Raw genomic sequence first — 46,680 nt, forward strand, 5'->3', positions numbered from 1 at the left:
CCGTACGGCCTCGGCCGCCGCCCGGTCGGCGCGGCCGGCGGCGTGGTGGACGAGCACCCAGGCCAGCCGGGACAGCGCCGCCGCCGCGGTCGCCCACATGGCCTCCCTGACCAGCGACTCGCCGCCGGCCAGGGCGACGATCAGCGCCGCCCCGCCTCCGGCGGCCACCGCCGCCGCACCGCCGGCGGCGGGCGTGGTGTGCCACTGCCAGGTGACGCAGGCGAAGGTCACCAGCAGCCGCAGCCAGCCGGTGTTGGTGTCCTCGATGGCGCCGGTCCACGGCACGCTCGAATACAGGCCCAGCAGGACGAGCACGTCGAGGGCGACCGGCCAGGACCCCCGCCCGGCGCGCAGCCACCACGAGAAGCCGCACGTCCAGGCCGCCGCGACGGCGACCACGGCGGCGGTGGCGGCGAGCTGTTCGCCCTGGGCGCGGAACAGGGCGATCCCGCAGATCGGCGCCAGCGTGGCCAGGCGCACCGCGGCCGCGTAGCGGCGGCCGAAGCGCACCAGCAGCAGCGCCGCCTCCCCAGCCACCCGTCACCCTCTCCGCCGGCACCCGCGCGATCTCCGTGACGAAGCCTAACGAGGAAGAGCTCTCATGTTCGCGCTATCGCCAAGCTGCCTGCCCGCCTCCGGGTTGCGCGGTTGACTCGTGCGACCGCCCGTGCCTGGAGCGCGGCGGTCGCCTGCGCGGGCGAGCCCCCCGGCCCCGCCCGCGCGCTCGTGGGTCGTCAGGCGACGACGAGGGACTCGGCGGTGAACTCCCGCCCGGCGACGATCTCGGAGACGAAGCCGTCGGGCCCGACGGGACGGTCGCCGATCAGCGTGACCCGGTGCAGGGTCCGCTGGACGTCGAGGTGGTCGAGGTCCGACGGGGCGAGGTGGGCCGTGGCCCGGTTGTCCCAGAACGCCAGGCTGCCCGGCTGCCAGCGCCAGCGGACGGTGTACTCGGGACGGGTGATCTGCTCGTAGAGCAGGTCCAGGACCCGCCTGCTCTCCGGCTCGGACAGGCCGACGATGTGGTCGGTGAAGCCCGGGTTGACGAACAGCGCCCGCTCCCCGGTCTCGGGATGCACCCTGACCACGGGATGCACCGAGACCAGCAGGTTGTCGTTGATCCGCTTGGTGAGCCGGCCGTCCTCCTCGTCCGGCCGGTATCCGGCCAGGAAGCGGTGCTCGGCGCGCAGCCCGTCGACGAACGCCCGCAGCGGCGCGGACAGCCCCTCGTAGGCGGCCACCAGGTTGGTCCAGGTGGTGTCGCCGCCGAACTCCGGCACGGTCTCGGCCCGCAGGATCGAGGCGGCGGGCGGGTTGACCGCGGCGGTGACGTCGGTGTGCCAGCCGGAGGCGTAGGAGTAGCGCTTCTTGCGGTACAGCTCGCGGTAGCCGGGGCCGTAGCGCTCCTCGTAGCGGCGCGGGTCGATGGTGAGGATCTGCGGGAACCGCTCGGGCGGGGCGTCCTCGTGCGGGTGGGCGTGGGTGAGGTCGCCGAACTGGCGGGCGAAGGCGATCTGCCCGGCGTGATCGAGGGTCTGGCCACGGAAGAAGAGCACCTTGTGGGCGAGCAGGGCCTGGCGGATCTCCTGGACGGTGGTGGGGTCCAGCGGGTGGGCGAGGTCGAGGCCGACGATCTCGGCGCCGATGTGCCCGGCCACGCGTTTGACGGTCAGGATGCTGGTCATGGCCTGATCGTGCGCCATATTTCCTACAAAAGCAATAGGCAATTAGGGGAATTCGGGTGGCGGATCTTCCGGCATCCCGGCGGCGAGCCGCTGTTCGCGCGGCGGGCGGGGCGGGCCTGGTGTGGCGCAATCCTTCCGTTATCCCTATTTACCTACCTGCTTGCTAGGTTATAGCCCAGGCCGAACGGGAGGTGTGGAGATGGGACAGGTCGCGCGACGCCGGGCGGACCGGGCCAGACAGGTCGCCGACCTGCTGAGGCGCCAGATCGTGCACGGAGGCTTCCCCCAGGTCAGGCTGCCGCCCGAGGCCGCGCTGGCCCGGGAGTTCGGCGCCTCGCGCAACACCGTGCGCGACGCCCTGCGCCTGCTGCGCGAGGAAGGGCTGGTCGAGCGCTGCCCCGGCGTCGGCACCACGATCGCCGGCGAGAAGTACCCGCACGGCCTGCACCGGCTGCTCGGCCTCGCCGAGACGCTGGACGAGCACGGCCGGGTGACCAACCAGGTCAGGACCATGACGCTGATCGAGCCGCCGCCCGCCGTGCGCGCCCGGCTCGGCCTGCCCCCGGGCGAGCCCGTCGTCTACCTCGAACGGCTGCGCAGCCTCAACGGCCTGCCGCTCTCGCTCGACCTGACCTACCTCGTCCGCGACGCCGGCGAGCCGCTGTTCGACGCCAACCTGACCAACAACGACATCTTCGTGCTGCTGGAGCGGATCACCGGCAGCCCGCTCGGCACCGCCGAGCTCACGCTGGAGGCGGTCAACGCCGACCCGCACACCGCGGCCGTGCTCGCCGTCCCGCGCGGAGCCGCGCTGCTCATGGTCGAGCGGCTCACCCACCTGGCCGACGGCAGGCCCGTCGACCTGGAGTTCATCCGTTTCCGCGGCGACCGGCTGACCATGCGCGGGCAGCTCGACCGCGCCACCCAGGAGGAGGGGCGATGGCCCTGATCGACCAGCGGGTCGAGGTGCCCGTGACCATCGACGAGGCGCTGTGCGTCGAGGGCTGCACGCTGTGCGTCGAGGCGTGCCCGCTCGACTCCCTCGCGATCAGCGACGAGACCGGCAAGGCGTACATGTACGTCGACGAGTGCTGGTACTGCGGCCCGTGCGCCGCCCGGTGCCCGGTCGACGCGGTCACCATCAACATCCCCTACCTGCTGCGATGAGGACGACGATGACGCGCGTGCTTCTGGCGGCCCTCGTCCTGCTCGCCGCCGCCGGCTGCTCGGTCACCGGCGGCGGCGCCGACAGGACGACGGTCGTCGTCGGCTACCAGTCCAAGACCATCAACACCGTCACCGCGGGCACCCTGCTGCGCTCGCTCGGCTACCTGGAGAAGCGGCTCGGCGACCGGTACGCCGTCGAGTGGCAGGACCACGACACCGGCGCCCCGATCACCGCCAAGATGGTCGCCGGGAAGATCGACATCGGCTCGATGGGCGACTACCCCCTGCTCATCAACGCCTCCCGCACCCAGGGCGTCCCCGAGGCGCGCACCGAGCTGATCTCCACCACCGGCTACAACCTGCGCGGCGGCCTCAACATGGTCGTCGTGCCGCCCGGCTCCCCGGCGACGACCCTGGCCGACCTGCGCGGGGCCAAGGTGTCGGCCAGCGTCGGCTCCGCCGGGCACGGCACGCTGGTGCAGGCCCTGGAGAAGGCGGGCGTCTCCGGGGTCGAGGTGGTCAACCACCAGCCCGCCGTCGGCGCCTCGCAACTGGAGGCGGGCGGCGTCCAGGCGTACGCCCAGTTCGTCGCCTGGCCGGGGCTGGTGGTCTTCCAGGGCAAGGGCCGCCTCATCTACGACGGCTCCGCGCTGGACGTGCCGACCTTCCACGGCGTGGTGGTGCGGCAGGCGTACGCGAAGGAGCACCCGGAGGTGGTGGACGCCTTCCTCAAGGCGCAGCTGGACGCCACCCGCTACCTGCACGAGCACCCGCTGGAGGCGGCCGAGACCGTCGCGCGGATCACCGGCCTGCCGCCCGAGGTCGTCTACCTCTACAACGGCCCCGGCGGCATCTCCACCTTCGACGTCACGCTCAAGCCGCAGCTCAAGGCCGCCCACGAGCACGACGTGCCGTTCCTCAAGCGCATCGGCGACGACTTCGCCGGCGTGGACGTCGCCGCCTTCGTCAACGACTCCTACCTGCGCAAGGCGTACGGGCCGGACTACGACCGGGACGTGGCCGCCACCGCGAACCCGGCCGCGATCACCGGGACGGACCCGGTGTGCGGCGGCCCGGTCACCGACCCGGCGACGGCCTCGGAGCTGTGGCTCGACGGCGCCGCCACGACGCGGCCCGCCGCCACGCCCGCCTGCCTGCTGCGCCAGATCGCCGCCGCCCGGGCCGCCGGGACGGCTGTGCGCGCCGCGTACGTGCCCGACACCGTCACCGGCACCCGCTGGTTCGCCGGCCACGCCGTGTGGCTGCGCGCGGGCGCGGACTTCCTGCCCTTCACCACCGCCGAGGGCGCCGCCGCCTACCGCGCGGCGCACCCGGACGCCGAGCCGATCACGTACGAGGACGCGGTGAAGGCGGCAGGGAAGGCGGCGGGCAAGACGGCGGGCAAGACGGCGGGCAAGGCGGGTGACACGTGACCGGCTGGGCCGTCAGAGCGGCCTCCGTGCTGGCGGCGGCCGGGCTGTGGCAGGCGCTCACCGCCGCCGACGCCCGGCTGTGGCTCAGGTTCGACCGGCTGCCCACGCTCGACGAGATCGCGGGGGAGGCCGCCCGGCAGCTCGTCACCCCGGTGTTCGCGCTCGACCTGCTGCAGAGCCTGATCCGCATCCTCACCGGGTTCGGGCTGGCCACGGTTGCGGGCGTGGCCGCGGGCATCGCGCTCGGCAGGTCGCCGCGGACCCGGGACGTGCTGCTGCCGCTGCTGGAGGCGGTCCGGCCGATCCCGGCGATCGCGCTGGTCCCGGTGGCGATCCTGCTGTTCCCCACCGACGAGCAGGGCATCGTGTTCATCACGTTCGTCGCCGCGTTCTTCCCGATCCTGGTCAGCACCCGGCACGCCGTCCGGGCGCTGCCCACCCTGTGGGAGGACGCCGTCAGGACGCTCGGCGGGCGCCGCCTCCACGTGCTGCGGCACGTTGTGCTGCCCGGCATCCTGCCCGGCGTGTCCGGCGGGCTGTCGGTCGGGATGGGCGTGTCGTGGATCTGCGTGATCTCGGCCGAGATGATCTCGGGGGAGTTCGGCGTCGGCTACCGCACCTGGCAGGCGTACACGCTGGTGGACTACCCGGCGGTGATCGTCGGGATGCTCACCATCGGCCTGCTCGGCTGGCTCACCTCGGCCGCCGTGGAGCTGGCCGGGCGGCGGGTCACCCGCTGGCTGCCCCGGGCCGCGCGGGACGGTGTGTCATGACCGCGGTGCTGCCCGCCGTCGGGGCCGCGCCCGCCGGGATCGGGTTCACGCTGGAGGGGCTGGCGCTCGGCTACGGCCACGACCCGGTCGTGCGCGGCGTCGACCTGGACATCGAGCCGGGCGAGGTGCTGGTCGTCGTGGGCGCGTCCGGCTCCGGCAAGTCCACGCTGCTGCGCGCCCTGGCCGGGCTGCTCCCGCCCGCCGCCGGGACGGTCCGCGCCGGCGGCGCCGAGATCACCGGCACCTCGGCCGAACGGGCCATGGTCTTCCAGGACGACGGGCTGCTGCCCTGGCGCAGCGTGCTGCGCAACGTCGAGCTGCCGCTGCGCATCCGCAAGGTCGGCAGGCGGGAGCGGACCGCGGCGGCGCTGGAGTGGATCGACCGGGTGGGGCTGGCAGGGGCCGAGGGCAAGCTGCCGCGCGAGCTGTCCGGCGGCATGCGGCAGCGCGTGCAGCTCGCCCGCGCGCTCGTGGCCGCGCCCCGCGCGGTGCTGATGGACGAGCCGTTCGGCGCGCTCGACGCCCAGACCCGCGCCCAGATGCAACGCCTGCTGCTCGACGTGCTGGCCGGCACCCGCGCAACCGTCGTCTTCGTCACCCACGACGTGGACGAGGCGCTGCTGCTGGCCGACCGGATCGTGGTGCTCGGCGGACCCGGGAACGGGCACGGCATTCGCGCGTCCTTCGCCGTACGCGGCGCCGGCCGGGACGCCGGGCTGCGCGACAGGATTCTGAAGGAGCTGTAGATGGAGATTCCCTCGATCGACGACCGCCTGCACCTGGAGTGCGAGGTGCTCGTCGTCGGCGGCGGCACCGCGGGCACGATGGCCGCGATCACCGCGGCGGAGCGGGGCGCCCGCGTCCTGCTGCTGGAGAAGGCGCACGTCCGTCACAGCGGCGCGCTCGCCATGGGCATGGACGGGGTGAACAACGCCGTCATCCCCGGCAAGGCCACCCCCGAGGACTACGTAGCCGAGATCACCCGGGCCAACGACGGGATCGTCAACCAGCGGACGATCCACCAGACCGCCACCCGGGGCCACGACATGGTCCGCCGCCTGGAGCGCTACGGCGTCAAGTTCGAGAAGGACGAGTACGGCGAGTACGCGGTGCGCCGCGTCCACCGCTCCGGCAGCTACGTGCTGCCCATGCCCGAGGGCAAGGACGTCAAGAAGGTCCTCTACCGGGTGCTGCGCCGCCGCGACATCCGCGAGAAGGTGCGCATCGAGAACCGGGTCATGCCCGTACGGGTGCTCACCTCCGGCGGCCGGGCCGTCGGCGTGGCCGGGTTCGACACCCGGTCCGGGCGGTTCGTCACGGTGAGCGCGGGCGCGGTCATCCTGGCGACCGGCGCCTGCGGCAGGCTCGGCCTGCCCGCCAGCGGCTACCTGTACGGCACGTACGAGAACCCCGCCAACGCCGGCGACGGCCACGCCATGGCCTACCACGCGGGGGCCGAGCTCAGCGGCATCGAGTGCTTCCAGATCAACCCGCTGATCAAGGACTACAACGGCCCGGCCTGCGCCTACGTGGCCAACCCGTTCGGCGGCTACCAGGTCAACAACCGGGGGGAGCGCTTCGTCGACTCCGACTACTGGTCGGGCCAGATGATGGCCGAGGTGGCCGCCGAGATCGCCTCCGCGCGGGGGCCGATCTACCTCAAGCTCACGCACCTGCCGGAGGAGTCCATCGGGGCGCTGGAGAACATCCTGCACACCACCGAACGGCCCACGCGCGGCACCTTCCACGCCGGGCGCGGCCACGACTACCGCACCCACGACGTGGAGATGCACATCTCGGAGATCGGCCTGTGCGGCGGCCACTCGGCCTCCGGGGTGTGGGTGGACGAGCACGGCGCGACGACCGTGCCCGGCCTGTACGCGGCCGGGGACCTGGCCTGCGTGCCGCACAACTACATGATCGGCGCGTTCGTCTTCGGCGACCTGGCCGGCGCGCACGCCGCCGCCCGGGTCGCCGGGTCCGGCGGGTCGCCTGAAACGCTGCCCGCCGATCAGGTCGCCGCCGCCCACGAGCTGGTCTACCGCCCGCTGCGCCACCCGGACGGGCCGCCGCAGCAGCAGGTCGAGTACAAGCTGCGCCGGTTCGTCAACGACTACGTGACGCCGCCCAAGACCGCCGCCAAGCTGGACCTCGCGCTGGAGTCGTTCGAGCGCATGCGCGAGGAGGTCGCCGCGATGGGCGCGCGCACCCCGCACGAGCTCATGCGCTGCGTGGAGGTCGACTTCATCCGCGACTGCGCCGAGATGGCCGCCCGCGCCTCGCTGACCCGCACCGAGAGCCGCTGGGGCCTCTACCACGAGCGGGCCGACCTGCCCGCCCGCGACGACGCGACCTGGCTGTTCCACCTCAACCTGCGCAAGCGCGACGACGGCGCGATGGAGTTCGTCAAACGCCCGGTCGAGCCCTACCTGGTGCCCGTGCCCGAGTACGCGCCCGTGGCCGCCGAACCGGTCGTGCTCGGCGCGCACACCGCCACCCCCGTACGGCGCGCCGCCGCCGCGCCCACCGGCCGGGCCGCCGTCGGCCGCTCGCCGCGCATCCTGGAGCTGCACCGGCTGGCCGAGGAGCAGCCCACCGCCGACCGGCTCGGCCCGTACCTGTCGGACCCCGACCCCAAGGTCAGGCGGGCCGCCGTCGCCACGCTCACCGAGGTCGTCCCCGAGGGCACCGGCGCCGCGCTGGCCGCCGCGCTCGGCGACGCCCACGGCACCGTGCGGCGCGCCGCCGCCACCGCGCTCAAGGAGCTCGTCGAGGTGCTGCCCGCCACGCCCGAGCTGGGCGCCGCCCTGGCCGGGCAGCTCGGCGGGGCCGACGCGGTGGTGCGGGCGTGCGCGCTCGACGTGCTGCGGGCCCTGCGCCTGGCCGGGGCCGAGACCTTCGCCGCGGGGCTCGCCGACCCCGACCGCCGGGTGCGCGTCGAGGCGATCCGCGGGCTGGTCTCGCTCGACGAGGCCGACCGCGTCGCCGGGGCCGCCGCCGACCCGTCGCGCGAGGTGCGCGTGTGGGTGGCCAAGGGGCTGGGGCTCATCGGCCAGCCGTCCGCCGCGCTCGGGGCCCTCTCCGTGCTCGCCGCCGACGCCGACCCGCTCGTACGCGCCGCCGCGCTGGAGGCGTCGGGGGCGACCGGCGCCCCGCTCACCGCCGAGGCGGCGCGGGCGCTCCGCGACCCCGCCTGGGAGGTGCGGGCCGGCGCGGCCCGCTGCCTGGCCGCCGCCGAGGCGGAGACCGCCTGCGGGCCGCTCGCCGGGGCGCTGTCGGACGCCAACCTGGACGTTCGCAAGGCGGCCGTGCTCGCGCTGTCGCGCTGGGCGGGCAGGCCCGAGGTGGCCGAGGCGTTGCGCGCCGCCCTGTCCGACCCGGACGCCGACGTCCGCGCCCACGCCCGCGCGGCCCTGTCCGGCCTGGATGCCGACGCCCGCGCCGCTCTCCCCTGAGCCGGCCCGTACGCCACCGACGACCACGAGCCCCAGGAGACCCCGGGGCCGGACAGGAAGCCCCGAGGGGTTGCGGAAGGGAACGACTATGCGTGGAGCAGGGAACGTCCAAGGGAGGGTCAGGGTCCGTGAAGCGCAGTGCGTCGTCGCCTAGTGTCGCGCCCATGTCGATCGATGAGAACGCCTTCTTGCCCGACCCGGACCGCTCCGTGGTGGCGGTCGCGCCGCCGTCACCCGGTGAGGGGCACTGGGCGGGCGCGCCGAGCGCCGTCGCGGCGGACGGGCTGATCTACCTCGCCTACCGGCTGCGCCGCCCGGTCGGGCAGGGGCGCGGGTACGCGGTGGTGGTCGCCCGTTCGGCGGACGGCGAGCGGTTCGAGACGCTGACGACGGTCACGCGCGAGCAGATGGACGCCGAATCGCTGGAGCGGCCCGCGCTGGTGCGCCTGCCGGACGGGCGCTGGCGGCTCTACCTGAGCTGCGCCACCGAGGGCACCAAGCACTGGCGGGTGGAGGTGCTGGAGGCCGCGGACCCGGCCGGGTTCGACCCGCGCTCGCGCGTCACCGTCCTGCCCGGCGACCCGAAGACCGGGGTGAAGGACACGGTCGTCGTCCAGCGGGACGGCGTCTGGCACCTGTGGGCCTCCTGCCATCCGCTGGCCGATCCCGACGAGGCCGACCAGATGGTCACCGACTACGCCACCAGCGCCGACGGCCTGGAGTGGACGTGGCACGGCACGGCGCTCAGCGGCAGGCCGGGCCTGTGGGACGCGCGCGGGGTGCGGGTGAGCGCGGTGAGGTTCGCCGGAGACCGGGTGCTGGCCTTCTACGACGGCCGGGCGGACGCCGCGGAGAACTACGAGGAGCGCACCGGCGTCGCCGTCGGCGCGGGCCCGGCCGAGCTGACGCCGGTGGGCGGGGCGCCCGCGGCCGCCTCCCCGCACGGCGGAGGCGGCCTGCGCTACCTGGACATCGTCGACCTGCCCGGCGGCGGCGTACGGCTGTACTACGAGTTCACCCGCGCGGACGGCGCGCACGAGCTGCGCACCGAACTGCGCTGACCGGGCGGCGCGGCGTCAGCTCCGGCGGCCGTTGCGCGCCTGCCGCTGGCCGGGCGGCCGGACGCCGACGAGGCCGCCGGAGCGCGGCCGGTGCCGGAGCCAGTCGCCGTAGTCGTCGCCGGTGAGCTCCTGGAGCAGCCGGATGTCGTCGGCGAAGCAGGGGATGAGCCGCTGCCGCTGCTCCCACTCCAGCGGGCGGCGGGCCTGGCCGCGCCGCTGGAGCAGGCCCGGGGGTGGGCGGTCACGTTCTGCCGGGGCACCTCGGTGAGCAGGCCGGTGCGGACGCAGAGGAAGGCGCAGACCTGGTCCAGGGTGGTGGCGGGCCGGTCGACGACGTCGCGGTAGCGGAAGATCAGCACCTGCTCGCGGGGGAACAGGCTGAACAGGTGGGCGAGCTGCTCGCCGTAACGGCCCAGGCCGGTGTAGTGCCAGAAGTGCCCCCAGCCGTCGGCGATCCGCTTGGGCTCGGCCTCGCAGGCGCGCACCAGGTCGCCGATGGGCTCCAGCCCGGCCGACCACAGGTGTGTCCAGTTGGAGTGCGCCCGTTCGACCGGGTCCCGTAACGTCAGGATGATCTTGACCTCAGGGATCAGGGCGTGGATGCGCCGCTGGGCGGCCGTGTCGTACAGGTAGAAGGGGGTGGACTCGCCGGTGAGCGCGCCCGGGGGAGCGTCGGTGAACAGCGCCTCGTAGTCCGTGCGGCGCCAGACGTGCTCACGGTAGGTGTCGGCGTCGCCCGGGCCGCCCGTGTGCGGGGGCGGGCCGTCGGTGAGGAAGAACTTCGGCTCCTTGACCCGGGACAGGAACAGGTCCGGGTGCCGCCGCAGCGCGGTGTGCAGGGCGGTGGTCCCCGCCTTGGGCACGCCGGCGATCAGGAAATCAGGCAGAGGCACGATCTTTCCCTTCACGAAGGAATAGATGCCTGATTTTCCTACCAATAGTGTGGGTTATTCAAGAGGGGCGGCCGTGCGTCCCGGCTGACGCCGAAAGTTCGGGTCAGCAGCAGCGGCTCTCCGGCGCCGCCTCGCGCAGGTCCGATCGCCGCCGCTCGTACTCGCGCCGCGACATCGGCGTCCCGCCGTGGGCCGCGTGCGCGTCCGCGTACCGCTCGTAGGCCGCCGTCCCCGTCAGCTCGCGCACGTACCAGCGCAGGAAGCGCAGCGCCTTCACGACGACCGCGAGCCCGGGGTGGCGAACAGCCCCGACGGCGCGACGAGGGCCGACTCCACGTACGGGGCCTCCTTGAGCGGCAGCGGCTCGCGGGAGCGGAGCGCGCGCACGCACACCACGGCCGCGTCGGCGATGACGACCAGCACGAGCACGGCGAACAGCGCCGCCAGGACGCCGTCCACGGTGGAGTTGGTGACGACGGTCCGCATCTGGTCGAGGCTCCGCGCCGGGGCCAGCACCCGGCCCGCCGCCAGCGCCTCGGCGTACAGCTCGCGCTGCGCGAAGAAGCCGATCTTCGGGTCGGCGTCGAACACCTTCTGCCAGCTCGCGGTGAGCGTGACCGCGACGTCCCAGGCCAGCGGCAGGCCGGTCACCCACGCCCAGCGGAGCTTGCCCGACTTGATCAGCAGCGTCGTCGCCAGCGTCAGCGCCACCGCCGCCAGGAGCTGGTTGGCGATGCCGAACAGCGGGAAGAGCTGGTTGATCCCGCCGAGCGGGTCGTTGACCCCCGCCCACAGGAAGTAGCCCCACGCCAGCACCACCACGGCGCTGGTCGCCCACAGGCCCGGCTTCCAGCTCACCCGCCCGATCGGCTTCCACACGTTGCCCAGCGTGTCCTGGAGCATGAACCGCCCGACCCTGGTCCCCGCGTCGACCGTCGTGAGGATGAACAGCGCCTCGAACATGATCGCGAAGTGGTACCAGAACGCCTTGAACGCCGCGCCGCCGAACACCGCCGCCATGATCTCGGAGATGCCGACGGCCAGCGTGGGCGCCCCGCCGGTCCGCGCGATGATCGTGCTCTCCTCCACGGCCGCCGCCGCTGCCGTCAGGTCCTCGGGCGAGATCGTGAACCCGAGCCGCGCCACAGCCGCCGACGCGCTCTCGGCGGTGGACCCGAGCAGCCCCGCCGGGGCGTTCATCGCGTAGTAGAGTCCCGGCTCCAGCACGCTGGCCGCGATCAACGCCATGATCGCGACGAACGACTCGGTGAGCATCCCGCCGTAGCCGATCAGCCGGATCTGCGACTCCTTCTGGATCATCTTCGGCGTGGTGCCCGACGAGATGAGCGCGTGGAAGCCCGACAGCGCCCCGCAGGCGATCGTGATGAACACGAACGGGAACAGCGCCCCGGCGAACACCGGCCCGTCCCCGGTCAGCGCGAACTCGGTCACCGCCTCGTTGCGCAGCACCGGGGCCGCGACCACCACGCCCACCGCCAGCAGCCCGATCGTGCCGACCTTCATGAACGTCGACAGGTAGTCGCGCGGCGCCAGCAGCATCCACACCGGCAGCACCGAGGCGAAGAACCCGTACACGACCAGGCAGACGACCAGCGTCTGCGGGCTGAGCGTGAACACCCCGGCCAGCGCGGAGTCCTGCACCCAGCTACCGCCCACGATGGCCAGCAGCAGCAGCGCCACCCCGATGACCGACGTCTCGACCACCCGGCCGGGCCGCAGGACCCGCAGGTAGAAGCCCATGAACAGGGCGATGGGGATGGTCATCGCGATGGAGAAGGCGCCCCACGGCGAGGCGGCCAGCGCGTTGACGACGACCAGCGCCAGCACCGCCAGCAGGATGATCATGATGGCGAAGACCGCGACGAGCGCCGCCGCCCCGCCGATCGGCCCGATCTCCTCGCGCACCATCTGGCCCAGGCTCTTGCCGTCGCGCCGCAGCGAGAAGAACAGCACCACCATGTCCTGGACGGCCCCGGCCAGGATCACCCCCACGATGATCCAGATGGTGCCGGGCAGGTAGCCCATCTGCGCCGCCAGCACCGGCCCCACCAGCGGCCCCGCCCCGGCGATGGCCGCGAAGTGGTGGCCGAACAGCACCCGCCGGTCCGTCGGCTGGAAGTCCACGCCGTTGTCGAGCCGCTCCGCCGGCGTGGCCCTGCGGTCGTCGACGCCGAGCACCGTACGGGCGATGAACCGGGCGTAGAACCGGTACGCGATCGCGTACGAGCCGAGCGCGGCGGCGACCATCCAGACCGCCGACACGCTCTCGCCCCGCGACAGCGCCAGGACGCCCCAGGCGACCGCTCCGGCGATCGCGACCGCCGTCCAGACGACGATCGATCTGACCCTCGACATACGTGATCCTTTCTGACTGCGGGCGGGGGAGCGGCGCTCCTGTCGCAACCTAGAGACAACTGCGCAGCGTAGTCAGCCGATCACCGAATCCGGTCTTCACGCGTCGCGCTCACCCGGCCGTAAAGCGGTGGACAGTCCGGACGCCGCCGGGTCAGGGTGGGGAGCATGCGACAGGAGGAGATCTGGGACGCCGAGACCGCGCGCCGCTACGACACGCCGGGCGCCGGCATGTTCGCGCCCGAGGTGCTCAAGCCCGCGGTCGACCGGCTCGCCGCGCTCGCGGGCGGCGGGCGGGCGCTGGAGTTCGCCATCGGCACCGGCCGGGTCGCGGTGCCGCTGGCCGAGCGGGGGGTGCCCGTCACCGGCATCGAGCTGTCCCAGCCGATGATCGACCAGTTGCGCACCAAGGCGGGCGAGGCGGCGATCCCGGTGGTCGCCGGCGACATGGCGAGCGCGGTCGCCCCGGGCGCGTACTCGCTCGTCTACCTCGTCTACAACACGATCGGCAACCTGCTCACCCAGGCCGAGCAGGTCGCCTGCTTCCGCAACGCGGCCCGGCACCTGTCGCCCGGCGGCCGGTTCGTGATCGAGCTCTGGGTGCCCGAGCTGCGCAGGCTCCCGCCGGGCCAGCAGGCGATGGTCTACCACAGCGAGCCCGGCTACATCGGGCTCGACACCTACGACGTGGTGCGGCAGCTCGTCGTGTCGCACCACTTCACGTTCGGCGACGGGCGGCAGGCGGAGCTGTTCCGCACCCCGCAGCGTTACGTGTGGCCGGCCGAGCTCGACCTGATGGCGCAGCTCGCCGGGTTCGAGCTGGAGTCGCGGCACGCCGACTGGAGCGGGGCGGAGTTCACCGCCGACTCGCGCTCGCACGTGTCGGTCTACCGGCTCCCGCCCGCCTGAGCCGCCTGAGCCGTCTGAGCCGCCCGTCGCGCGTCGGCCACGAGCGCGACGGCGAGGCCGGTGACGGCCAGGGCGAGCGCGGGCACGACGGCCAGCCGGGGCGCGGCCACCAGCAGCGGCGTGGCCTCGCTCACCATGCCGCCCCAGTCGGTGTCGGGCGGCGGCAGCCCGGCCCCCAGGAAGCTCAGCGACGTGACCGCGACCAGCGCCCTGGCGAAGTCGGCCGTGGCGACGGTCAGCAGCGGACCGGCCAGCTCCGGCCCGATCGTGCGCCGCAGCAGGTAGAGGCGTGACGCGCCGATGGCCCGCACCGCCAGCACGTGATCGGAGGCGGCCGCCTGCCGGGTCGCGGTGCGGGCGACGAGCCCGCAGCTCACCCAGCCGAGCGGCACCAGCGCGGCCAGCACCGTGCCGTACCCGGGCCGCAGCACGCCCGCCAGCGCGAGCGCCAGCGTGAGCCCCGGCAGGGCGAGCGCCACGGTGGCGGCGAAGCCCAGCAGCCGGTCCGCCACCCCGCCGGCCAGCCCGGCGGCGGCGCCCGTCACCGCGCCGAGCGCCGTCGTGGCCGCCGTCACCGCCAGCGCCACCAGCAGCGACGTACGGCCCGCGGCCGCCGTCCTGGTGAGCAGGTCGCGGCCGAGCTGGTCGGTGCCCAGCCAGTGCCCGCCACCGGGCGGCAGCATGGCCCGCCCCAGGTCGGGCGCGTGCGGATCGTGTCCCGTCACCAGCGGCGTGACCAGGCAGAACAGCACGACCGCCGCGAGCAGCGCCTGCCTGGCGCGTCCCCTCATCGCCGCCGCACCCTCGGGTCACAGGCCGCCAGGCACAGCTCCACGCACGCCAGCAGCAGCACGATCGCGGCCCCGGTGACGAGCACGTACGCCTGCACCACCGGCACGTCGCGCTGCCGGATCGCCGTCACCGCGAGCTGCCCCAGGCCCGGCCAGGCGAACAGCGTCTCCACCACCACCGCCCCGGCCAGCAACTCGGCGAGCACAACGCCGGCGGCGGTGACGGCGTTCGGCGCGGCCACCCGTACGGCGTGCACCAGGACCGTCCGCCGCGCGCGCAGGCCCTTCGCGGCGGCCAGCCGGACGAACGGCTGCCGCAGCGCGTCGGCGAGGTCGGCGCGCAGCAGCCGCAGCAGCGTCGCCGCGCCCGCCAGCCCGAGCGTGAGCGCGGGCAGCACCACCGCGCCCGGCCCGGTGTCGCCGCCCGTGGGCAGCGCGCGCAGGCCGACCGCGACGACGCTGATCAGCAGGATGCCGACGATGTACGGCGGCACGCCCGTGAGCGCCGCCGTCACCAGAGCGATCGCCCGGCTGAGCGGCGCGCGCGGCCGCAGGGCGAGGCGGACCGAGGCGAGCACCGCGAGCCCCACCGCGACCAGGGCCGACGCCCCGGCCAGCCGCAGCGTCGCCGGGACCCGCGAGAACACCTCGGCGGCCACCGGGGACCGGTCGGCGTAGGACCGGCCGAGGTCGCCGCCCGCCACCCCGCCCAGCCAGCGCAGGTAGCGGGTGAACAGCGGCTGGTCGAGGCCGAGCTCGGCCCGCAGCGCCGCCACGCCGGCCGCCGTCGGCTGCACGCCGCCGCGCCGCAGGATCTCCTCCGCCGGGTCGCCCGGCGCCAGCGACGTCAGCAGGAACACCAGCACCGACACCGCCAGCAGCGCGAGCAGCAGCTCCGCGCCGCGCCGCAGGACGACGGCCGTCACCGTCGCGGGACGAGCGCGCCCAGGTCCACCACGTACGCCACGCTCTGCCGCACGCCGCCGACCCGGCTCGTCGTGACGATCGCGTTGTCCTGGTAGGCCAGCGGGATCATCGGCCGGTCGGCCGCGAGCATCCGCTGGACGCGGTGGTACAGCTCGCGCCGGCCGCCCGGATCGGTCTCGACGGCGGCCTCGTCGACCAGGTCGTCGAAGGCGGCGCTGCGGTAGCCGAGCCGCCGCTCGGTGTTCCACGCCGCGTCGGAGCGCAGGAACCGCCGGAACAGGTAGTCGGGGTCGCCGTTCGGCACGCTGTACGCGCTCAGGAAGACGTCGTAGTCGCCGGCCTCCATCACGGCCTTGGTGGCCTCGGCCACCGTCACCCGGGCGGGCAGCCCCGCCTGCTCCAGCGCGGCCCGCAGCACCTCGGCGATGCCCGTATAGGGGAACTGCCCGGTCTCGGCGGACGAGACGAGGATCGACACCGGCTCGGCCGGCGCTCCGGCGGCGGCGACCAGCTCGCGGGCCCGTCCCGGGTCGTGCGGAGCGCCGGAGCCCGGGGCGGCGAGGTCGCCGAAGACCGGCGACAGGAACGCCCCGCCCGCCGTCGCCGTGCCCCCGAGCAGCGTGCGCGCGACGGCCCGCCGGTCGATCGCCAGCTCGGCCGCCTCCCGTAACCGGGCGTCGGCGAACGGGCCACGCGAGGCGTTGAACGTCAGGTAATGAGTCAGCACCGACGGGCTGCGCACCACCCGGAAGCCGGGATCGGCGGCCACCGCGCCCACCTGCCCCGGCAGCAGCGCGCCCTTGTCGATCAGCCCGTCGATCTCGCCCGCCCGCAGCGCCGCCACGCGCGCGTTCGCGTCGGGGATCACCCGGACCACGATCCGGTCGTAGGCGGGCGCGCCGCCGTGGTGGTGCGGGTTGGCGGCCAGCACCGCCCGCTGCCCCTTCACCCACTCCACGAGCCTGTACGGGCCGGTCCCGACCGGCTGGCCGGTGAAGTCGCCCGAGGCGGCGAACGCCTTCGGCGACTGCACCATGCTGAAGAACCCGGCGATCCTGGCCGGCAGGTCGGCCACCGGTTCGGCCAGCTCGAACGTCACCCTGCCCGCCTCGGCCCGCACGTCGCGGAGCTTGCCGTAGGCCGCCTCCATCCCGGCGTCGAGGCTGAAGAACGCCGACTGGCGGGGCGCGATCCGCAGGAACCGGCGGACGTTGGCGACCACGGCCTCGGCCGTCAGCGGCGACCCGTCGCTGAACCGCACCCCGTCGCGCAGCGTGAACGTCCAGCGCCGCCCCCGCTCGGCCCGCTCCCACGAGACGGCCAGCGCCGGGACCGGCCGCAGCCGGTCGTCCACCGTCACCAGCGGCTCCCACACGCCCAGCGTCTGGTGCGTGTAGTACGGGTCCTGTGGCCCGGCGACGAGGTCGCGCGGGGCCGCCAGCGTGAGCTGCCCGGCGCCTGCCTGCTCCGGCGCGCCGCAGCCCGCCAGGACCGCGCCCAGCAACGCCAGCAGCAGGATCGTGGCTCGTCCTCGCACCCTGATCTCCCGTCCGCGTCCCGGCCGGTCGGCATGCCCGGCACGCAAACGATAACCGTATTCAGTCGGTTTGAGGAGATCTCCGGAGCCATCGCCGCGGCACGAACAGCACGAGCAGCGCCGCCACCACGTGCACGGTGATGAACACGTACACCTCGGTCCTGGTCGCCGGGTGGCCGAGGCGCACGGTGATGTGGTCGGCCCACGCCCACACCTCGGGGATCGTCTCCAGGCTGCGGTTCATCAGGACCGCCACCAGGTCCTCCAGCCCCGACACGTGCAGGATCGACATCGCCAGGCCGGTCCGCAGCACGCCCTCCCGCGACCCGCCGCCCAGCCGGTAGGCCAGCAGCAGCGCCACGATGAGGAACGGCACGAACACCACGACGTGCAGATAGAGCTCCTCGAAGGTGGTCAGGCCCTCCTCGATGTCCATGGCCGCGATGAACGTCCCGGGCACGAAGTAGAGCAGGAAGCCCAGGAACAGCGCGGGCAGGACGACCAGGTGCAGCCGCAGCCTGCGCGCGGTCTCCACGTCCAGCCACGCGATGGCCACGATCGCGGCCAGTTGCGGGGTGAGCTTGACGAGGAAGCCCCACAGCGTGGTGATGTCCTGCTCGTACGGCAGGACGAAGCGGACCAGCCCGGCCAGTGCGACGGCCACGAGGCCGGCGACGAGCGTCACCAGGTTGGCCCTGATCATGGTGATCACGGGGTCACTCCAAGGGTCGGGGTGCCGTGGCCGGGGCAGCGGCCGAGCGCGGCGGCCCCTTCCGGGACCACGTCGACCAGCGTCGGCCTGCGCCTGAGCAGCGCGGTGACCGCGGGCGAGCCGGCCGCGGGCCGGGCGTGGAAGCGCCGCCACAGCAGGTGGATCTCGCCGCACGCGGCGCGCGCGGCGTAGTAGCCGAGGTGCGGGTCGTGGATCAGGTCACCGGCGCCCGCCAGGCCGGTCCGCTCCAGCACGCGCGTCTCGACCCCGGCCAACGCGGGCAGGAACTCCGCCACGGCCTCCCGCTCGCCGACCACGACCGCCCGCCCGGCCGTCTCGGCCAGGCGCAGGGCGGGCTCGTTCAGCTCGCGCCGCCGCCGCTCGTGCACGACGTCGGCGTCCGGATGGAGCAGCACGCCGTAGCGCCGGCCCGGGCCGAGCGCGCGGCGGTCGAGCACGGCCCGGCGCACCTCCAGCACCGGCGCCCGGCCGCCCGCGCCCGCCACGGCCAGCGCGGCCCGCAGGTCACCGGCCGGGCCGATCCACGGGCTCGCCTCCGCGCCCGGATCGTAGGGCCGGGCGAACGGGCACAGGCGGTGGAGCTGACCGGCCAGCTCGGCGCTCGGGGTGGGCACCGGCTCACCGAGCGCCCGCCCGGCCCGTACCCACTGGTCCCGGTAGAAGGGGACGCGGGCGAACGCGGCGCGCACCGCGCGCCGGTAGGCCCGCTCCCACCTCACCGGGGAGAACCGGACCGCCGGGACTCCCGCCGCCGTGACCTCAACGGACATCGACGGTGATCAGCGCGTCGAGGTCGGGCGGCTCGTGGTCGACGACGTAGCCGAGCTTGGCGCGGCACTCGGTGTACGGCGCCACTGGGTCTCCCGGCCTGGCCACCACGACGACCTCGGCGCTGCCGGGCAGCGACTCCAGGCCCCGGATGGCGACCAGGGTGCCGGCCACGGGCGCGCGCAGCACCCGTACCGAGGCCGGCCCGCACCGGGCCGGCGTCAGGTCGGGACGCTCGCCGATCGCCATGCGGACGGTCGCCTCGACGGTGTCCACGCCGTGCATCAGCCCGAGCGCCTCGCCCAGCCCGTTGCCGCCGATCCGCGCGCCCATCTCGATCAGCCGGACCTCGCCGCCGTCGGCGAACAGGTCGGCGTTGAGCGGGCCGTCGGTGTAGCCGATCTCCGCGCAGAGGAGTTCGAGCTGCCGGGCGACCTCCTTGTCGAGGGCTCCGGGGGGCAGCATGTCGTGGCCGACGGCGACCACCCCGGGCGGCTCGGTGACGCGCCTGCTCAGGCCGAGCAGGGCGATCCTGCCGTCCTGCAGCATGGCCTCCGCGCAGAGGTCCTGCCCGGTCAGCAGCTCCTCGATGACGAACCGGCCGCTGGGGGAGACGGCCGCCGCGTGCTCGATCGCCGGGCCCAGCTCGGCCTGCTCGCGGCAGACGGTGATGCCGCGCGAGCTGCCGGAGTCGACGGGCTTGACGATGACCGGCAGCGGCGGCCGGTCCTGCGGCCGGTCGGCGTAACGCGGTCCGGGCAGGCCGATCCGCTCGCACACCCGGCGGAAGTAGATCTTGTCCGTGGAGGCGCGCAGCGTCTCCTCCGGCACCCCGCAGGGCAGGCCGAGCAGGCCGGCCAGCTCGACCAGCGACGGAAGGTTGATGTCGCTGCCCGGAGCCAGGATGCCGGCCAGGTCGGCCCGGCCCCGCAACGCGGCCGCGACGGCGGCCACGTCACGGGTGCTGACGTGCAGGAACTCGTCGGCCTCCACGGCCCCCGGCGCGTCGGCCCGCATGTCGACGCAGATCGTCGCCAGGCCGAGCCGCCGGGCGGCGCGGAAGGCGCTGACCGTGCCGTCCGAGCCGCCGAGGACCACCAGGTGTCTCATGAAGGGCTGTTCCAGTGGGTGCCGCGGTTCTCGATGAACCAGTCGACGGTCTTGGCCATGCCCTCCGACAGCGACACGAGGGTGGCGGGGTCGATGCCGACCGCGCGCAGCGTCTCCGGGTCGGCGGTGACAGCGGTGTCCGGGGTCTCGCCCGGACGCATCGGCAGGTCGACGATCGGGACGCGGTCGTGCCCGCGCTCCACGCACAGGTCGATGATCAGCTCGGCGATCGTGCGGATGCTCGCGGACTCGACGGGGCCGACCTCGACGACGTGGTCCAGGGTGTTGCCCGCGGCGGCGGCCTCGAGCGCCGACACCAGGCCGCGGGCGACGTCGCCGACCCAGACCATGTCGGAGATCTGCGTGCCGCCGCCGTAGAGCTCGACCGGCATGCCGGACAGCGCGCGGCAGATCACCGCCGGGGTGATCTTGCGTACCTTGCCGGGAGCGAAGGGCGGGGCGGCCATCTGGCGGGGGCCGTAGGCGTTGACGACGCGGACCTGGTTGACGCGGGTGCCGCGGTGCGCGTTGAACATGCGCACGAAACGCTCGACGGCGGTCTTGGAGATGGAGTAGCTGTTGTCCATCCAGTGGTTGCCGACGCAGATGTAGACGCCGGGCAGGTCGTACTGGGTGACGGCCTCGAGGAAGTTCAGGCCGCCGGAGAGGTTGGTCTCGGCCGCGGGGCGCGGGTTGTCGATGGTCTCCTGAGTGCCGAGGACGGCGGCGAGGTGGATGATCGCGTCGGTGTGCGCGGCCAGCTCGACCATCGCCGTGGCATCCCTGATGTCGCCGAGCATGAACTCGAAGCTTCCGGCGCCGCGATCGCGGTGGTCGAAGACGACGGGGGTGTGACCGCGGGTGGCTAACTCCTCACAGACGTAGCGGCCGATGAAGCCGTTACCTCCGGTGACGCCAACTTTCATGCTGTTTCCCCTGGTGAAACGCCGTGCACTGGTGATGCTCGGGCAGCAGATTCACGCACCAGGTGTTGATGCGCGTCCATGATCAAAGCAGACATATACTGCGATTCTTAACAGGCCATAAGTCTGATGCAGAGTTGTTATGCCTAATCCGAATAGGGCACATCGTGAAGTTCAGCTTCTTACAGCCAGGGCGAGACCCCGAGCCCGACGGCTGGGAAGACTTCCGCCGCGGCCACGACCTGACGGCCATCTGGTCCTATGACGTGATCCGCGCCTCCTTCGAGCGATCGTGGGCCCGGCCCCTCCTGTGCGTCGTCCACGAGTCGGGGCGCATCGTCGGCGCGGTGGGCGCGATCCGGTTCGGACGCGGGCCGCTCGTGCTCGACGTGCGCCTGCCCGCCCACTCCAACGGCCCCACCTGGTGCCTGCCCGGCGGCGCCGAAGGGCGCGAGCTCATCAGGGGCTTCGAGCGGGCCGCCGCCGCCGAGTTCGGCTGGCGGCTGGCCGGGGTCGTCTACCGGATGGTCACCGAAGCCGCGCTGCCGCTCGTCGCCAGGGCCGGCGCCCTGGTCCGCCAGTCCCCGGGCACCACACAGCTTCCCGTACGCTGGCCCGCCCGCGACGGGTGGATCGCCACGCTCAGCCGCAACCGCCGCTCCACGCTGCGCCGCCAGATCAGGCGGATCGAGGAGGACGGCACGCTGACCGTCGTGGAGGGCAACGGCCGCACCGACCTCGACCCCGCCGAGCTGGCCCGGCTGCACGAGCGCCACGCCGCCCGGCTGACCGCGCCCACGACGCCGCGGGGCTGGGTGGCCGCCGCGCTCGACCGCCGCCTGCCGCTGACCGCCGCCTACTTCGCCGAGCTGATCCGGCGCGACGACGTCCGGACCGTCTCCTACCACGAGGGCGACCGGCTCCTGGCCTTCGCCGTCGTCTACGACCATCCCACCACGCCCATGTACGGGCCCTGGGCGGCCCTGCCCGCCGAGGAGGGCGGCCGGAAAGACCTGTACTTCGACAGCTACGTCCGGATCATCGCCCACGCGACCGCCGGCCGCGCCGAACGGCTGTTCGCCGGCCGCGGGTTCGTCGACGTGAAGCGCTCGCTCGGCTTCGACTACCTGCCCATGCGGCTGGTGGCCGTCCCCCGGTGGGCGATCGGATGAGGGTCGAGCTGCTGGACCCGCGCCACGACCCCGAGCCCGGCGACTGGGAGGAGTTACGCCAGGCCGCCGGCCAGCGGGTGACCTGGCGGTACGACCTGCTGCGCGCCTACGCCTGGAGCGCCCAGGCGCCCCTCGCGCTGGCGGTGGCGCGTCGCGACGGCCGGGCAGTGGGAGCGGTGGCGGCCTCACTGCGGTCACCCCGGCTGCGGCGCGGCGCCTACGCCGACCGGCACGGACCCGCCGGCGTCGTGGACGTGCACGCGCCCGCCAACCGGTCGCAGAAAGGCTGGTGGTGGCGCGGCGACCCCGACCCCGACCTCCTGCCCGCCTGCACGCGCGCGCTGCGCCGCCACCTCGGCCCCGGCTGGCGGGGCACCGTCTGGCGCGAGGTGTCGGACGGCGAGGCCGCCCGGCTGCCCGGCCGGCTCAGGCTCCGCCTGCCGACCGCGCCGCTGGCCACGCTCGCCCTGCCCTGGCCCGACCTGGACCAGTGGTACGCCGTGCTCGACCCGCGCCGCCGCGACTCCCTGCGCAGGCGCGCCCGGACCATCGCCGCCGAACTGTCGGTTCGCGTCGGCCCGGCCGGCGAGCTGGTCAGCGCCGACGAGGCGGCCCGGATGCGCGCCGAGAACGACCTCAAGCACCGCAGCCGGCTCACCCCCGCCCCGCCGCTCCCGCTGCCCTACCTGGAGGCGCTGATCGGCAGCGGCGAATGCGTCGCGCTGACGTACCGGCGGCGCGGGAGGCTGCTCGGCCTGTCGCTCATCCTCGACCACGCCGCCTGGCCCATCTGCCTGAGCTGGGGCGCCGTCCCCGTCGAGCAGGGCGGGCGCAAGCACCTGTACTTCGACGGCTACGTCCGCATGATCGAGTGGGCCATCGGCGCGGGCAGGCGCGGCCTGGTGCTCGGCAAGGGGCAGGCCGAGGTCAAGAGCGACCTGGGCGCCGAACTGGTGACCTCCTCGGCGCTGGCGGTGCCGTGGTGAAGGGAGCCGCCGTGAGGTGCGTCCAGTGCGGGGACCCGCATCCCGTGCCGCTGCCGGGCCGCCTGCCGAACCGGCGGCGGCACGCCTGCCGCGCCTGCGGGGCCGTCTTCCGCGCGGCCCCGGTGGTGCTCCGTTCCGTGGCCGGCGACCCGCTGGAACCGTACCTGCCCGCCCGGATGATCCGCTGGCTGCGTGAGCGCGGCGACGACGGCCCGCCCGACCGGGCCGCGATGAACCGCTGGTACCAGGAGTTCGACGCGTTCGTGGCCAAGGCCAGGACCGACGACGCCGCCGCGGCGCTCCTGGCCGAGGTCAGCGAGATCCCGCTCGCCGACCTGCCCGCCAAGCCGCCCGCCTTCTCCCAGGTGTGCGCCGCCCTGCACGCCACCTGCTACGACCTGCCGCTCGCCGAGGCCCGCCTGGCGCCGGGCGACCCCTGGGCCGCCGAACGGCTCGCCCACGTGCGCGCCTGGTTCGCCGGGCCCGGCCGCCCGGCCACCTGGCCGGCGGCGCCACCGGCGGAGCCGCCGGACCCCGAGCTCGTCGCCGGCCTCCTCCCGCTGCCGGAACGCCTCGAATCCGCCCAGGTCAGAGCGCTGTTCTCGGCGCTGTTCCAGGTGGAGAGAGGACCGTCGCTGGCCGGGGTGCTCGGCCGCTTCGGCGCCGCCGAGATCGAGGACGCGCTGCGCGCCTACCTGCGCGACGGCTCACGCCCGCTCCGCGACCGGGTGCTCGCCGACCTGCCCGCCGACCTGGACGCCGGATGACCGCCGCCGCCCACCGCATCGGGCTGCCCCGGCTCGTGACGCTCCTCGCCGGCCGCGCCGCCTTCCGGGTGATGCTGTACGGCTCGGCGGCCCTGCTGGCGCTGGCCTGGAGCCGGGCCGAGTTCGACGCGTACGGGGCGGTGATGGGGGCGGCCGGCTGGCTGTGCATGGTCGTCCAGTCGGGCGGCGAGAAGGCGGCGCTGAAGCTCATCCCGCGCGCCCGGCGCACCCGGGACGACCTCGCCGGGATGCTGCGCGTCCTGGTCGCCTACGTGCCGCTGCCGCCGCTCGCGGCGGCGCTGGCCGCGCTGGCCCTCGCCCCGGGGGAGCCGGTCACGCTCTACCTGCTGGGCGTCGCCTACTACGTGGCGCTGGGCTGCGGCATGCACGGCGTCGCCCTGCACCGCGCGCTCGGCCGCTACACGCGCGACACCGTCCACTTCGCCGTGCTCGGCCTCGGGATGGGCGCGATGGCGGCGCTCGCCTTCCTCGCCGGGGTCGGCCCGGCCGGCTACCTGGCCGGGCTGCTGGCGCTGGTCACCGCGCTCAACCTGTCCCTGCTGCCCGGGCTGCCGCGCGCATCACGGCCCCGGCCGGGGCTGCGCCGCGTGCTCACCGGCACGGTGCTGCTGATGGGCGCCGCCGACGTGATGAACAACGCGATGATCGGCGTGCTCTTCGTCGAGCTCGCCCTCAGCCCGTACGCGGCCCACAGCGGCGAGCTGTACCTGGTCACGCTCGGCTGGGGGTTCGCGCTGTCGATCCTCTACACGGTGCAGCGCATCTACCAGCCGCAGCTCTCCCTGCGGGTGGCCGGCGGGGGAGCGGCCGGGGCGCGCGTGCTCGGGCGGCGCATGGCCGGGCTCGCCGCGCTGGGCGCCGCCCTCTGGCTGACGGCCGCCGGGTTCGCGCTGGCGGCAGGCGCGCACGGGCCGGTCGCGCTCGCCGCGCTCGCCCTCACGCTGCTGCCGATGCAGGCCCTGGCCAGCGGCGCCACCTTCGTCGTCGAACACACCGACCTACGGGCCAACGCCCGGGCCGTCGTCGTCGCCCTGGCCGCGGTCGCCGCGCTGGGCGCCGTGGCCGTACCCCTGACCGGGGCGGCCGGAGCCGTGTACGCGCTGGGGGCGAACCCGCTCGTCCTCGGCCTGGCGCTGTGGAGGGCGCGATGAGCACCGGGCTGACCGTGCTGGTTCCGTGCTACAACGAGGGCGCGCAGGTGGAGGTCGCCTACCGGGAACTCACCGGGGAGCTGGCGGACCTCGCCGACCTGCAGATCCTGTTCGTCGACGACGGCAGCACCGACGACTCGCTCGCCCGCATCCGGGCGCTGGCCGGGGCCGACCCTAGAGTGGGCTACCTGTCCTTCACCCGCAACTTCGGCATCGACGCCGTCACGGCCGCCGGCTACCGCTACGCCGCGTGGCCGTGGATCGTGCAGTGCGACGCCGACCTGCAGGTGCCGCCGTCGCAGATCTGGAAGCTGCTCGACAGGGCAGCCGAGGGCTACGACGTCGTCTTCGGCCGCCGGGTGCGCCGGCGCGACCCGCTCCTGCGCAAGATCGGCTCGGCCGGGCTGCACTGGGCGGCGCGGGCCGTGTTCCGCATCGACATGCCGCGCGGCGCCTCCACGTTCCGGCTCATGCGCACCAGCGTCGCCCGGACGATCAGCGAGCTGTGCCTGCCCTGGTTCATGCCCGCGGTGCCGCTGGTGGGGGCCCGGCACACCGCGGTCGACGTCAGCCACCGCGAGCGCGACGCCGGGCGCTCCAAGCTGCGGCCCGCCCGGCTGGCCGGGCACGCCTTCGAGCTGTTCTTCGGCTTCTCGTGGCGGCCCCTGAACGCGCTCTACCTGGTGGCGGTGCTGGCGCTGGCGGCGGCGGCACTCGGGCTGGAGGCCGCGCACCTGCTGGTGTCCGCGGCCACGCTCGCCGGGGTGGCGGTGGTCGGCCGCTACGTCCACCGCGTCGCCCCCCGCCCGCCCGCGTTCTACGTCCGCGAGTCGAACCTCCCCGTACGTCCCGAGGACACGCTCACCGGCGGCGCCCCGACCCCGCCCCCGCCCGGCCGCGTCCCCCCGGGCGGCGACTGAGCCCTGCCCCGGCCCCCGTACCCGTCCGGTTCGTCAGTGTGGACGGTGGATGGTGGATGGTGGGGGCCGGGGGTGGCTATGGGGTGGCCTGGAGGTAGGCCAGGACCGCCATGACGCGCCGGTTGTGGTCGTCGGACGGCGGCAGGCCGAGCTTGGCGAAGATGTTCGTGGTGTGCTTGGCGACCGCCTTGTCGGTGACGCGGAAGCGCGCCGCGATCGCCAGGTTGGACAGGCCCTCCGCCATCAGGGCCAGCACCTCCCGCTCGCGCGGCGTCAGCGCGGCCAGCGGCTCGTCCCGGCCGCGCCGGGTGAGGAGCTGCGAGACGACCTCCGGGTCCATCGCGGTGCCCCCGGCCGCCACCTGGCGCACCGCGCCGACGAACCCGTCGACGTCGCCCACCCGGTCCTTCAGCAGGTAACCCACCCCGCCGGACCGGTCCGACAGCAGCTCCCTGGCGTACAGCTGCTCCACGTACTGCGACAGGATCAGCACCGGCAGCCCCGGCACCCGGGCCCGCGCCTCCAGGGCGGCGCGCAGCCCCTCGTCGGCGAAGCCCGGCGGCAGCCGCACGTCGATCACCGACACGTCGGGGCGGTGCCGCAGCAGCGCCTCCAGCAGCATCGGGCCGTTGTCGACCGCCTCCACCACGGTGCAGCCGTACGCCGACAGCAGGCGGACCAGCCCGTCGCGCAGCAGGGCCAGGTCCTCGGCTATGACAACGCGCACGGCACCTCCATGATCAGCTCCGTCGGCCCGCCCGGCGGGCTGTCCACGGTGAGAGTGCCGTCGAAGGCCGACAGCCGGTCCTCGATACCGCGCACGCCGGTGCCGAGGTCGCGGCGCACGCCGCCGTGACCGTCGTCGCCCACCGTCAGCCGCAGCACGCCACCGGTGTGCCGCAGCCGCACCCAGGCCCGCGACGCGCCGCTGTGCTTGGCCACGTTGGCCAGCGCCTCGGCAGCCGCGAAGTACGCCGCCGACTCGACGGGCGGCTGCGGGCGGCCGGGCAGCTCGGCGTCGACGTCGACGGGGATCGGGCAGAGCAGCGCGGACGCCCCGATCGCGCCCGGCAGGCCGCGGTCGGCCAGCACCGGCGGGTGGATGCCGCGCACCAGGTCGCGCAGGTCGGTCAGGGCCTGACCGGCGACCTCCCTGGCCTCGTCGACCGCGCGCAGCACCTCGTCCGGGTCGGCGGCGGCGCGCGCCAGCCCCAGGCTCATGCGGATGGCGATGAGCTTGGCCTGGGCGCCGTCGTGCAGGTCGCGTTCGATGCGGCGCAGCTCGGCGGCGTGCGCGTCGACGACCGCGGCGCGGGAGGCGGTCAGCTCCCGGATGCGCGCGTCCGGCGCGGGCCGCGCGTCGAGCAGCAGCCGCGCCAGCCGCGCCTGCCCGGTGCGGAACAGCGGCACGGCCAGCAGGGCCACGACCGCGATCGCCACGAGGGCCAGGCTGATGGAGTACGTGTTCAGCATGCTCGGGCGGGACGGCTGGAGCCGGAAGAACAGATAGTCGAGGGCCGCCAGCATCGCCCACACCACGGCCACGGGAGCCGGTCCGGACACCGCATGCACGGCCAGCCACAGCACCTCCCGCCGAGCGGCAGCCGGGCCGCCCGCCGAGGCATCCACCGTGCCGCCCGCCGGTGCGTCCGCCGGGTCGCCGTCCCGGGCGAGCACCCGCCGCGCCCACCGGCGCTGATGCCCGGCCAGCCGCCCCACCGCCGCGCGCGCCCACGCGAGCGGCCGCCCGGTGAGCGGCGCCAGCGCGGCGCCCGACGCCAGCAGGGCGAGCAGGACGGGCGCGGCCACCCCGGTGGCGGCGTTCAGCGCCAGCGCCCCCACCCCGGCGACGGCGCCGAGCGCCCGCCGGGCGACGGTCTTCCTCCCCTTCACCCCTGCAGTCTGCCGTGCCCGCGAGCGTGCGGCGGTAGGTCTGCGCCTACCACCGGGGTGGTGAATTCCCACCCCGGAGGTGGACCGGCCCCCCTGGAGACCGGGCCCGCGCACCGCGAGGCTCGTTCCGGCCGACCATGCCGGACGAGGGGGAGACGTGATCGACGTACGGGGACTGACCATGCGCTACGGCCGCACGGTCGCCGTGGACGGGCTGACCTTCAGCGTGAGACCGGGCCTGGTGACCGGATTCCTGGGCCCCAACGGCGCGGGCAAGTCCACCACCATGCGGGCCGTGCTCGGGCTGGAGGTGCCCGCCGGAGGCGAGGCGCTGGTGGACGGGCGGTCGTACGCGTCGCTGCGCCGCCCGATGCGCACGATGGGCGCGCTGCTCGACGCCGGGGCCGTGCACGGCGGCCGGACCGCCCGCGACCACCTGCGCTGCCTGGCCCGCAGCAACGGCATCGGCGCCGGGCGGGTGGACGAGGTGCTCGGCCAGGTGGGGCTGACGGACGTGGCCGGGCGGCGGATCGGCGGCTTCTCCCTGGGCATGAAGCAGCGGCTGGGGATCGCGGCGGCACTGCTGGGCGACCCGGCGGTGCTGATGTTCGACGAGCCGCTGAACGGGCTCGACCCGGAGGGCATCCGCTGGATCCGCGACCTGCTGCGGGCGCTGGCCGCCGAGGGGCGGACCGTCCTGCTGTCCAGCCACCTGATGAACGAGCTGGCGCTCACCGCCGACCACGTCGTCGTCATCGGGCGCGGCAAGCTGATCGCGGACACGGCGATCGGCGAGCTGGCCGGCCGCTTCCGCCGCGACGTGCTCGTCCGGGCCGCGGACCCGGAACGGCTGGCCGGGGTCCTGCGCGCGCACGGCGCCACCGTGACCCCCGAAGAGGCGCCCCCCGGTCCACCCGCACGCGACCCGTCCGTGCGCGGGCTGTCCGTGCGGGGGCTGGATGCCGAGGTGATCGGGGAGCTGGCGCTGGGCGCGGGCGTCGCGCTGCGCGAGCTGACACCGCGCGGCGCATCGCTGGAGGAGGCGTTCATGGAGCTCACCGAGGACAGCGTCGAGTACGGCGCCCATACCGGGACGGAGCAGGGCCGATGACGGACGCGATCGCCGCCGAATGGCACAAGCTCCGCTCGCTGCGCTCCAACGCGTACCTGCTGGCCGTCTCGCTGCTCGCCGTGCTCGCCTGCGCCGGGGTGGCGTACCTGATCGGGCGCGGGTTCGACCGGCAGACGTTCGAGGAGCGGCTGGGCTTCACCGGCGTCGGCGCCGGGCTGGGCACCGGCCTGCCGATCGCCTACGTCGTGTTCGGCACGCTGGGCGCGCTCACGATCACCGCCGAGCACGCCACCGGCCTGATCCGCACCAGCCTGGCGGCCGTGCCGAGGCGGCAGGTGTTCCTGTTCGCCAAGGTGCCGGGCCTGGCCGCCGTCACCCTGGTCGCCGGTCAGGTCCTGGCGTTCGCCATGCACGGGGCCGCGCAGGCGGTCCTCGGCAGCCGCGCGGACCAGCTGCTGCTCGACGGCGGGACGCTGGGGACCTCGCTCGCCGAGCCGGGCGTGCTCGCGTCGGTGGCCGTCTCGGGGCTGTCCATGACGGCGGCGGCCCTCGTCGGGCTGGGGGCGGGCGCGGCGATCCGGTCGACGTCGGGCACCCTGGTCGCGCTCGTGCTGGTCTTCCTGGTGCTGCCCGTGGCCGCGCAGGCGCTGCCGTCGCCGCTGCGGGCCCAGGTGGGCTCGTACCTGCTGGAGAACCTGCCCGCGCAAGTCGCCGGGGTGGGCGGGCTGCTGCCGCCCGTCGCGGCGGCGGCGCTGCTCGCGGGCCACGTCGCCGTCGCGCTGGCGGCGGGCGCGACGGTCACGGCGCTGAAGGGCCGCAGGCTCAGGCCGCTGCTCGCCGGCGCGGCCGCGGTGCTGCTGACGGCGCTGACGGCGGTCCTGCCCACGGTGCTGCCGGCGGCCGGGCTGTCACCAGGGATGCCGGCAGAACCGGCGGTGGCGCCCGCGTCCGGTGACGCGGGCGGCGCGGCGTCCGCCCTGGCCTGGCGGCCGTGCGCGGACAAGGACGCGCCCGGGGACCTGCGGTGCGCCTCCGTCGAGGTGCCGCTCGACTGGCACAAGCCCGCCGGGCGCACGATCACCGTGCCGGTCGCGATGCTGCCCGCCTCCGGGGCGGGCCGCCGGATCGGCGTCCTGTTCTCCGTCCCCGGCGGCCCCGGCGGGTCGGGGATCGACGACCTGAAGCAGCACCACGCGCGGTTCGCCAAGCTGCGCGACCGGTTCGACGTCGTCAGCCTCGCCCCCCGCAACACCGCCGTCCCCGGCGGCCCGCTGCCGTACGCGTGCCTGTCCACCGGCCCGTGGATCACGCTGCCCGGCGACCGCGCCGAGTGGGCCGAGCTGGCGCGGGCGAACCGGGAGCACGCCGAGCGGTGCCGCGCCGCCGACCCGGAGCTGTTCGACCACATGGACTCCGCCTCCGTCGCCCGCGACATCGAGGCCGTCCGCGTGGCGCTCGGCGAGCCGCGGCTGAGCTTCCTGGCCAACTCCTACGGCGGCCACCCCGCCGAGGCGTACGCCCGGCTGTTCCCCGCCCGGGTGCGCGCGATGGTCCTGGACGGCGCCGCCGACCACCAGGAGCCGGTCGCCGCCACCGAGCCCGCCCTGTACGCGCGGCTGGAGCGGCAGCTGGTGCGCTTCGCCGCCTGGTGCCGGGCGGACACCGCCTGCGCGCTGCACGGCAGGGACGTGGCCGGGGTGTGGCGACGGCTGGTCACCGCCGCCGATCGCAAGCCGGTGCCGGTGCGCGGCGACCCGTCGGGGGCCGCCTACAGCGGGTTCGACCTGAAGGTCGCCGCCGGGCCCAGCTTCGTCTCGCCCGGCCGCGAGCCCGAGGTGCCCCGCTGGGTCCAGCTCGCCGCCGCGATCGAGAAGGCGGAGGGCGGCGACGCCTCCGGGTTCGCCGACTACGTCAGGCAGGCCACGGGCAGCGCCAAGGTGCCCTCGGCCGCCGGCCAGAACATGACGCACTGCCTGGACGGCAAGGGGTACGGGAGCTACGCCGCCTTCCGTGAGGCGCTGCGCGAGGCGGAGCGGGTGTCGCCTCACTTCGCCGGGCAGCGCTCGTGGTGGCCGCTGGCCTGCGCGGGCTGGCCCGCGCCGGTCACCAACCCGCCGGCGCCGCTGCCCGCGTGGGGGCTGCCGCCGCTGCTCGGGGTGGGGAGCTGGACGGACCACGACGAGGTGGCCCGCGCTGTCCGCCGGGTGCCAGGCTCGTCCAGCCTCCGGTACGAGGGCCACGGGCACACGCTGTACCTGTCCGGTCCTGGCGGCTGCGTCACCGCGCACGTCAACCGCTACCTGATCAGCCTGCGCCTCCCGCCGCCCGGCGCCACCTGCCCGGGCGCCGGGTGAGGGCCGCCCGCGATCACCAGGCGCGATCACCAGGCGCGATCATCCGGCGAGGGCGCGGCCGGTGGGGGTCGAGCGGTCGGTGCAGCCGGCGACGGGGCCCTCGTACAGCACGCTCCCGCCGTGCCGGCCCGGCCCCGGCCCGAGGTCCACGAGCCAGTCGGCCTGCCGGACGACGTCCAGGTTGTGCTCGATGACGACCACGGTGTGCCCCTGCGCGACGAGGTCGCCGAGGACGCGCAGGAGCGTGCCGACGTCGCTCGGGTGCAGGCCGGTCGTCGGCTCGTCGAGCACGTACACGGTGGGCCGCGCCGACTCCCGGAGCTCCTTGGCGATCTTGACGCGCTGGCACTCCCCGCCTGACAGCGTGCTCAGCGACTGCCCCAGGCGCAGGTAGCCGAGGCCGACGGCGGAGAGCTGGCGCAGCGCGTCCGCGATGGCCCGGTCGGGCAGCCGGTCGACGGCCTCGGCGATGGTGAGGTCGTCGACGTCGGCGATCGACAGCCCGTCCACGGTGTGGGCCAGGACCTCCGGGGTGAACCGGCGGCCCTCGCAGGTCTCGCACCGGACCTCCTGGCCGTCCATGAACGCCAGGTCGGTGTAGATCACGCCGAGCCCCTTGCACGCCGGGCAGGCGCCCTCGGAGTTGGCGCTGAACAGCGCGGCCGGGACGCCGTTGCGCCGGGCGAACAGCCTGCGGATCGCCGGGGCGATCCCGGTGTAGGTGATCGGGGTCGAGCGGCGGTTCGCGCTGACCGGCCGCTGGTCGATCACCGTGGCGTCGTGCTGGGCGACCAGCTCGTGGGCCAGGCTGGACTTGCCCGACCCGGCGACCCCGGTGAACACAGTCAGCACGCCTGTGGGGATCCGTACGGTGAGGTCGCGCAGGTTGTTGCGGGAGGCGCCCGCCACCGTGAGGTGGCCCGTCGCCTGCCTAGGGGCGGTGTTGACGGGCAGCCGCCGGGCCAGGGCGCGGCCGGTTGGCGTGTCCGCCTCCCGCAACCGGTCGAACGGCCCCTGGAAGACGAGCCGCCCGCCGCCCGCGCCGGCGCCGGGCCCGATCTCGACGACCTGGTCGGCGTGCGCCATGACGGCGGGGTCGTGCTCGACGACGAGCACGGTGTTGCCCGTGTCGCGCAGCCGCTCCAGCAGCTCGATCATGGACTCCACGTCGGTCGGGTGCAGGCCCACGGTCGGCTCGTCGACCACGTACGTCATCTCGGCGAGGCTGGAGCCCAGGTGCTTGACCATCTTGATCCGCTGCGACTCGCCGCCGGACAGCGTCGTGGTCGCCCGGCCGAGCGTGAGGTAGCCGAGCCCGATCGTGACCATCGCCTCCAGCCGTTCCACCAGGGCGGCGACGACGGGCGCGACGCCGGGGGAGTCGATGGTGCGGACCAGGGCGGCGAGCTCGGTGATCTCCATGCGGGACAGCTCGCCGATCGTGCGGCCGAGCACGGTGGCCGTCCTGGCGGCCTTGGCGAGCCGGTCGCCGCCGCACTCGGGGCAGGTCCCGGCGCGGGTGAAGCGCCGGATGGCCTCCTGCTTGCGCTCGGACAGGTTGTCGGAGGTGTGCAGGTAGATGCGTTCGAACCGCTCGACGACGCCCTCGTAGTCCCGGGGCGGCCTGCTGCCGAGCGAGGCCGCGGCCTCGCCGCCGTACAGCAGCGCCTCGCGTTCGGCCGGGGTCCAGTCGCGGAGCGGGGTGTGGGCGTCGAAGGCGCCGATGTCGGCGTACCGGGAGTACCAGTAGCCGCCGTTGCCGAAGCCGGGCAGCAGGATCGCGCCCTCGGCCAGGGACTTGTCCAGGTCGAGGAAGCGGTCGACCGCGCTGACCACCACCTCGCCGAGCCCGGAGCAGGTGGGGCACATGCCGGCGGGCTCGTTGAAGGAGAACCGGTTCGACTCGCCCACGTACGGGCTGCTGAGGCGGGAGAACAGAAGCCGCAGGTACGTCCACGCGTCCGTGATCGTGCCGACCGTCGAGCGGGCGTTGCCGCCGATGCGCCGCTGGTCGATGACGACCACGGGGGTCAGGCCGCCGATGTGCTCGACGTCAGGGCGCGTCCACTTCGGCAGCCGGTTGCGGGCGAACGGCGGGAACGTCTCGTTGAGCTGGTGGCCCGCCTCGGCGGCGATCGTGTCGAACACCAGCGACGACTTGCCCGAGCCGGACACGCCCGCGAACACGACCAGCCGGTTGCGCGGGATGTCGACGTCCAGACCGGCCAGGTTGTTCGTCCGGGCTCCACGAAGGGTGATGGTGCGCGCTGTCATGCCGTCACGCTACGAGCAGATGTGGCCGGATTCTGACCGCGTCCGATGGCAGGATCGAGGCATGGCGGACGTCACCGAGCGCATGCTGGCCCTGCTGTCGACGCTGCAGACCGGGCGGCCGTTCGGCGGGGAGGAGCTGGCCCGGCGGCTCGGCGTCAGCCCGCGCACGCTGCGCCGCGACGTCGACCGGCTGCGCGGCTACGGCTACCCCGTCGAGACCCAGCCAGGGCCCGGCGGCTACTACCGGCTCGCGGCCGGGCGCACGATGCCGCCGCTCGTCCTCGACGACGACGAGGCGGTGGCCACGCTGCTGGCGCTCGCCTCGCTCGCCGCCGTCGGGGCGGCGGCCGAGGGCGGGATCGACGACGCCGCGACCCGCGCGTACGGCAAGCTGGACCAGTTCCTGCCCGCCCGGCTGCGCCCGCGCGTCGCGGCGGTGCGGGCCAGCCTGGAGACGAGCCCGCAACGCGCGCCGAGCGTGCCCGCCCAGCAGCTCGCGCTGGTCGCCGACGCGATCGCGCGCCGCGAGGTCCTGTCGTTCGCCTACACGGACGCGCGCGGCGGCCGGAGCGAGCGGCGGGTGGAGCCGTACCGGCAGATCCACCACCTGCTGCGCTGGTACGTGCTCGGCTGGGATCTCGGGCGCGGCGACTGGCGGGTGTTCCGCCTCGACCGGGTCACCGGCGCGACCGGCACCGGCGACCGCTACGAGCCGCGCCCGCTGCCCGCCGAGTCGGCCACCGACTACCTGCGGCAGGGGATCAACCGGGACAAGCAGGACGTCAGCGTCCTGGTGGACGCCCCGGCCGCCGCGGTGCTCGACGCGCTGAAGTTCCAGGACGCCGAGGTCCGCGCGCTGGACGACGGGCGGACCGGCGTCAGCCTCGCGCTGGACTCCTGGCAGTGGCTGATCCTCAACCTCGCCTTCCTGGACGCCGACTTCCGGATCACCGCGGGCCCGGAGTTCACCGCGGGCTGCCGTGCCTTCGCCGCTCGGCTCCTGGCCGCGACCGAGCCGGACTGACCGATCACACCAGCCCGGCGGCCAGCAGGAAGATCGCGATCCCGTGGGCGAGCGCGGCGGTGGTGACCCCGTGGCGCACGCGCAGGAACGCGCAGATCAGCCCTTCGTACAGGGTGAAGGCCAGCAGCGGCCAGCCGGCGTCGGTGACCGTCGAGGCGAGGAAGGCGTGGCAGGCGGCGAACAGCAGCGCCGACAGCAGGGCGGCGCGGGTGGCGTCCAGGCGCTGTTCGAGCCGTCCCTGGAGGAAGCCGCGGAACAGCACCTCCTCGGCGAGGTTGCCCGACAGGCTGAACAGCAGCAGCACTGGCAGCAGCGCGACCGCGACCGCGCCGCCGCGCCCGTCCAGGGGTGTGGTCAGCGACAGCAGCAGCACCGGCGCGGCGGCCAGCGCGCCGCCGCCCGCGCCCCACACGACCGTGCCGGGGCCGAAGCGCCCCCAGCGCACCAGCGACCGCAGCCCGGCGTCCAGCCGCAGCACCGCGACCGTCGCCGCCACCGTGCCCAGCCCGAACACCACCAGGACGCCCGCCTGGTCGGTGAAGCGCAGCCACGGGACCGCCCCCGCCGTGCCGATCCGCCAGAACCCGAGCGGGGTCATCGCGTCCCTGATCAAGATGAAGGCGAGCACGAGCGCCATGACGCGCGCGAGCGGGTCGCGCTCACCGCGCGCCAGCGCGTAACAGCCGCCGATCAGGAGCAGGCCGGGCAGCACCCGGGCGCCGTAGGCGAGGAGTTCGGGCAGCACAGAGGGCTCCGTTCACGAGGGGAGAGCGAAACGCCTTCAATAATGCGAGCTATTCTCAGTTTTCGGTACTCGCATTGGAGGGTCGTGCTCACACCCCGTAAACAGCCACGCCAGCAGCGCTCCAGGCAGACGGTCGCGGCGATCCTGGAGGCGGCGGCTCAGCTTTTCCAGAGGCACGGCTACGCCGGCGCCACCACGAACAAGATCGCCGAACGCGCCGGGGTGTCCATCGGGTCGCTGTACCAGTACTTCCCGAACAAGGACGCGCTGCTGGTGGCGCTGGCCGAGCACTACCTCGCCGAGAGCGCCGACCGGGTCGCGCAGGTCTTCGCCGGCGCGGCCGGGCGGCGGCCGTCCCTGTCGGCCCTGCTCACCGACCTGGTGGAGGGCGTGGCCGCGCTGCACACCGACCGGCCGGATTTGCACCGGCTGCTGTACGACCACGTCCCCCGCACCCCCGGCCTGGTCGCCCGCTTCCGGGACGCCGAGCGCCGGATCGCCCGCGCGCTGGCGGCCGAGCTGCGCCGCCTCGGAGCCGGTGGCCCCGATCCCGAGCTGAACGCGCTGCTGGCCGTCCAGGGCATCGAGGCCCAGTTGCACGGCGCGCTGCTCGACCCGCCGGACGGCCCCGGCCACGTCAGGGCGGTGGTGATGCTGTGGGAGCGCGCGCTCTCGGTACCCCCAGAGGGTATAGGATCTGGGCATGACTCCTGAGCGAAGGCTGCACGAGCATCTGACCCGGTGGCTCGGAGCCTGGCCGCCCGGCGGGCCGCTGGACGTCGTCGCCCATCCCGGGCGCGCGCTGCCCGCGTGGGACGGCGCGATCCATCCCGTGCTCGGGGTCGGCGGTCCCGGCGGGGGCGTGCTCTCGGTGCTGCCCGAGCACGCCGAGGAGGTCGCGAAGCTGCACGCCGACGACCCCGGCGGCTTCGGGCCGCGGGTCCCCGCGCTGCTCGGGCCGCCCGCCCGCGCCTGGTTCACCGCCGTCTACCGCTGGACGGCCCGGCCCGCGCCGCTGCCCGACGCCGGGGTGTGGGTGCCCGCCACCGATCCGGAGGTGCCCGAGTGGCTGCGGCCCTTCGGCGGCGAGGTGCTGGTGGCGCGCGACCCGCGCACGGGCGCGCACCTGGCCGGCGTGGGCGTCAAACGGCACGACCACCACGGGCGCGAGCTGGCCGTGGTGACCGAGCCCCGGGCGCAGGGGCGCGGGCTCGCCCGGCGGCTCGTCGCCCAGGCGGCGCGCCGGGTGCTCGACGAGGGGGCCGTGCCCACGTACATGCACGCGCCCGGCAACCTGGCCTCCGCGGCGGTCGCCGCCGCGGCCGGGTTCCCCGACCTGGGCTGGACGGCCTTCGGCGTCAGCGCCGCCCGGTAGAGACGGCGACAGCCCCCCGTCCCGGAGGACGAGGGGCTGTCTTCACGCTCTGCGGATCAGAGAACGGTCACGCCGACGGCCTGGGGGCCCTTGGCGCCCTGGTTGATGTCGAACTCGACGCGCTGGTTCTCCTCCAGGCTGCGGAAGCCGCCCGACTGGATCTCGGAGAAGTGGACGAACACGTCCGCGCCGCCGCCGTCGACGGCGATGAAGCCGAAGCCCTTGTCAGCGTTGAACCACTTCACAGTGCCCTGTGCCATTGCGTTGTCTCCTCGTCAGAGATGGGTGACCCGCGGGATCGCGGATCGCCGGCCGGGGTTGTCTTTGCTGCGACCGCACCATCTCTCAAGAAGAAACAGCCGCCCGCCCGAAGGCGTGCGGGGCAAACCACATACACGGAACTGACCCGGCTGTTCTGTACAACGGCGGCGGCTCGCCGGTCATTCCCGGACCGCGTCCGATCAGGTGGACGGGGGGAGGGCCACGGTGACGCGGAGGCCGCCGTCCGGGTTCGGGACGGCCTCCACGCGCCCGCCGTGGGCGGCGGTGATGGCGGCGACGATCGACAGCCCGAGCCCCGCGCCGCCCGCCGAGCCGGTCCGGTCCGGGTCGAGCCTGCGGAACGGCTCGAACAGCTCGCCGGCCCTGCCCGGCGGGACGAGCGGGCCGGTGTTGCCGACGATCAGCCCGGCGGCCGGGGACAGCTCGACCAGGACGCGCCCGCCCCGATGGTTGTGCCGGACGGCGTTCTCCACCAGGTTGGCCACCAGCCGGGTGAGCATCACCTCGTCGCCCGCCACGACGACCGGGCCACCGGTGACGGAGACGGCGACCGTGACGTCCTTGTCCCGCGCCGCCGGCGACTGCTCCGCGACGACCTGCTCGACCACGGCCGCCAGGTCCACCGGCGCGGGCGCGTCGAGGCCGCGCTCGCCCTGGGCCAGCACGAGCAGGCCGTCGATGAGCCGCTCGGACCGCTCGGTGTTGCGCAGCAGTTCGGCCCGGATCCAGGCCAGCCGTTCCGGCGAGGGGTCGGCCAGGCCGACCTCGACGGCGGTGCGCTGGATGGCGAGCGGCGTGCGCAGCTCGTGCGAGGCGTTGGCGACGAACCGGCGCTGACCGGCCACCGCGCGCTCCAGCCGGTCGAGCATGGCGTCGAAGGTGTCGGCCAGCTCCTTGAGCTCGTCCTGCGGCCCGGTCAGCGCGATGCGCTCGTGCAGCGTCGACAGCGACAGCCTGCGGGCGGTGGCGGTGATGCGGTGCAGCGGGCGCAGCAGCCGCCCGGTGAGCCACCAGCACACCGCGAACGCCAGCAGCGCGATCGCGACGAACGTGACGAGCGTGATGACCCGCTGTGAGTCCACCAGCTCCTGTTCGAGCTCGTCCGCCCGGACGAACGTCTCCACCCCGGGCGGGGGCAGGCAGGGGGAGCCCGGCTCGCACGGCCCGTCGGCCTTCCGCCGGACCGCCACGTCCTGGAGGTTCCTGCCGACGGCGTCCCCCTGGAGCCGCTGCGCCACCACCAGCGCCCCCAGCGTGATGACCGTGAAGATCCCGCCGTACAGCAGCGTCATCCGGGCCCGCACCGAGAGGCGGCCCAGCGGCCGGATCCGCCGCGGTCTCACAAGCGGTACCCGGCGCCCGGCACGGTGACGATGACCGGTGGCAGGCCCAGCTTGGCGCGCAGCTTGCTCACCGTCACCTTCACGACCGTGGTGAACGGGTCCGTCTGCTCGTCCCAGGCGCGTTCCAGCAGCTCCTCGGCGCTGACGGCGGTGCCGCGCGCCCGCATCAGCACCTCCAGCACCCCGTACTCCTTGCGCGACAGCGCCAGCGGGCGGCCGTCGCGGAACGCCTCGCGGGCGCCGGTGTCCAGGGTGATGCCGGCGTGCTCCAGCACCGGCGGCAGCGGCGGCCCGGACCGCCGGGCGAGCGCGCCGACCCGGGCCGCCAGCTCGTCGAAGGCGAACGGCTTGGGCAGGTAGTCGTCGGCGCCCAGGTTCAGGCCGGCGACGCGGTCGTGCACCGTGCCCGAGGCGGTCAGCATGAGGATGCGCACCGGGTCGCCGCGCTGGGCCAGCTCCTGGCAGATGTCGTCACCGTGCCGCCGGGGCAGGTCGCGGTCCAGGACCAGCACGTCGTAGGCGCCGGCCGCGAGCCGCTCCAGCGCGTCCGCGCCGTCGTAGGCGACGTCGACCGTCATCGCCCGCCCGCGCAGCCCCTCGGCCACGAGATCCGCCAGGACCCGCTCGTCCTCGGCCACCAGAATTCGCATGGTGGCATTCCCGCAGATCGGTGGTAAGAGCGCGGTTAACGCTCAGGCGAGCTGGCGGGCCTCCGTGCGCCCCGCCATCCGCCGCTCGAACCAGATCGAGGTGAACGGGGGCACCGCGCACGCCAGGCCGAGCACGATCGTGCCCCGGCTCCAGCCCGCCTCCCGCGCCGACAGGATCACACCGAGCCCGTACAGCACGAACAGCGCGCCGTGGATCGGCCCGAACACCTTCACGCCGAGCTCGCCGGTCTCGGTCACGTACTTGAAGAACATCCCGACGAGCAGCCCGGCCCACGAGCACGCCTCGGCCACCGCCACGATCCGGAACCAGCGCAGCACGCCCCCACCACTTTCATCCGATTTTCGCGCTCACTCTACAGCCTGTAGAGGACGGCGGGCGCAGTCACTCCGCCGCGGGGACCTCGCCGTACGGGGGCGTCACCGCCCGGGAGCGCCGTCAGGGCCCGGGACGAAGGCCGGCGGTCTGGATGGCGCGGCTGATGTCGGTCGGCGTGAGCAGGCCGATCAGCCGGCCCGACGGGTCCAGCACCACGGCCCGCCCGTCGGCGCAGCCGTCCATCCGCGACAGCAGGCCGGTCAGCGGCTCGTCCGGGCGGGCACTCGGCACGTCCCCGGCGGGACAGGCGATGTCGCTCAGCCGGGTCGTCTCCCGCGCGGCGGGCGGCACGTCCCGGATGCGGTTGAGCGTCACCAGGCCGAGGAAGGCGCCGCGCTCGTCGGTGAGCGGGTACGTGGACAGGCGGCTCGTCATGACCAGGCGCTCGATCAGCCCCGCGACGGTCTCGTCAGGACGGGCGACCACGGGCGGCCCGGTCATCACGTCGCCGACGCGGACGCCGCCCAGCGCCGAGGACACCTGGGTCTGCCGCTCCTCCGCGCCGGCGGCGTTGACCAGGAACAGGCCGATCAGCGCCAGCCACAGCCCCTGGAAGCCGAGGCCGGTGACGACCTGGAAGAGCCCGAGCGCGACGAGCGCGTACCCGAACACCCGGCCCGCGCGGGCGGCGGTGACCGCGGCGCGCGTCCGGTCGCCCGAGCGCGCCCACAGCGCGGCGCGCAGCACCCGGCCGCCGTCCAGCGGCGCGGCCGGGATCAGGTTGAACACGGCCAGGAGGACGTTCAGCCCGGCCAGGTAGAGGAAGACGCCCGCCGCCAGGGGCGCGCCGGACAGCAGCATCGCCACCGCGCCGCACACGATCCCGCAGGCCAGGCTGGTCAGCGGCCCCACCACGGCGATCTTCAGGTCGGCGCCCGGAGTGCGGGGCTCGCCGCGCAGCTCGGCCACGCCGCCGAGCAGCCACAGCGTGATCCTCGGCACCTCGATGCCGTGACGCTGGGCCACCAGCGCGTGCGCGAGCTCGTGCGCCAGCAGCGACGCCAGGAACAGCACCGCCGCCGCCAGCGCCGCCAGCAGGTAGAGCGCCGTGGCCCGGCCCGGGAACAGCGCGGGGAAGCTCCCGAAGGCCAGGCCCACGACCAGGATCGCGACGATGAACAGCACGCTGGCGTTCAGCCCGACGGCGACGCCGCCGACGCGGCCCAGCGAGATCGACGAGCGCATCCGGCCTCCCAGGTCCTCACCCGTCCGGTACCCCGGTGGACGGGCGGAAACCTCAGGTCAGCCGGTGTGCGCGAGATCCAGGAACAGGGCGGCCGACCAGCCGAAGCCGCTGGTCGCCCGGCCCGCGCGGCGGCCGGTGCGCGGGTTCCAGTACTCGTACAGCCCGCCGCCGTCGCGGACCATCGCCAGCGTCCGCTCCCGCAGCTCGGCGGCCGTGTCCGGGTAGCAGGAGCGGCGCAGCCCCTCGACGAGCAGGTAGTTGACGTTCAGCCACACCGGGCCGCGCCACATCGCGTCCGGGTCGAACTGCGGGTCGTCGAACGCCACGGTCGGCACCGGCCGCTCGCCCCAGAACGACGGCGACGTCAGGTCCGCCACCAGCCGGTCCGCGACCTGCCGGGGGAGCCTGCCGGTGAGCAGCGGCATGAACTCCAGCGGCGTGCGCACGTCCACCTCGCCCCCGCCCACCCGGGTGACGAAGCGGCGGCCGTTCCACCGGCGCGCGACCATGCGGTCCACCAGCGCCTGCGCCCTCTCCCGCCACGGGCCCGGGTCACGGCCGAGCACGGCGGCGATGTCGCCGAGCCGGTCGTACTGGAGCGCCAGGTAGGAGTTCAGGTCCGGCGGCTCGGCGCGCGGGCCGTGGTCCCAGATCGGGCTGTCGTCGAGGCCGGAGGAGTACGGGTGCAGGTACTCGGCCAGGCCGTCGCCGTCGGGGTCCGAACGGGTGAACCACCACTCCTGGGAGCGGGCGAGCGGCTCGAACACCTCTGCCAGGAAGGCGGGGTCGGGGTCGGCCTCGTGGATCTTCCACACGGCCCAGGCGGTGAGCGGCGGCTTGGTGACCGGGACGACCGTGGGGTCCGGCGGGCCGCCGACGTGCTGGGCGAGCCTGGCCAGGTCGGAGCGGGGCAGGTCGGTGGTCTCGGCCAGCACGCCGTGGTCGTGCACCACGTCGGGGATCAGGCCGTCGGGGCGCTGGTTGTCGAGCAGGATGCGGATCTGCTCCCTGGCCAGGGCGGGGTCGGCGTGGCGGAGGGCGATGGCGTGGAAGTACGCATCCCAGTTCCATAAGCCGACATATCCGTACTTGGAGGGGATGAGGGATTCCCGGCCCCGGATCGGCACCAGGTTCACCGCCAGCGTCCACCACGCCTGCTCGGCCCGTTCCCTCAGGCCGGGCGGCACGGCGGGCATCCGGTCGAACCACGCCCGCCACCGCGCCCCGGCCGCCGCCACCACCGCCCCGCCATCCAACCCCGGCCCTCCGGGCGAGGAACCGCCCGGGGTGGGGCCTCCGGTGGAAGGGCCGTCCGGGGTGGTGAGGGGGAGGACTCCGTCGATGGGGGCCTCGCCGCCGTCCCACACGGCGCGGGCGTCGCGGCCGGTGAGGACGAGCGTGTCCGGCCCGGCGAACGCCATCGTCACCCCGCCCGCGAACTCCACCCGGTCCGGCAGCGCACGCCGTACCGGAAGCTCCCGATCGCCCGACAGGACCCGCAGCCCCGTCAGGACGGTCGCGTCGGCGAGCCGCGTCTCGTACAGCGCCCTGGCGATCCACAGGGAGCCGTCGTCGGCCGCCATCACGAGCAGCCGGGAGCCCCGGTCGGTGAACGGGCGCTCGCGCAGATCCAGCATCAGCGGCCTCCCAGCCCGGACGCGGCCATCGAATTGATGATCCTGCGCTGCCCGAACAGGAAGGCGATCAGCGTGGGCACCACCGCGATCGCGGAGGCGGCCAGGATCAGCCCGTAGTCCACGGCCATGCGCTGGCCGGAGAACTGGCTCAGCAGCAGCGGCACCGTGGCCAGCTCGGGGGAGTTCAGGAAGATCAGGGGGAAGAAGAACGAGTTCCAGGATGCCAGGAAGGCGATGATGCCGAGGGCGCCCAGGCCGGGCCGGATGTTCGGCAGCACCACGTTCCAGAAGCACCGCCAGCGCCCGGCGCCGTCGATCCTGGCGGCCTCCTCCAGCTCCACCGGGACGGCCCGGATGAACTGGCGCAGCAGGAAGACCGCGAACGGGTTCGCGACGGTGGGCACGATGAGCGACAGGTGGGAGTCGATCCACCCCAGCTCGGCCAGCATCAGGTAGAGGGGCACGACCGTCACCTGCGAGGGCACCATCTGGGTGGCCAGGAACACCACGAACAGCACCTCGGACCCGCGGAAGCGGATCCGGGCGAAGGCGTAGGCGGCCATGGCGGAGGTGAGCAGCGTCAGCGTGACGTTGATCGCGGCGATGTAGAAGCTGTTCCAGTACGCGAGGCCGAACGGCATGGCGCCGAGCGCGTCGGGATAGTTGGCCCAGCGCCACGGGTCGGGCAGCCAGGCCAGCGGGTCGTTCAGCATCTGGCGGACGCCCTTGAACGACGTCAGCAGCATCCAGACGAACGGGAACAGCATCACCAGGCCGCCGACGGCGAGCGCGGCGTGCAGGGCTATCTGCCGGGGTCGCATGCGGGCCCCCTCACGAGTCGTAGTGGACGAGGCGCTTCTGCGCCGCGAACTGGACGAGGGTCACGAGCAGCGTCAGCACCAGCAGGATCAGCGCGGCGGCACTGCTCAGCCCGAACTGGAAGTCGCGGAAGCCCAGCTCGTACACCTGGTAGACGATGGTCCGCGCGCCGTCGTTGTCCTGGGGGTTGACCAGCACGTAGATCTGGTCGAACGCCTGGAACGAGCTGATGACGGCGACCACGGTGGAGAAGAAGATCGTCGGCGAGAGCAGCGGCAGCGTGACGGAGCGGAAGATCCGCACGGGGCCGGCGCCGTCCATGCGGGCGGCCTCGACGATCTGCGGCGGGATGGTCTGCAGCCCGGCCAGGAAGATCACCACGTTGAGGCCGAGCGACGACCAGATCGTCACCGCCGCGATGGCGACGATCACCCAGTCCGGGTCGCCCAGCCAGTCGGGGGCGGTGATGCCGAACCACTGCTCCAGGCTCGTGTTGAGCACGCCGAACTCGTCGCCCGCGAGGATGATCTGCCACATCAGCGCGACGGCGACCGAGCTGGTGACCACCGGCAGGAAGTACAGCACCCGGTAGAAGCCGCTGCCCCGGACGTTGTTGAGCGCGACGGCGATCAGCAGCGCCAGGCCGAGCCCGGCGGGCACGGTGAGCACCGCGAGCTTGACGGTGTTCCACACCGCGCGCCCGAACTGCGGGTCGGTGAGCACGGCGGCGAAGTTGGCCAGCCCCGCCCACTCCTTCTGACCGAGCCCGTCCCAGTGCATGAACGCCAGGACCACGGCGAAGCACAGCGGCCCGACCAGGAACACGACCAGCGCGCTGACCTGCGGCGCCAGGAAGAACGCGGCCCACCAGCCGTCACGGTGGCGCACCCGGCCGGCGCGAGCCCCAGGACGGGCGCTCCCGGTGCGGGGCCCGGTCCGGGCCCCGGTGTCGAGCGCCACGGCTAGCCCAGCTTGCTCTCGACGAGCGAGCCCAGCTCGGTCATGCCCTGGTCGAAGGGCACCTTGCCGGTCCACACCTTCATCAGGTGCTCGTTGATCGCGGCGGTGAGACCGGGCACGGCCACCTCCTCGGGGTAGTTCGCGAACCCGGTGTCACGCACGTCGAGGAACGTCTGCGCGTGCGCCGGGTAGCCGTCGGCCAGCACGATCTGCTCGGCGCCCTTGATCGACGGCACCGCGCCGCCGCTCTTGAGCCGGATGAGCTGGCCCTCCTTGCTGACGAACTCCGTCAGGAACATGAACGCCTCCTCCGGCAGCTTCGTCTCCTTGTTGATCGACAGGTAGGAGGCGGCGACGGCGCCCGGCATCGGCTTTCCGTCGGGCGAGGGGAACGGCACGATGTCGTAGTCGGCCAGCTCGCCGCCCTTCTTCAGCGAGTCGATCATCCACCGGCCGCCGGCGTAGAAGCCCACCTTGTGCTTGAGGAACTGCGTGCTCGCGCCGTTGCTGGCGGGCAGCAGGTCGGCGCTGAGGAACGTCTTGTCCTGGTAGCCCTTGGCCAGCGTGCGCAGCGCCTCCACGGACTTGGCGTCGGTGGCGGCGACGAACTTGCCGCCGTCCCACACCTTCCCGCCGAAGCCGTTGATCATCGAGTACGTGGAGCCGTACCAGTTCCAGAAGATGGACCCGGCCTTCCCCGCGGCCTTGAGCTTGGCGTTCATGGCCAGGTACGTGTCCATCGTCCACTGGCCGGCCTCGTGCAGGGCGGCGGGGTCCTCGGCGATGCCGGCGTCCTTGAGCGCCTTCTTGTCGTACCAGAGCACCTCGGGGTTGGTGTCGTTGGGGACGCCGTAGATCTGGCCGTCCTTCTTCGCGCCGCCGTACACGCCTTCGAAGAAGTCGTCCGGGCGGCTCTTGGAGGAGGGCCCGGCGAGCTTGTCGTTGAGCGGGGAGAGCACGCCCGCGGCGACGAACTTGCCGACGTTGTCGTCGCCGACGAAGAACACGTCGGGCGCGGTCTTGCTGGTGAGCTGGGTGAGCAGCTTGGGGTGGTAGTCCTCGTACTTGGCGACCGACTCCAGCTTGAGCCGGATGTTCGGGTGGCGCTTCTGGAAGTCCTGGGTGAACGCCTCGTACAGCTTCAGGTCCTCGGCCGATCCCCAGGTGGACCAGCGGACGGTGACAGGGCCGTCGCCGGTGCCGGGGACGTTCCCGCCGCCGCTGCCGCTGCACGCGGTGGTCGCGAGGGCGAGCACGCCCAGGATTGCGAGGGCACGCCTCATGGTGGACTCCTTCGGGGGGTTGTGCGTGGGGGGTGTGGGGGAGGTCAGGCGAGCCCGCCGCCGTCGACGACGAGGGCGGACCCGGTGACGTAGCTGGCGGCGTCGCTCGCCAGGAAGAGCACGGCCTGGGCGATCTCGTCGGGGCTGCCGGCGCGGCCCATCGGCCGGTCGGCGGCGTCGGCGTGGAAGGCCGTCCAGTCCTCGCCGAGCTGGCGCGCCTCGTCGCGCAGCATCGGCGTGTCGGTGTCGCCCGGGTTGACGGAGTTGACGCGGATGCCGGCCGCGGCGTGGTCGATGGCCAGGGCGCGGGTCATGTTGACCACGGCGGCCTTGGAGGCGCAGTAGGAGATGGCGTTGCCGCCGCCCTTGAGCCCCCACCCGGAGCCGGTGTTCACGATGGAGCCGCCGCCGGTCATCGCCGGGACGGCGTGCTTGCACATGAGGAAGACGGACCGGACGTTGACCGCCATGACCCGGTCCCACTCCTCCACGTCGAGGTCGAGCGCCGTGGTGCGGCGGATGATCCCGGCGTTGTTGAACAGCACGTGCAGGGCACCGAACGTGTCGACGGCCGTGCGGACGACCTCGCGGCAGTCGTCCGAGGCCGACACGTCGGCGCGCACCGCCACGGCGGCGCCGCCCGCCTCCTCGATCGCCGCCGCCGTCGCCTGCGCGCCGGGGCCGTCGATGTCGGCCACCACCACGCGGGCGCCCTCGCGGGCGAACAGCAGGGCCGTGGCGCGGCCGATGCCGGACGCGCCGCCCGTGACGATCGCGACCTTGCCGTCGAGCGTGTTCATCCGTCGTACTCCTCACTTGCCGCGCTGAGGCGGTAGATCGTGCTCTCGCGGTGCCCGGTGATCACCCGGACGTGCCCGCTCAGTGTTCTGTCGAGGTCCTCGTCGCCGCTGTCGGCGAGCAGGGGGCGGCCGTTCAGCGCGGCGAGCTTGGGCTGAGTGGCCAGGACGAGCAGCGTGGCCCCGGAGGCCCTGAGCACCCGGGGCGAGATCTGCTGGTTGCCCCGGCCCAGGACGAATCCCTGCCCGCCGATCACCGACAGCACCACCACCGTCTTCCCCCGGCTGACCAGGCCGAACAGCTCGGCCTCCGGCACGTCGGCGGCGATCAGCCGGCCGTCGCCGACCACGTCCACGCCGAGCAGCGTCGTGGCCAGCCCCAGCTCGTCGCCGACCGCCCGGGTGGTGGCGCCGGGGCCGAGGACGTACCGGACGCCGGGTCGCATCCGGGACACGACCTCGCGGGCGATCGCGCCGACCGTGGCCGGGGGAGTGCCGGAGGAGCCGGTCTTGCGGCCGGAGAAGGCGGTGCGGGCCCGCGGGACGCGGACGGTCCCGTACAGGCGGTGGCCGACCAGGCCGCGCCGGTAGCCGTCCTCGTCCAGGTCGACGACCTCGGCCTCGGCGGTGGGGCCGGGCCGGAACCCGGCCGCCACCAGGCCCGCCGTGGCGGGGCTGACGGCGAAGCATCCCGAGTAGACCTTGACCCCGGCGGGCACGCCGAGCACGGGCGGCGCCTGGTCGCCCAGCTCGCGCAGCGCGTCCAGCACGTCCCTGGCGGTGCCGTCGCCGCCCGCGAACAGCAGCAGGTCCACCCCGGCCAGCGCCGCCACGGCCCGCCGCGTGTCCTCCGCCGTGGTCACGGCCAGGGCGTCCGCGCCGCCGGGCCGGACGAGGGCGCAGGCGCCGCCGGCGGCGCGGACGGCGTGCTCGCCCATCGGGCCCGGCACGGTGACCAGGCGGGCCCCCGGGCGGCGGGCCAGCAGGGCGCGCACGGCCCGCGCCGCCCGCTCGGCCGCCCTGGGCACCGCGCC

The 46,680-nt window shown here is 74.3% G+C and carries 45 protein-coding genes; 18 read left to right on the forward strand and 27 right to left on the reverse strand.

Annotated features, from left to right (window positions below; translation table 11 throughout):
* A partial coding sequence (locus KME80_RS33810; protein ID WP_372455408.1) for a hypothetical protein occupies positions 1-537 on the reverse strand: 537 nt, incomplete at its 3' end.
* A gap of 197 nt (positions 538-734) precedes the next feature.
* Complete coding sequence (locus tag KME80_RS33815; protein WP_219510642.1) at positions 735-1,685, reverse strand: TauD/TfdA dioxygenase family protein; 951 nt, start codon at positions 1,683-1,685, stop codon at positions 735-737.
* Positions 1,686-1,884: 199 nt separating this feature from the next.
* Between KME80_RS33815 and KME80_RS33820 the strand changes: the two genes are divergently transcribed.
* From KME80_RS33820 to KME80_RS33850, 7 genes are all read left to right on the forward strand, one after another.
* A complete protein-coding gene (locus KME80_RS33820; protein ID WP_219510644.1) occupies positions 1,885-2,634 on the forward strand; it encodes a GntR family transcriptional regulator in 750 nt (249 codons plus the stop codon).
* On the forward strand, positions 2,625-2,852 hold the full coding sequence (locus KME80_RS33825) for a 4Fe-4S dicluster domain-containing protein (RefSeq protein WP_219510645.1): 228 nt from the start codon (positions 2,625-2,627) through the stop codon (positions 2,850-2,852). Before KME80_RS33820 ends, KME80_RS33825 begins: the two co-directional genes overlap by 10 nt.
* Positions 2,853-2,860: 8 nt before the next feature.
* The gene (locus KME80_RS33830) at positions 2,861-4,285 is read left to right on the forward strand and encodes an ABC transporter substrate-binding protein (protein ID WP_246646215.1); all 1,425 of its coding nucleotides are present in this window, start codon (positions 2,861-2,863) and stop codon (positions 4,283-4,285) included.
* Positions 4,282-5,058, forward strand: coding sequence for an ABC transporter permease (locus tag KME80_RS33835; RefSeq protein WP_219510647.1), 777 nt, complete (start codon positions 4,282-4,284; stop codon positions 5,056-5,058). Before KME80_RS33830 ends, KME80_RS33835 begins: the two co-directional genes overlap by 4 nt.
* Positions 5,055-5,804 (forward strand): ABC transporter ATP-binding protein, encoded by a 750-nt coding sequence (locus tag KME80_RS33840; protein WP_219510648.1) that lies wholly within the window; start codon positions 5,055-5,057, stop codon positions 5,802-5,804. The genes KME80_RS33835 and KME80_RS33840 overlap by 4 nt, the downstream gene beginning before the upstream one ends.
* A complete protein-coding gene (locus KME80_RS33845) occupies positions 5,805-8,513 on the forward strand; it encodes a fumarate reductase/succinate dehydrogenase flavoprotein subunit (RefSeq protein ID WP_219510649.1) in 2,709 nt (902 codons plus the stop codon).
* Positions 8,514-8,677: 164 nt separating this feature from the next.
* Positions 8,678-9,574 carry a glycoside hydrolase family protein gene (locus tag KME80_RS33850; RefSeq protein ID WP_219510650.1) on the forward strand — a complete coding sequence of 299 codons (897 nt, stop codon included), beginning with the start codon at positions 8,678-8,680 and terminating at the stop codon, positions 9,572-9,574.
* Here the strand turns inward: KME80_RS33850 and KME80_RS33855 are convergent.
* From KME80_RS33855 to KME80_RS33865, 3 genes are all read right to left on the reverse strand, one after another.
* Positions 9,520-10,467: a sulfotransferase family protein gene (locus KME80_RS33855; RefSeq protein WP_308126032.1), complete on the reverse strand. Its 948-nt coding sequence runs from the start codon at positions 10,465-10,467 to the stop codon at positions 9,520-9,522. The genes KME80_RS33850 and KME80_RS33855 overlap by 55 nt on opposite strands.
* A 103-nt stretch (positions 10,468-10,570) precedes the next feature.
* Positions 10,571-10,744: a CstA-like transporter-associated (seleno)protein gene (locus KME80_RS33860; RefSeq protein ID WP_219510651.1), complete on the reverse strand. Its 174-nt coding sequence runs from the start codon at positions 10,742-10,744 to the stop codon at positions 10,571-10,573.
* On the reverse strand, positions 10,741-12,843 hold the full coding sequence (locus KME80_RS33865; protein ID WP_219510653.1) for a carbon starvation CstA family protein: 2,103 nt from the start codon (positions 12,841-12,843) through the stop codon (positions 10,741-10,743). Before KME80_RS33865 ends, KME80_RS33860 begins: the two co-directional genes overlap by 4 nt.
* Before the next feature lie 165 nt (positions 12,844-13,008).
* Here KME80_RS33865 and KME80_RS33870 point away from each other — a divergent pair, with 165 nt between their 5' ends.
* On the forward strand, positions 13,009-13,749 hold the full coding sequence (locus KME80_RS33870; RefSeq protein ID WP_219510654.1) for a class I SAM-dependent methyltransferase: 741 nt from the start codon (positions 13,009-13,011) through the stop codon (positions 13,747-13,749).
* Here the strand turns inward: KME80_RS33870 and KME80_RS33875 are convergent.
* From KME80_RS33875 to KME80_RS33905, 7 genes are all read right to left on the reverse strand, one after another.
* Complete coding sequence (locus tag KME80_RS33875; RefSeq protein WP_219510656.1) at positions 13,728-14,540, reverse strand: ABC transporter permease; 813 nt, start codon at positions 14,538-14,540, stop codon at positions 13,728-13,730. The genes KME80_RS33870 and KME80_RS33875 overlap by 22 nt on opposite strands.
* A complete protein-coding gene (locus tag KME80_RS33880) occupies positions 14,537-15,466 on the reverse strand; it encodes an ABC transporter permease (RefSeq protein WP_219510658.1) in 930 nt (309 codons plus the stop codon). The genes KME80_RS33875 and KME80_RS33880 overlap by 4 nt, the downstream gene beginning before the upstream one ends.
* Positions 15,463-17,004, reverse strand: coding sequence for an ABC transporter substrate-binding protein (locus KME80_RS33885; protein WP_219510659.1), 1,542 nt, complete (start codon positions 17,002-17,004; stop codon positions 15,463-15,465). Before KME80_RS33885 ends, KME80_RS33880 begins: the two co-directional genes overlap by 4 nt.
* Before the next feature lie 61 nt (positions 17,005-17,065).
* On the reverse strand, positions 17,066-17,716 hold the full coding sequence (locus KME80_RS33890) for a hypothetical protein (RefSeq protein ID WP_219510660.1): 651 nt from the start codon (positions 17,714-17,716) through the stop codon (positions 17,066-17,068).
* Positions 17,713-18,507, reverse strand: coding sequence for a hypothetical protein (locus KME80_RS33895; RefSeq protein WP_219510661.1), 795 nt, complete (start codon positions 18,505-18,507; stop codon positions 17,713-17,715). The genes KME80_RS33890 and KME80_RS33895 overlap by 4 nt, the downstream gene beginning before the upstream one ends.
* Complete coding sequence (locus KME80_RS33900) at positions 18,497-19,615, reverse strand: ATP-grasp domain-containing protein (protein WP_219510662.1); 1,119 nt, start codon at positions 19,613-19,615, stop codon at positions 18,497-18,499. Before KME80_RS33900 ends, KME80_RS33895 begins: the two co-directional genes overlap by 11 nt.
* Entirely contained in the window at positions 19,612-20,541 is a 930-nt protein-coding gene (locus tag KME80_RS33905) for an NAD-dependent epimerase/dehydratase family protein (protein WP_219510663.1), read from the reverse strand. Before KME80_RS33905 ends, KME80_RS33900 begins: the two co-directional genes overlap by 4 nt.
* Before the next feature lie 164 nt (positions 20,542-20,705).
* Here KME80_RS33905 and KME80_RS52945 point away from each other — a divergent pair, with 164 nt between their 5' ends.
* Genes KME80_RS52945 through KME80_RS33930 form a run of 5 tightly spaced genes read left to right on the forward strand, consistent with a single transcriptional unit; the run spans position 20,706 to position 25,555 of the window.
* Positions 20,706-21,710 carry a GNAT family N-acetyltransferase gene (locus tag KME80_RS52945; RefSeq protein ID WP_219510664.1) on the forward strand — a complete coding sequence of 335 codons (1,005 nt, stop codon included), beginning with the start codon at positions 20,706-20,708 and terminating at the stop codon, positions 21,708-21,710.
* Positions 21,707-22,696 (forward strand): GNAT family N-acetyltransferase, encoded by a 990-nt coding sequence (locus KME80_RS33915; protein ID WP_219510665.1) that lies wholly within the window; start codon positions 21,707-21,709, stop codon positions 22,694-22,696. Before KME80_RS52945 ends, KME80_RS33915 begins: the two co-directional genes overlap by 4 nt.
* 11 nt (positions 22,697-22,707) lie before the next feature.
* On the forward strand, positions 22,708-23,463 hold the full coding sequence (locus tag KME80_RS33920; protein WP_219510666.1) for a hypothetical protein: 756 nt from the start codon (positions 22,708-22,710) through the stop codon (positions 23,461-23,463).
* Positions 23,460-24,635 carry a hypothetical protein gene (locus tag KME80_RS33925; protein WP_219510668.1) on the forward strand — a complete coding sequence of 392 codons (1,176 nt, stop codon included), beginning with the start codon at positions 23,460-23,462 and terminating at the stop codon, positions 24,633-24,635. Before KME80_RS33920 ends, KME80_RS33925 begins: the two co-directional genes overlap by 4 nt.
* Positions 24,632-25,555, forward strand: coding sequence for a glycosyltransferase (locus KME80_RS33930; protein WP_246646216.1), 924 nt, complete (start codon positions 24,632-24,634; stop codon positions 25,553-25,555). The genes KME80_RS33925 and KME80_RS33930 overlap by 4 nt, the downstream gene beginning before the upstream one ends.
* A gap of 76 nt (positions 25,556-25,631) precedes the next feature.
* On the opposite strand, the gene KME80_RS33935 is transcribed toward KME80_RS33930, so the two are convergent.
* Positions 25,632-26,282, reverse strand: a complete 651-nt coding sequence (locus KME80_RS33935) for a LuxR C-terminal-related transcriptional regulator (protein WP_219510669.1) — start codon at positions 26,280-26,282, stop codon at positions 25,632-25,634.
* Positions 26,267-27,448 (reverse strand): sensor histidine kinase, encoded by a 1,182-nt coding sequence (locus KME80_RS33940; RefSeq protein WP_308126033.1) that lies wholly within the window; start codon positions 27,446-27,448, stop codon positions 26,267-26,269. The genes KME80_RS33935 and KME80_RS33940 overlap by 16 nt, the downstream gene beginning before the upstream one ends.
* 157 nt (positions 27,449-27,605) lie before the next feature.
* Between KME80_RS33940 and KME80_RS33945 the strand changes: the two genes are divergently transcribed.
* Together KME80_RS33945 and KME80_RS33950 are read left to right on the forward strand one after the other, a co-directional pair.
* A complete protein-coding gene (locus tag KME80_RS33945) occupies positions 27,606-28,559 on the forward strand; it encodes an ABC transporter ATP-binding protein (protein WP_219510671.1) in 954 nt (317 codons plus the stop codon).
* The gene (locus KME80_RS33950; protein WP_219510672.1) at positions 28,556-30,874 is read left to right on the forward strand and encodes an alpha/beta fold hydrolase; all 2,319 of its coding nucleotides are present in this window, start codon (positions 28,556-28,558) and stop codon (positions 30,872-30,874) included. Before KME80_RS33945 ends, KME80_RS33950 begins: the two co-directional genes overlap by 4 nt.
* A gap of 39 nt (positions 30,875-30,913) precedes the next feature.
* On the opposite strand, the gene KME80_RS33955 is transcribed toward KME80_RS33950, so the two are convergent.
* Positions 30,914-33,148, reverse strand: a complete 2,235-nt coding sequence (locus KME80_RS33955) for an ATP-binding cassette domain-containing protein (protein ID WP_219510673.1) — start codon at positions 33,146-33,148, stop codon at positions 30,914-30,916.
* Positions 33,149-33,209: 61 nt separating this feature from the next.
* On the opposite strand from KME80_RS33955, the gene KME80_RS33960 reads away from it, so the two are divergent.
* Entirely contained in the window at positions 33,210-34,172 is a 963-nt protein-coding gene (locus KME80_RS33960) for a helix-turn-helix transcriptional regulator (RefSeq protein ID WP_219510674.1), read from the forward strand.
* A gap of 4 nt (positions 34,173-34,176) precedes the next feature.
* Here the strand turns inward: KME80_RS33960 and KME80_RS33965 are convergent, their stop codons facing one another.
* Positions 34,177-34,917 (reverse strand): CPBP family glutamic-type intramembrane protease, encoded by a 741-nt coding sequence (locus KME80_RS33965; protein WP_308126034.1) that lies wholly within the window; start codon positions 34,915-34,917, stop codon positions 34,177-34,179.
* 84 nt (positions 34,918-35,001) lie between these two features.
* Between KME80_RS33965 and KME80_RS33970 the strand changes: the two genes are divergently transcribed.
* Positions 35,002-35,631, forward strand: coding sequence for a TetR/AcrR family transcriptional regulator (locus tag KME80_RS33970; protein ID WP_308126035.1), 630 nt, complete (start codon positions 35,002-35,004; stop codon positions 35,629-35,631).
* Positions 35,621-36,292, forward strand: a complete 672-nt coding sequence (locus KME80_RS33975; RefSeq protein ID WP_219510676.1) for a GNAT family N-acetyltransferase — start codon at positions 35,621-35,623, stop codon at positions 36,290-36,292. Before KME80_RS33970 ends, KME80_RS33975 begins: the two co-directional genes overlap by 11 nt.
* Positions 36,293-36,348: 56 nt before the next feature.
* On the opposite strand, the gene KME80_RS33980 is transcribed toward KME80_RS33975, so the two are convergent.
* From KME80_RS33980 to KME80_RS52180, 11 genes are all read right to left on the reverse strand, one after another.
* Positions 36,349-36,552 carry a cold-shock protein gene (locus KME80_RS33980; protein WP_219510677.1) on the reverse strand — a complete coding sequence of 68 codons (204 nt, stop codon included), beginning with the start codon at positions 36,550-36,552 and terminating at the stop codon, positions 36,349-36,351.
* A gap of 201 nt (positions 36,553-36,753) precedes the next feature.
* Entirely contained in the window at positions 36,754-37,917 is a 1,164-nt protein-coding gene (locus tag KME80_RS33985; RefSeq protein ID WP_308126036.1) for a sensor histidine kinase, read from the reverse strand.
* On the reverse strand, positions 37,914-38,567 hold the full coding sequence (locus KME80_RS33990; RefSeq protein WP_219510678.1) for a response regulator transcription factor: 654 nt from the start codon (positions 38,565-38,567) through the stop codon (positions 37,914-37,916). Before KME80_RS33990 ends, KME80_RS33985 begins: the two co-directional genes overlap by 4 nt.
* A 42-nt stretch (positions 38,568-38,609) precedes the next feature.
* The gene (locus tag KME80_RS33995; RefSeq protein ID WP_219510679.1) at positions 38,610-38,906 is read right to left on the reverse strand and encodes a DUF3817 domain-containing protein; all 297 of its coding nucleotides are present in this window, start codon (positions 38,904-38,906) and stop codon (positions 38,610-38,612) included.
* Between the two features lie 118 nt (positions 38,907-39,024).
* Complete coding sequence (locus KME80_RS34000; RefSeq protein ID WP_219510681.1) at positions 39,025-40,149, reverse strand: site-2 protease family protein; 1,125 nt, start codon at positions 40,147-40,149, stop codon at positions 39,025-39,027.
* Positions 40,150-40,206: 57 nt separating this feature from the next.
* Complete coding sequence (locus KME80_RS34005) at positions 40,207-41,787, reverse strand: amylo-alpha-1,6-glucosidase (RefSeq protein WP_219510682.1); 1,581 nt, start codon at positions 41,785-41,787, stop codon at positions 40,207-40,209.
* Positions 41,787-42,608: a carbohydrate ABC transporter permease gene (locus KME80_RS34010; RefSeq protein WP_219510684.1), complete on the reverse strand. Its 822-nt coding sequence runs from the start codon at positions 42,606-42,608 to the stop codon at positions 41,787-41,789. Before KME80_RS34010 ends, KME80_RS34005 begins: the two co-directional genes overlap by 1 nt.
* Positions 42,609-42,618: 10 nt before the next feature.
* The gene (locus KME80_RS34015) at positions 42,619-43,566 is read right to left on the reverse strand and encodes a carbohydrate ABC transporter permease (RefSeq protein WP_219510686.1); all 948 of its coding nucleotides are present in this window, start codon (positions 43,564-43,566) and stop codon (positions 42,619-42,621) included.
* A 2-nt stretch (positions 43,567-43,568) separates the two neighbouring features.
* The gene (locus KME80_RS34020; protein WP_219510688.1) at positions 43,569-44,849 is read right to left on the reverse strand and encodes an ABC transporter substrate-binding protein; all 1,281 of its coding nucleotides are present in this window, start codon (positions 44,847-44,849) and stop codon (positions 43,569-43,571) included.
* 44 nt (positions 44,850-44,893) lie between these two features.
* A complete protein-coding gene (locus KME80_RS34025) occupies positions 44,894-45,649 on the reverse strand; it encodes an SDR family NAD(P)-dependent oxidoreductase (protein ID WP_219510690.1) in 756 nt (251 codons plus the stop codon).
* A partial coding sequence (locus KME80_RS52180; RefSeq protein ID WP_219510691.1) for an ATP-NAD kinase family protein occupies positions 45,646-46,680 on the reverse strand: 1,035 nt, incomplete at its 5' end. The genes KME80_RS34025 and KME80_RS52180, both read right to left, overlap by 4 nt.

The sequence above is a fragment of the Nonomuraea ceibae genome, from assembly GCF_019396325.1.
Lineage (GTDB): Bacteria > Actinomycetota > Actinomycetes > Streptosporangiales > Streptosporangiaceae > Nonomuraea > Nonomuraea ceibae.

Bases quoted from the DNA above. Each gene is read 5' to 3' on its own strand.
- KME80_RS33815 (WP_219510642.1), bottom strand. From the start codon at position 1,685: ATGACCAGCATCCTGACCGTCAAACGCGTGGCCGGGCACATCGGCGCC.
- KME80_RS33820 (WP_219510644.1), top strand. From the start codon at position 1,885: ATGGGACAGGTCGCGCGACGCCGGGCGGACCGGGCCAGACAGGTCGCC.
- KME80_RS33825 (WP_219510645.1), top strand. From the start codon at position 2,625: ATGGCCCTGATCGACCAGCGGGTCGAGGTGCCCGTGACCATCGACGAG.
- KME80_RS33830 (WP_246646215.1), top strand. From the start codon at position 2,861: ATGACGCGCGTGCTTCTGGCGGCCCTCGTCCTGCTCGCCGCCGCCGGC.
- KME80_RS33840 (WP_219510648.1), top strand. From the start codon at position 5,055: ATGACCGCGGTGCTGCCCGCCGTCGGGGCCGCGCCCGCCGGGATCGGG.
- KME80_RS33845 (WP_219510649.1), top strand. From the start codon at position 5,805: ATGGAGATTCCCTCGATCGACGACCGCCTGCACCTGGAGTGCGAGGTG.
- KME80_RS33850 (WP_219510650.1), top strand. From the start codon at position 8,678: ATGTCGATCGATGAGAACGCCTTCTTGCCCGACCCGGACCGCTCCGTG.
- KME80_RS33865 (WP_219510653.1), bottom strand. From the start codon at position 12,843: ATGTCGAGGGTCAGATCGATCGTCGTCTGGACGGCGGTCGCGATCGCC.
- KME80_RS33870 (WP_219510654.1), top strand. From the start codon at position 13,009: ATGCGACAGGAGGAGATCTGGGACGCCGAGACCGCGCGCCGCTACGAC.
- KME80_RS33875 (WP_219510656.1), bottom strand. From the start codon at position 14,540: ATGAGGGGACGCGCCAGGCAGGCGCTGCTCGCGGCGGTCGTGCTGTTC.
- KME80_RS33895 (WP_219510661.1), bottom strand. From the start codon at position 18,507: ATGTCCGTTGAGGTCACGGCGGCGGGAGTCCCGGCGGTCCGGTTCTCC.
- KME80_RS33900 (WP_219510662.1), bottom strand. From the start codon at position 19,615: ATGAGACACCTGGTGGTCCTCGGCGGCTCGGACGGCACGGTCAGCGCC.
- KME80_RS33905 (WP_219510663.1), bottom strand. From the start codon at position 20,541: ATGAAAGTTGGCGTCACCGGAGGTAACGGCTTCATCGGCCGCTACGTC.
- KME80_RS33915 (WP_219510665.1), top strand. From the start codon at position 21,707: ATGAGGGTCGAGCTGCTGGACCCGCGCCACGACCCCGAGCCCGGCGAC.
- KME80_RS33925 (WP_219510668.1), top strand. From the start codon at position 23,460: ATGACCGCCGCCGCCCACCGCATCGGGCTGCCCCGGCTCGTGACGCTC.
- KME80_RS33930 (WP_246646216.1), top strand. From the start codon at position 24,632: ATGAGCACCGGGCTGACCGTGCTGGTTCCGTGCTACAACGAGGGCGCG.
- KME80_RS33950 (WP_219510672.1), top strand. From the start codon at position 28,556: ATGACGGACGCGATCGCCGCCGAATGGCACAAGCTCCGCTCGCTGCGC.
- KME80_RS33955 (WP_219510673.1), bottom strand. From the start codon at position 33,148: ATGACAGCGCGCACCATCACCCTTCGTGGAGCCCGGACGAACAACCTG.
- KME80_RS33960 (WP_219510674.1), top strand. From the start codon at position 33,210: ATGGCGGACGTCACCGAGCGCATGCTGGCCCTGCTGTCGACGCTGCAG.
- KME80_RS33975 (WP_219510676.1), top strand. From the start codon at position 35,621: ATGACTCCTGAGCGAAGGCTGCACGAGCATCTGACCCGGTGGCTCGGA.
- KME80_RS33980 (WP_219510677.1), bottom strand. From the start codon at position 36,552: ATGGCACAGGGCACTGTGAAGTGGTTCAACGCTGACAAGGGCTTCGGC.
- KME80_RS33990 (WP_219510678.1), bottom strand. From the start codon at position 38,567: ATGCGAATTCTGGTGGCCGAGGACGAGCGGGTCCTGGCGGATCTCGTG.
- KME80_RS34000 (WP_219510681.1), bottom strand. From the start codon at position 40,149: ATGCGCTCGTCGATCTCGCTGGGCCGCGTCGGCGGCGTCGCCGTCGGG.
- KME80_RS34005 (WP_219510682.1), bottom strand. From the start codon at position 41,787: ATGCTGGATCTGCGCGAGCGCCCGTTCACCGACCGGGGCTCCCGGCTG.
- KME80_RS34010 (WP_219510684.1), bottom strand. From the start codon at position 42,608: ATGCGACCCCGGCAGATAGCCCTGCACGCCGCGCTCGCCGTCGGCGGC.
- KME80_RS34020 (WP_219510688.1), bottom strand. From the start codon at position 44,849: ATGAGGCGTGCCCTCGCAATCCTGGGCGTGCTCGCCCTCGCGACCACC.
- KME80_RS34025 (WP_219510690.1), bottom strand. From the start codon at position 45,649: ATGAACACGCTCGACGGCAAGGTCGCGATCGTCACGGGCGGCGCGTCC.